Origin of the sequence: Luteimicrobium sp. DT211 (assembly GCF_049844995.1) — a bacterium.
Taxonomy (GTDB): domain Bacteria; phylum Actinomycetota; class Actinomycetes; order Actinomycetales; family Cellulomonadaceae; genus Luteimicrobium.
Genome location: NZ_JBNCMC010000008.1, coordinates 1 through 56,261 on the forward strand (window position 1 = coordinate 1; position 56,261 = coordinate 56,261).

Consider the following 56,261-nt stretch of genomic DNA (forward strand, 5'->3'; position numbering starts at 1 on the left):
GCACCCTGGTCTGGACCTCACCGACCGGCGCCGAGCACGTCACACGACCCGCGACCACCCTCACCGGACTCACGAGCGCCGCCGCCGGTACGGGCGCCGCCGATCGAGCCGGTCGGACCGTGGACGACGACCCGCCACCGTTCTGACCGGCGCCGGACGACCGCCGCTGCTCGCGATCGTTCCGACGGAACGACCCCTTCGACGGCAGGTCCGCCCCTGCTCACGACCGACGGCCCACGTGAAGCTCGCCGACCGGAACCGCGAGGGACGACCTCCACAAGGCCTACGTACCGCCCCCATCAGCGGCGAGCTCACACCCCTCGCTTCACGCAGCCGTCGTGGCCCAGCACCCTCGTCGAAACACAGGGCTCTGCGACGGAATGCTCGTCAGGAGCGGAGCCGGGGCCCGCTATCGCACCCGCGCGGCCTGCAACGGCAGCCAACGAGCAACCTCGGCCGCCCGCTCGCCCGACGCTCGCACCCGCCCGTCGGCGACGGCGTCGTCCCACGTCAGTCCCCCGGTCACGAGCGCGAACCACGTCGCGGGGTCGGTCTCGACGACGTTCGGCGGCGTGCCGCGGGTGTGCCGTGGGCCCTCGATCGCCTGGACGGCGCCCCACGGCGGGACCCGCACCTCGACGGCGTGCCCCGGGGCGACATCGGCCAGCTCCTCGAGAGTGAAGCGGACCGCGGCGGCGACGTCGGCGCGCGTCGGCTGCGCCCCGGTGGCGAGCGCCGCACGCCACGCGGCGAGGGCGGCACGACCGGCGTCGGGCGGGGTGCGGCGGCGGGGCGTCACGCCCGCCCTCCCTCGGCCGTGGAGGAACCGTGCCCCGGGCGCGCCACGTCCCCCTCGGCGAACGCAGCGTCACCCTCGGCGAACGGGGCGTCACCGTCGGCGAGGTCGAACGCGATGCGGCGCTGCTCGATCGACGCCTCGACGAGGCGGACGCGAACCGGCTCGCCGAGCGGAAGCGCAACGCCGGTGACCGGGGCGCGCAGCGCCGGGTGCGCGACGACGACCTGGCCCCGCCGTCGCGGCCGCCCGCCCGGATCCGCGGGCTCCGCCGGCCTCGCGGGCCGCTCGTCCACGTCGACGACGACGCCGTCGAACGCCTCCCCGACCCGACCTGCGACGAGCGCCGCCTCGACCGTGTCGAGGCACGCGCGCTCGAACGACCCCGCCCTCTGCCCGGTCCGCGCCATGACCTTGGGCAGCGCGGCGAGCCCGTCGAGCGCGCGGGCGGGCACGGGCTCGCCCGAGCACGCCGCGAGGCACGCCTCGGTGCCGTACCGGTCGACGAGCCGCCGCAGGGGCGCGGTGACGTGCGCGTACTCGGCGGCGATCGCGGCATGTCGCGTCACGACGCGGTCGCCAGGGTCGTCGGACACCGCGGGCAGCGCCGCTACAGCCGGCAGGCCCGTCCCGCCGAACGCCAGGTACGACGCACCCCGGAACAGCGACGTCGCCTCCGCGAGGAAGGCGGCGTGGTGGGGCCGCGCGGAGTCGAGCGTGCGCAGCAGCTCGCCGTAGGGCTGGTCCTCGGGCCAGTCGATCGCGAGCGCCCGCGCGGTCCGGTGCAGCCGGGCGACGTCGCGCGGATCGGCGGGCGGCAGCGTGCGCAGGATCCCGACCCCGCCGGAGCGCATGAGCCGCGCCGCCGCGATGCCGGTGAGCAGCGAGATCTGCGCGTTCCAGCCCTCGACGGGCAGCGTCGAGCGCAGCTCGAGGGTGGTGGTCCCGTCGTCGTGCGTGACGGCGACCTGCTCGGGCACGTCGAGCGAGACGCCGCCACGGTCGCGCTCGCGCTCCTGGCGCAGCGTCCCGACCTCGCGCAGCAGCGCGATCGTCTCCCGGACGCCCGCGGGCCACGCGTCGCTCCCCGGCCCGCCCGACGACGGCGCCCGCCCGTCGAGCGCGTCCTGCGCCTCCTCGTAGCTGAGCCGGGCGACGGACCGCACCACACCGCGGCGCACGGTGACGCCCGGCCGGTCGGGTGCGTCGTCGGCGATCTCGCCCCGCGCGTCGAGGACGATCCGCCAGACGACGGCGGGACGGTCGACGTCGGGCAGGAGGCTCGCGGCCCCCTCCGAGAGCGGGGCGGGGTGCAGCGGCGTGCGCTCGTCGGGGCCGTACAGGGTCGTGCCACGGGTGTGGGACTCGGCGTCGACGGGGCCGCCGGGCTCGACGAACGCGGCGACGTCCGCGATCGCGTAGTGCACGACGAACCCGGCGCCGGCGCCACCCTCACCTCCGACGCCGCCGTCACCGCCGACGCGTTCGAGCGCCAGCGCCTGGTCGAGGTCCATCGAGCCCGGCGGGTCGATCGTGAGGAACCGCAGGTCGCGCAGGTCCTCGCGCCCCGGCGCCGGCGCGGCGAGGGCCGGCCCCCGCGCCGCCGCGCGCTCGGCGTCGGCGAGGACGTCGGCCGGGAACTCGGCGGGGATCTGCATCTCCTGCCGCAGGGCGGCGAGCGAACGGCGGACGGCACGCGAGGTCGCGGCGTCCGCGCCGGCGATCCTCAGGTAGTGGGCGGGCACAGCACGAGGCTAGAGCGTGCGCGGGGCGACCACCGCGTACAGCAGGGCCCGCAGGTCGTCGTCCGTCTCGGCACCGGACCGGAAGACGAGCCGCAGGGCGAGCGGCGGCACGTCGAGCTCGAGACGGACCAGCGTGCCCGCGGCGAGGTCGTCGGCCACCGCGAACTCGGGCAGGAGCGCGAGCCCGAGCCCCTCGGCCGCCCAGGAGCGCACGACGGGCACGCCGCCCGCCTCGACCCGGTCGACGACGTCGCCGAACAGTCGCTCGCCCGCGTAGCGGAACGAGCAGCCGGGCACGTTCACGAGGAGCCGCTCGCCGCGGAGGTCCGTCGGCGACAGCGCCCCCCGGCCCGCGTGCCGGTGGCCGGGGGCGGCCACGAGAACGAGCGGCACGGGCTCGACGTCGACGTGCTCGAGCGCCCCGGTCGGCACGGGGTAGCCGAGGGCGCCGAGCGCCGCGCCCGTGTCGAGCAGGAGCGCGGCGTCGAGGGTCCCCCCGACGATCCCGTCGAGCAGGGCGGTGCGCGACACCGACGACGAGAGCACGACGTCCAGACCGGGTCGTTCGGCAGCGAGCCGGGCGACGACTCCCGGCACGTACCGCGCGGCGATCGTCTCGAGCGCGCCCAGCCGGACCGCCGCCGGCACTGCGAGGACGTCCCGTCGGGCGGCGTCCGCGTCCCCGAGGAGCCGGCGCGCCCAGCCCCGGAGACGCTCGCCCGCCTCGGTCGGGACCATGCCGCCGGGCCGCCTCACGAACAGCGCGACGCCCAGCGAGCGTTCGAGCGCGCGCACCTGTTCCGAGACCGACGACGGCGCGAGCCCGAGGGCGTCCGCCGCGTCGGTCACGGTCCCGTGCCTCAGGACCGCCTCGAACGTCCGCAGCTGTCGCAGCTCCACCCGCGCCCTCCTCGATCCGGTCGGTCGTTCGGCGCCGCCGAACGGGGCGTTCGGACCTGCCGGTGGAGCGGATGGCCTCCGCTCGTCGAGCCTAAGGCGCACCGACCCCACCACGCACGGAGCCGCCTCATGCTCGTCGACGACGCCCCCACCACGCCCCCTGCCGCCGCACCGCGCGGCACCACGACCCGCCTCCTCGGCGTGGCCCTCGGGTACTTCATGGTCCTGCTCGACATGACGGTCCTGGCCGTCGCCGAGCCCGACCTCGCCCGCTCGTTGCACCCATCGACCTCGGGCCTGCAGTGGGCGATCACGGCCTACACGGTCACCTTCGCGGCCGCCCTCCTGTCGGCGGGGGCGGCGGCGGACCGGTTCGGCGCCCGCCGGGTCTTCACGGTCGGCGTCCTGGCGTTCGGGCTGGGCTCCCTCGCGTGCGCCGGTGCACCGAACCTGGGCGCGCTGGTGGCGCTTCGCGCCGCGCTGGGAGTCGCCGCCGCGCTGTGCGCGCCCGCGTCGATGGCGATGATCGCGGACCTCTACCCGGACCCGGCCCGGCGCGCCAGGGCGGTGTCGGTGTGGGCCGCAGTCAGCGGCGCGGCGGTCGCGGCCGGGCCCGTGCTGGGCGGGGTGCTCGTCGCCCTCGGCGGCTGGCGCCTCGTCTTCCTCGCGAACGTCCCGCTCGCGGTGCTCACGTGCCTCCTCGTCCACGGTCCGGGGGTGGCCCGGCGTCGGCCCCCTCGGACCGGACCGGCACCGGTGTCCGGCGCCCCGTCCGGCTCGGTCGCCCGACGCCGGTCCGCGTGGGCCGTGCAGCTCGCGGCCGTCGCGGCACTCGCCCTCGGCACCGACGCGGTGATCGCGTTCGGGGCCGGCCAGGTCGTCCACGGCACGTGCTCGCTGGCCGGGGCCGCAGTCGCGGCCGTCGCGCTGGTGCTGCTCGACGGACGCTCCGGCGCCCCGCTCCTCGTCCGCGGACCCGGGCTCGCGCCCGCGCTCGTCACGGGCGGTGCCGTGAACGCGGCTCTCGCCGGGGTGCTGTTCGTCGTCCCGCTCGTCCTCGCCCGCGACACCGCGCTCTCCCCCCTCGGGATCGGGCTCGCGTTCCTCCCGATGACGGTCCCGTTCGCCGTCAACCCGCTGCTCACCGGCCGACTCGTCGCGAGGCACGGGCCGCGGCCACCGCTCGTGCTCGGCCTCGCGCTGCTCGTAGCCGGTGCTCTCGCCCTCGCCCTCACGGTGCGCGGCGGCGCCCTCGACCGGACCCCGGCGTTCGCCGTCCTGCTGGGGTCGCTCGTCGCGCTGGGCCTCGGCACGTCGTTCGCGCTGCCGTCCCTGGTCGCGCTGGTGATCGGGGTGGCGCCGCCCGGCACCGCGGGGCGCGCGAGCGGGCTGCTCAGCGCGGTCCGCCAGCTCGGGGCGAGCGTCGGCGTCGCCCTGGCCGGAGCGTTCGTGGTCGACGCACCCGCGACGGGGCTCGCCGCGCTGGCCGCACTCTGCGCCGCGGCCCTCGTCCTGCTCGCCGCGACCAGGCCGCGGTCCGCCACCTGACGCCGTGACGGGACGAGCCGGGCCGCACCGGCTCAGGCGCGCTCCCGCGCGAGCTCGGCGCGGACCTCCTCCCGCAGCTTCCCGTGGTTCTCCGGGTTGGGCGCCGCCGCCAGCAGCGTCTTGGTGTACACGTGCTGGGGATCGAGGATCACCCGGTCCGACGGACCCCGCTCGACGACCTGCCCGCGGTACATGACGAGGATCTCGTCGGAGAAGTGTCGGGCGGTCGCGAGGTCGTGCGTGATGTAGAGGACCCCGAGGTTCTCCTCGCGCTGGAGCCGCGCGAACATGGTGAGCAGCTCGAGGCGGATCGACACGTCGAGCATGGACACGGGCTCGTCGGCGATGAGGAACCTCGCCGCCGGCGCGAGGGCCCGCGCGCTCGCGACGCGCTGGCGCTGCCCGCCCGACAGCTCGTGCGGCCGGCGACCCGCCATCTCGCGCGGCGGGTCGAGGCTGACCCGCTCGAGCAGCCGCTCGATCTCGGCCTCGATCGCCTCCCGCCCCTGGGCGCGGTGGTGGATCCTGATGGGCCGCTCGAGGTGGTGCCCGACCGTGTGGAACGGGTTGAGCGACGCGAACGGGTCCTGGAAGACCATCTGCACGTCGTTCCTGTAGCGCATGAGGGCGACGCCGCGGTGGGCGCTGCGCTCGCCGTCGAGCAGGATCTGGCCCGACGTCGGCTTCTCGAGCTTCGCGATCATGCGCGCGACGGTCGACTTGCCCGAGCCGGACTCGCCGACGAGCGCCACGGTCTTCCCGGGCTCCAGCGTGAACGACACGTGGTCGACGGCGCGGAACCTCGCGCTCCGCATCCCGGAGCGGACGCGGAAGTCCTTGACGAGGTCCTTCACCTCGAGCGCGCCCGTGCGCCGCGGGCCCCGGTCGGTGGGGGTCATGTCAGGCCGTCCCTTCGGTCTCGCCCGTGCGGATGAACGAGCCGCGGTCGCCCGTCAGGCTCGGGAACGACGACAGCAGGCGCCGCGTGTACTCGTGCTGCGGCCGCTCGTAGACGTCGGCCGCGGTGCCCAGCTCGACGATCTCGCCCCGGAGCATGACGGCGATCCGGTCGGAGATCTCGAGGAGCAGCGGCAGGTCGTGCGTGATGAAGACGACCGCGAAGCCGAGCTGCTCGCGCAGCCGCATGATCTCGCGGATGATGCCGCGCTGGACGACGACGTCGAGCGCCGTCGTCGGCTCGTCCATGATCATCACCTGCGGGCGCAGGGCGAGCGCCATCGCGATCATGACGCGCTGGCGCATGCCGCCCGAGAGCTCGTGGGCGAAGCTGTCGAGCCGGCTCGGGTCGACGCCGACCATGCGGAGCAGCTCGCGCGCCTCGGCGAGCCTCTGCCTCCGCGGCATGTCGGGGCGGTGCGTCGTGAAGACGTCGAAGAGCTGCCGCTTGACGCTGATCACCGGGTTGAGCGAGTTCATCGCGCCCTGGAAGACCATCGACACCTTGTCCCAGCGGAACACGCGCAGGCTCTCCCCGGCGAGGCCGAGGACGTCGACGGCGGCGCCGGACTCGTCGTGGAACGTCACCGCACCGCTCGTCAGGTCGGCCGGTGGCTTGAGCAGCCGGTTCAGCCCGTAGGCGAGGGTCGACTTGCCGCAGCCCGACTCCCCCGCGAGGCCGAGGATCTCGCCGCGGTGCAGGGTCAGGGAGACGTTCCTGACGGCGTGGACGGGCGGGTCCACGAGGTAGTCGATCGACACGTCCGTCGCCGTGAGGACCGGCGTCAGCCCCCGCAGGTACGCGTCGTGGGAGGACAGGCTCACGGGACCGGCCGTCCGGGTCGCGGAGACGCTCATACGTGCACCTTCTCGGTCGCTGCCGCGGGCTGGTCCGCGGGCGGGCGGGCCTCGTCCTTGCGGGCCTCGCGGACCCGCCTGGTCGCCTTCGGCACGTTCCGCAGCTTGGGGTTGATGATCTCGTCGATGGCGAAGTTCACGAGCGACAGCCCGCAGCCGAGCAGCGCGATGAGGAGGCCGGGCGGGACGAACCACCACCACGCGCCGAGCGTGAGCGCCGAGCCCTGCTGGGCCTGGTAGAGCATGGTGCCCCAGGTCACGGCATCCGTCGGGCCGAGGCCCAGGTAGGACAGCCCGGCCTCGCCGAGGATCGCGAAGATGACCCCGAAGAGGAACTGCGCCGCCACGAGCGGGAGCAGGTTCGGCAGGATCTCGACGGCGATGATCCGGCGCGACCCCTCACCCGCGACCCGGGCCGCGAGCACGTAGTCGCGCATCCGCAGCGATCTCGCCTGGGTCCGCAGCACGATCGCCGACCCGGTCCACGCCGTCAGCCCCAGGACCCCGGCCACGAGCCACATCGACCGGCTCGACGAGTAGGCGGCCAGGACGATCGTCAGGGGCAGCGCCGGGATGACGAGCATGATGTTCGTGATGAGCGACAGGGTCTCGTCCGTCCAGCCGCCCAGGTAGCCGGCGAAGATGCCGAAGACCACCGAGAGCAGCAGGGCGATCACGCCGACCGTGACGCCGATGATCAGCGACCCGCGCGCGCCGTGCGCGAGCTGCGCCCAGATGTCGTTGCCGATCGCGCTCGTGCCGAGCAGGTGGCCCTGCTCGCCCGGCCTGAGCAGGCCGTCGTAGTCGGTGCTGTTCGGGTCGAGCGTGAAGAACGGCACGACGATCGCGAACAGCACGATGAGGCCCGTGATCACCAGCCCGACGACGAGCTTGGGCGACCACGACGGCATGAGGTCGCGCCGGCGCGAGCGGGGCCGCTCGGCGGCCGCGTCGCCCAGGTCCGGGGGCAGCCCGTCGACGACGACGTCCGCCGCCTCGACCGTGGTGGCCGCCCCCGTGACCAGGTGGGCCTCGCGGACGTCCTCGCCCGTGGTCTCGTGCTCAGCCATGGTGACGCGTCCTCGGGTCGATGTAGCCGTAGATGAGGTCCATGAGGAAGTTCACGACGAGCACGGCGACCGTCGTGAGCAGGAACACCCCCTGCATGAGCGCGTAGTCCGCGTTGCTCACGGCGGTGATCATGAGCTTGCCGATGCCCGGGTAGCTGAAGACCTGCTCCATGACGAGCGATCCCGACACGACGAACGCCAGCGCGACGGCGAACCCGGCGAACGACGGCAGGGCGGCGTTGCGCACCGCGTACACCCACAGCACCCGGCGGGGGCGCAGGCCCTTGGCCTCCGCCGTGACGATGTAGTCCTCCGCCAGGGTGGAGACCATCATGTTGCGCATCCCGACGAGCCACCCGCCGACCGCGCTGAGCACGATCGTCAGCGCCGGCAGCACCGCGTGCTGGAAGACGTCGACCATCGACGCCCAGGTCCACTCGGGATGGTCGTACTTCTGCACGTCCCAGCCCCACGAGATCGGCGCGAGGCCGAGCTTCATGCCGAGGAAGTAGACGAGCAGCAGCGCGAGCCAGAAGTACGGCACCGACTGCAGGAGCGCCGTGAACGGGATCACGTGGTCCCACGCGCTGCCGCGCCTCCAGCCGATCCACGCCCCGCCCACGATGCCGATCGCGAACGCGATGATGGTCGACGCCCCGACGAGGCACAGCGTCCAGGGCAGGGCGTCCTTGATGAGGTCCCACACCGGCTCCGGGTACTTCGACACCGAGATGCCGAGGTCGCCGTGGACGATGTTGTCCAGGTACGCCCAGTACTGGTTCCAGAGCGACTCGTCGGAGCCACCGAGGATGAGCTTGACGTTCCTCTCCACCGCCGGGGTCACGTCGCCGTTGCGGGCGAGCTTCCCGATGAGGATCTGCGCGGGGTCGCCGGGCAGCATCCTCGGGATGAGGAAGTTCAGGGAGACGGCGGCCCACAGGGTGATCGCGTAGAACGCCACCCGCCGCCCGTAGTACTTCATGGTCCGGTTCTTCCCGTCACTGCGTGTCGTGCATCGTCGTGCTCGTCCTCGGTGGTCCCGGCCGGCTCAGCTGAGCGGGACGAGGTTGGCGAGGATCACGCCGGAGGACACCGAGCCCCACGACGGCGGGAACATGTAGAGGTCGTCCTGGGTGGGCCAGCCCGAGAAGTCCTTCTGGTCGAAGAACGTCTGGGTCGCGTTGATGATCACGGGGATGTACGGCAGGTCGTCCACGATGTTCTTCTGGACGGTCGCGTACTGCTCCTTGCGCTTCGCGTCGTCGTTCGTGGCGGCCGCTGCCTTGACGGCGGCGTCGACGTCGGCGTTGGCGTAGCGCGAGAAGTTCCACGTGCTCGCCTTGAGCGGCGTGCCGACCTTGGTGGTCGAGAAGCCGGCGAACCAGTCCTTGTAGATCTGGAACGGGTCGGCGACCGAGGTCCCGACGACGCCGCCCATCAGCAGCTCGAAGCTGCCGGAGCCGCGGGCGTCGAAGTACTCCTGCTCGGAGATCGTGCTCGCGGTGATCTTGATGCCCGCAGCCTTGGCCTGGGACGCGATGAGCTCGGCCGCCTGGTTGTAGTCGGTCCAGCCGCTCGGCGACTTGAGCGTCAGGCTGACGGTCTTGCCGTCCTTGGCGTAGAAGCCGTCCGAGCCCTTGGCGTAGCCGGCGGCCTCGAGGATCTTCGCGGCGGCCGCGGCGTCGGCCGACTGCGGCGACTCCTTCCAGTCGTCGTCGGTGATCCACGCGTCGTCGCGGCCGAGGAGCGCGAAGGTCGGCGAGACGGTGGCGCCGAGCCCCTTGAACGCCTTGTCGTTGATCTGCTTGCGGTCGATCGCGACGTTGAGCGCCTGGCGCACGGCCTTGTCGGTCTGGGCGCCCTTGCAGCCCTCGTCGGCGTTCGCGCAGGTGTAGATCGTCGTGGGGTCCTGCGGCGTGTTGACGTACCCGATGCCGAGCGAGGTGACGGCGTCGACGTCGGGCACGAACATGCCGGTCCAGTCGATCTTGCCCTGCTTGACGAGGTCCTCGGCGTTCTGGTTCCCGTCGAGCCCGACGTAGCGCACCGTCTTGACCGCGGGCTTGCCCTGGCCCGCGTCGCGGTACTTCGGGTTGGCGACGACCGTGTAGGCCTGCGACGACACCGAGCCCTTCTTGAGGACGTACGGCCCGGTGCCGATCGGGTCGTCGTTCGTGAACTTCGCGGGGTCCTTGACGTCCTTCCAGATGTGCTCCGGGATGATGAACGTGGTGCCCAGGAGCGAGAACTCGTTGGTGAACTGCGGGCTGTCGAACGTCAGGACGACGGTGGTGTCGTCGGTCGCCTTCGCCGACGTGAGGTACGAGGGCTTCGAGAACGCGTAGCCGTACGTGTAGGCGACGTCCTTCGCGGTGAACGGCTGACCGTCGCTCCACGTCACGCCCGACCTGACCTTGATGGTGAGCTGCTTGCCGTCCGCGCTGAACTCGTACGACTCGCCGAGCAGCGGCGTCGGGTCGCCCGAGCCCGCCTTGTTGAACGCGAACAGCGGCTCGTAGATCGGGCCCATCGCCGCGTGCAGGACGTTGGGCGAGAACGGGTTGAAGTTCGACACGATGGGGGTCATCGAGCCCGCCCACACGTTGAGTACCCGGGTCGAGCTCGCGACCCCGGTCGGCTTCTCGGTGCCCGCTTTGGTCGACGTGTCGGTGGCCTTGCTGCCGCCACCGCACCCCGCGAGCAGCAGGCTGACGCCCGACGCCAGCGCGACGGCGGCGACGACGCTCCTGCGCCTCGTGCTTCGGATCATCGTTGGTCCCTTCCTGGAGGACGGCGACGCCCGCGCGCCCCTGCGCCCGCGCCTCGACCGTGAGGTGTGCAGGGACACTAACAAAGGATCTCCTGGGCCGGACCCGATAGATCAGGAAAGTTACCTAACTGATACAGGGCGGCAATCCTCCCGCGGCTCAGGCGCTGGCCCGTGGGGGTTCCGCGGTGGGCCCTGAGTCGCCGGTCGGCGGCTCGCGACGCGCCGTCGGTCGGGGGTGAGTGCCGGTCAGTCGCTCGCCAGCGCGGCGTCCAGCGCGTCGCGCGCCGCGAGCACCAGCCCCGCGTCCGTGACCTCGTACTCGCCCGCGCCGCCCGGCCCGGCAGCGTCGTGCACGAGCGTCTTGGCCGACAGGTGGACGGCGTCCACGCCCGCGCCGACGAGGGCGGCGATGTCGGCGACCCGCACTCCCCCGCCGGCCTGCACCTGCAGCGGCAGGGCGCCGTCGTGGACGTGGTGCGCGCACCGGCGCAGCTGCTCCAGCCCGTCGATGCTGCGCGCCTCGCCGCCCGACGTCAGCACCCGCGCGACGCCGAGCGCCGCGAGCGTGTCGAGCTCCCGGAGCACGTCCGGCACCGCGTCGAGCGCGCGGTGGAAGGTCACCTCACGGCCCTCGGCGGCCGCGACCAGCGCGCGGACCGCCTCGACGTCCACGCGCCCGTCCGGCGTCAGCGCGCCCACGACGACGCCGTGCGCGCCCGCGTCCACGAACGCGCGCACGTCCGCGAGCGCCACGTCGAGCTCGGTGCGGTCGTACACGAAGCCGCCGGCGCGGGGCCGGATCAGCGGGTGCACCTCGATCGGCTCGTGGTCGGTGAAGTCCTCCGCCACGGCGAGCGCCACGTCGACGAGGCCCACGCTGGGGGTCAGCCCGCCCGTGGCGCCGAGCGCCACGCACAGCTCGACACGCTGGGCGCCGGCGGCGCGGGCCGCCCGGACCCCCGCGACGTCCTGGACGGCGATCTCGAGGGAGACGCGGGAGCGGGGGCGGGTTCCGTCGGTCACGCGACGAGGCTAGTCCCCCGCGGCCGTGTCACGTGGCGCAACGTTCGACCGGCGGGCGGGAACATCCGGGCAACGCGTGACCCGCGGGCCGTCGGGGACCTACAACGAGCCATGACCACGACCGCCGAGGCCACCGTCGCCTCCTCCAGCCCAGCCGCCGCCAGCGGACCCAGCGCCCTCGACGCCGCGCGCCCGCTGCGCGTCGTCGTCCTGTCCGGGAACCCCAGGCCCGGCTCGCGGACCGCCGCGACCGGCCGGGCCGCCGCCGACGCCGTCGCCCGGGTGCTCGCGAGCGCACCCGGGGCCGAGGCCCGGATCGAGCCCTCGATCGAGCTCCTCGAGCTCGCCGACCTCGCGCCCGAGCTGCTCGCCCCGGAGCACCCCGCCGCCGACGCGGCGCTCGCCGACCTCGCCCGGGCCGACGTCGTCGTCGTCGCGACCCCCGTCTACAAGGCGTCGTACACGGGACTGCTCAAGGCGTTCCTCGACCTGTACCGGGCCGGCGACCTGCGCGACGTCGTCGCGATCCCGCTGGTCGTGTCCGGCAACCCGGCCCACGCGCTCGCCGGCGAGGTGCACCTGCGCCCGCTGCTCGTCGAGCTCGGCGCCGTCGTCCCGACGCGCGCCCTGACCGTCACGGAGGCGGACCTCGGCGACCCGGCCGGCCGCGACGCCGTCCTCGAGCGCTGGCTCGCGGACGCCGCGCCCGCCCTGCGCGCCACCGTCCGGACGGGGGTCGCCCGATGAGCGCCGAGCCCCTGTCCGAGGACCTCACCAGGCTCGACGCGCTGCTCGCCGAGCAGGACGAGCCGCACCTGAGCATCGACGCCTACAAGGTCGTGTTCCGCCGCCACCCCGCGGGGGTCGCCGTCGTGACCCTCCGCGACGAGGACCCCGAGCCGGGCGTGGAGCCCCGCCACGTCGGCTTCACCGCGACGTCGGTGATCTCGGTCTCCGCGGAGCCGCCGCTGCTGGCGTTCTCGATCGCCTCCACGTCGTCGTCGTGGCCCGCGCTCGCGCGCGCCCGCACCGTCGCCGTGAGCTTCCTCGCCGACGACCAGGACGACGTGTCCGCGCGCTTCGCGACGAGCGGCATCGACCGCTTCGCCGCGGGCGGCTGGTCCGCGCTGCCCACGGGCGAGCCCGTCATCGAGGACGCCCTGACGTGGGTGCGTGCCCGCGTCGTCCAGCGCACGCCCGTCGGGTCCAGCTACCTCGTCTCGCTGCGCGCGCTCGAGCACGGGGTGCGCCCCGGCGCACCCGACGCCGCCGGCCCGCTCGTCTACCACGACCGCACCTACCACCGCATCGGCGACCACACCGCCATCTGAGCCCTTCCCCCACGGAGGTAACCCCCATGCTCCGGTACGTCGCAGGACGGCTGGCCCAGGCCGTCGGCGTGCTCTGGGCCGCCTACACGGTGTCGTTCTTCGTCCTGTGGGCGCTGCCCAGCGACCCGGTGTCCCTGCTGCTCGGGACCGACTCGAGCGACGTCACGCCCGAGCAGCTCGCGGCCGTCCGCCACGAGTACGGCTACGACCGGCCGCTGCTGGTCCAGTACGTCCACCAGCTCGGGGACGTGCTGCACGGGGACCTCGGCCGGTCCGTGAGCACGCGCGAGCCGGTGAGCTCGCTGATCGGGGCCGCGATCGGCCCGACGGTGCAGATCGCGCTCGCGGGGCTGGTCCTCGCGGTCGTCCTGGGCGGCGGCCTGGCCGTCGTCGCGACGCTGACCCGCCGCCGCGGCCTCCAGGCGCTGCTGCTCGGGCTCCCGCCGCTCGGCGTCGCGATCCCGGGCTTCTGGTTCGGGCTCATGCTCCTGCAGTGGTTCTCGTTCCGGCTGCCGATCTTCCCGGCGATCGGCGACCAGGGCGTCGCGTCGGTCGTCCTGCCGGCCGTCACGCTCGCCCTCCCCACGGGCGCCGTGATCGCGCAGCTCCTGTCGAAGAGCCTCGTCGTCACGCTCCGCGAGCCGTATGTCGCGACCGCGCGCGCCAAGGGCGCCTCGCCCGCCCGGGTGCACCTGCGGCACGCGCTGCGCAACGCCGCCCTGCCCGCGCTCACCGCCACCGGGCTGCTCGTCGGCGGGCTCCTCGGCGGCACCGTCGTGACCGAGACCGTGTTCTCGCGGCCCGGCCTCGGCCGGCTCACCGCCACCGCCGTCCAGGCCCAGGACGTGCCCGTCGTCCAGGGCGTCGTGCTCGTGGGCGCGCTGGTCTTCGTGCTCGCGAACCTCCTCGTCGACCTCGTCTACCCCCTCCTCGACCCGCGGCTCGAGCGGCGCCGACGTCCGGCGTCCGCGAGCGCCGCGCCACTCCAGGGAGCCCCCGCATGACCGACCTCACCACCACGCTGGCGCCCGCCTACCCCGCGGGCCTGCCGGAGGGCGCGCCCACGGACGTCGACGCCGTCGGGCCCGCCGCCCCGCTCCCCGCCGACGACGCCGCCCGCCCCTCCCGGCTGCGGTACGCCGCGGGCTTCGTCGCCCGGCGACCGGGGCTGGTCGTCGCGGTCGGCTGGCTCGTCGTCGTCCTGCTGGCCGCGCTCGTGCCGTCGCTGCTCGCGTCGGGCGACCCGCTCGACGGCGTCCCGGCGGACAAGCTCACCGGCCCCTCCGCGCAGCACTGGTTCGGCACCGACCAGCTCGGGCGCGACCTGTACACGCGCGTCGTGCACGGCACCGGGACGACGCTCCACGCGGCGCTCCTCGCGATCGCGATCGGGCTCGTCGTCGGGTCGGTCCTGGGCCTTCTCGCGGGGTTCGTGGGCGGCGCGCTCGACGCCGTCCTCATGCGGTTCGCCGACGTGCTCCTCGCGATCCCCGGGATCCTCCTCTCGCTCGCCGTCGTCACCGCCCTCGGCTTCGGGACCGTCAACGTCGCGATCGCCGTCGGCACGACGAGCGTCGCGTCCGTCTCCCGGATCCTGCGGTCGGAGGTCCTGCGGGTCCGCACCTCGGCGTACGTCGAGGCGGCCCGGGCCGGCGGCTCCCGGTGGTGGCGCGTGCTCCTGGTCCACGTCCTGCCGAACTCGGTGGGGCCCGTCCTCGTGCTCGCCGCGCTCGAGCTCGGCACCGCGATCCTCGCCGTGTCCTCCCTGTCGTTCCTCGGGTACGGCGCCCAGCCGCCCCAGCCCGAGTGGGGCTCGCTCGTCGCGGGCGGCCGCGACTACCTCGCCGGGCAGTGGTGGCTCACCACCCTGCCCGGGATCGTCATCGCCCTCACCGTCCTCGCGGGCAACCGGCTCGCCCGCGCCCTCGACAGCGAAGGGAACCCGTCATGACCGAGCCCCTGCTCCGCATCGACGACCTCCACGTCACGTACGCGAGCGCGCGCGGGGAAGTCCGCGCCGTCCGCGGCGTCAGCCTCGACGTCGCCCCGGGCGAGACCGTCGCGCTCGTCGGGGAGTCCGGCTCCGGCAAGTCCACGACGGCGCACGCCGTCGTCCGGCTGCTCGCGTCGTCCGCCCGCATCACCGGCGGGCACGTGCACTTCGACGGCACCGACCTGGCGACCGCGCCCGCCCGCCGGCTGCGCGCCGTCCGCGGGTACGGGATCGGCCTCGTCCCGCAGGACCCGACCGTCTCCCTCAACCCCGTGACCCCGGTCGGCGAGCAGGTCGCCGAGGTGCTGCGCATCCACGGGCTCGCCGACCGTAAGAGCGCCGCGGCCCGCGCCAAGGAGGCCCTCGCCGAGGCCGGGTTGCCCGACGGAGTCGCGCACCTCTACCCGCACGAGCTGTCGGGCGGCATGCGCCAGCGCGTCCTCATCGCCGTCGCGCTCGTCGCCCGGCCCGCGCTCCTCATCGCCGACGAGCCGACGTCCGCGCTCGACGTCACCGTCCAGCGCCAGATCCTCGACCACCTCGAGGGGCTCACCCGGTCCGCCGGCACCGGGGTGCTGCTCGTCACGCACGACCTCGGCGTGGCCGCCGACCGCGCCGACCGGGTCGCCGTCATGTCGCAGGGACGGATCGTCGAGGTCGGCACGCCCGCCCAGGTCCTCGGCGCGCCCGCCGACCCGTACACACGCGCCCTGATCGCCGCAGCCCCGAGCCTCAACACGAGCAGGTCCCTGGTCTCCGCGCGCCCGGCGGCCCGGGCCACCGGTCCCGACGCGGCGTCCCCGGTCCTGGAGGTCCGCCACCTCGTCAAGGAGTTCCCCCGTCCCCGGGCGGCGGGCGGCGGGGTGCTGCGCGCCGTCGACGACGTGAGCTTCGCGCTCCAGCAGGGCAGCACGCTCGGGATCGTCGGCGAGTCCGGCTCGGGCAAGACGACGACCGTGCGCGTCGCGGTGCGGCTCGCCGACCCCACGAGCGGCGCCGTCCTGCTCGATGGCCAGGACGTGACCCGCGCGAGCGGCGCCCGCCTGCGAGCCCTGCGCCGTCGGGTGCAGCTCGTCCACCAGAACCCGTACGCCTCGCTCGACCCCCGGCTGTCCGTCGAGCGGATCGTCACGCAGCCCCTGCGGGCGTTCGGGGTCGGGGACCGCGCGTCCCGCCGCGCCCGCGCCGCCGAGCTGCTCGACCAGGTGGCCCTGCCCGCGAGTGCCCTCGCGCGGCGCCCCGCGGAGCTGTCGGGCGGGCAGCGGCAGCGCGTCGCGATCGCCCGCGCCCTCGCGCCCCGGCCGGAGGTCGTCGTGCTCGACGAGCCCGTGTCCGCGCTCGACGTCCGCGTCCAGGCGCAGGTGCTCGAGCTGCTGGCCCGCCTCCAGGCCGAGCTCGGCGTCAGCTACCTGTTCATCTCGCACGACCTGGCCGTCGTCCGGCAGATCGCCCACGACGTCGTCGTGATGCAGGACGGCCGCATCGTCGAGGAGGGCCCCACCGACCGTGTGCTCGCCGACCCCGAGCACCCCTACACCCGCGAGCTGCTCGGGGCGATCCCCGGCGGCCGCGCCGAGGCCGACGTCCCCGTCGCCTCGTGACACCGGAGAAGAGAGACCGATGAACCACCGACACACGCGACCGTCGCCCCGCCGGGGCCGACCCGCCGCGCTCGCCGCAGCGGCCGCAGCCCTCACGCTCGCCCTCGCCGCCTGCGGTGGTGGCTCGTCCGGGGCGGGCAGCACGGCGTCCGACGGCGGCTCCCCCGTGGACGGCGGGGCGCTGTCCTTCGCCCTCCAGAACGACCCGATCTCGCTCAACCCGTCCGGCACGGGCTCCGGCAACGACACGCTGTACGTGACGCGGCAGCTCGTCGACTCCCTGCTCTACCAGGACCCGAAGGACGGCTCGCTGCAGCCCTGGCTCGCGTCGTCGTGGAAGGCGAGCGCCGACGCGAGGACGTTCACGTTCACGATCCGCGACGGCGTCACGTTCTCCGACGGCACCCCGCTCACGGCGCAGTCGGTCAAGGACACGTTCGACGACGTCGTGAAGAACGGCGCGAAGGCGCTGAACGCGGTCACGGCGTTCGTCGGGCTCGACACGATCACCGTGAAGGGCGACACCGTCACGGTGCGGTTCAAGGCGCCGAACGCGGCGTTCCCGCAGGCCACCTCGCAGGTGGGGCTGGGGATCCTCGGCGCCTCGACGCTCGCGACCCCGTTCGACGAGCGGGCCGACGGCTCGAAGCTCGTCGGCTCGGGCCCGTACGTGCTCGAGCACTACACGAAGAACGTCGAGACCGTCCTGAAGAAGCGCGACGGCTACACCTGGGCGCCCGCCGCGTTCGACAACACCGCGGGCGCGCACCTGGACTCCGTGACGTTCAAGGTCGTCCCCGAGGCGGGCGTGCGCACGGGGACGCTCACCTCCGGCCAGTCCGACGTGATCGGCGGCGTCCAGCCCAACGACGTCGCCCAGCTCGACGGTGCGGGCCTGCCCGTCGTGTACCGGGCCAACCCGGGCGTCACGTTCGGGCTCACGTTCAACGAGGGCAGCCCGTTCGGCAAGGACCCCGAGCTGCGCAAGGCTGTCGCGCTCGCGATCGACCCGAAGGAGGTCCGGGACACCGCGCTGAACGACAAGTTCGCCGTCGCGACGAGCCCGCTCGGGGTCACCACGCCCGGCTACACGGACGTGAGCACGGAGGGCACAGCCCTCGTCACCGACGCCGACCAGGCCAAGCAGGTGCTCGACGCGGACGGCTGGAAGGCCGGGTCCGACGGCCTGCGCAGCAAGGACGGCAAGGCGCTGAGCCTGAAGATCGAGTGGATCTCGAACTTCGCCCCCAACCAGACGGCGCTCGAGCTGATTCAGCAGGAGCTCAAGGCGGTCGGCATCGGGGTGACGCTCGAGACCGGGTCCGTCCCCGAGTACCTGCAGAAGCTGCAGACCGGGGACTACGACGCCGCCTGGGGCAACAGCTCGCGCGCCGACGGCGACATCCTGCGCACCTCCTACTCGACGGCAGCCACGAACTACTACCAGCTCGACGACCCGACCCTCGAGAAGCTCCTGCAGGAGCAGCTCGCCGCGGGCGACGCGACCCAGCGGGACGAGGTCCTCGCGCAGGCGCAGGAGCGGCTCGTCACGCAGCACCACACCGTGCCGGTCTTCGAGCTGACCTCGATCATCGGCACCCAGAAGGACGTCCACGGCGTCAGCCTCGGCGCCGACTCCCGCCTCGACCTGCTGGTCGACGCCTGGAAGGCGAAGTAGCCGGAGCAGGCTGCGCTCGTCGTCGCGCTGCGCCGCCGTCAGTCGGCGGCGCAGCAGGCCTCGGCGGGGACGGTCGGCAGGGCGGCCTTCTGGGTCGACGGCGCGACGCGGCGTACCCGGATCCCGTCGCGCCGCATCGCGACGAGCGTGGTCGCGACGCCGCCGAGCACGAGCGCGACGCCGACGAGCAGCGGCGCCCGGTAGCCCAGGCCCAGCGCGATCACCGCGCCGCCGAGCGCGGGCCCGACCGCGTTGCCCACGTTGAACGCGGCCGTGTTCATGCTGGCCGCGAGCGTGGGGGCGTCGGCGGCGATCTGGAAGACGCGGGCGTTGAGCGCCCCCGCGATCGAGAACGCCGACATCCCCACCAGCAGCACGGCGCCGAAGGCGGCCCACGGCACCGACGCGACCGCGGCCAGGAGGAGCAGGCTGGCCGCGGTCGCGGCGAGCGAGCCCAGGAGGTTCGCGAACAGGTTCCGGTCGGCCAGGCGTCCGCCGACCGTCACCCCGACGAACGCGCCGACGCCGAAGCCGACGAGCGCGAGGGGTACGAGGGAGTCGTCGAGCCCGGCGACCCGGGTGAGCAGCGGCGAGAAGTACGAGAACGCGGCGAACACCGACCCCTGGAACAGGGCCGTCGTCGCGAGCGCGAGCCAGATCCGCCCGGTGCGGAACACCCGCAGCTCGCGGGCGAGGAGGTCCCGGGTGCCCGGCAGCACGACCCGGGCGGCGCCGTCGGCGGGACGGGGATCGCGGATGGTGGCCGCGACGAGCACGGCACCGAGAGCGGTGACGACGGCGATCACCCAGAACGCGGAGCGCCACCCGTACTGCTCGCCGAGCCACGCCCCGCCGGGGACCCCCACGAGGTTGGCGATCGTGAGCCCGCCGATGAGCGCCGCGAGCGAACGGCCCACGGCCTCGGGCGGGCTCGCGCGGTGCGCGTGCACGGCCGCGACCGCCCAGAACCCCCCGCACGCGACCGCGGCGATCACGCGCGAGGCGAGGAGGACCGCGTAGCCGGGGGCGAGCGCGCCGAGCACGTGCGCGGCCGCGAAGACGACGGTCATGAGGACGAGCGTCGAACGCGTCGGCAGGCGCAGCGTGAGCACCGCCATCGCCGGCGCGCCCACGACCATCCCGACCGCGAACGCGGTGATGAGCAGCCCGGCCTGCGGGATGCTCACGTCGAGGTCGGCGGCGATCTGCTCGAGCAGGCCGGCGATCATGAACTCGCTCGTGCCGAGGCAGAAGATCACGGCGGCCAGCAGCAGGACGACGCCGGGGACCCGGGTGCGGGCGGGGCCGCCGGTCGCGGTCGCCGCGCTCACGCGAGCGCTCCCTCGGCGCTCGACGCGAGGGCTTGGCGGCCGGCGTCGGTGCTGAGCGCGTCGAGGAACGCGTCGAGCTGGGCGCGGACCTCCTGCGGGGTCGCGACCCGGGCGGCGACGCGCAGCCCGGCGAGCGTGGTGTGGAAGAGCGGCGCGAAGGCGTCGGCGTCGACGTCGGCGCGCACGTGACCCTCGGCCCGCCCGCGCGCGAGGATCCGCGCGTAGGCGTCGATCCAGGCGGCGCGGTCGGCGTCGAGCAGGGCGGCGATGCCGTCCATGCTGCGGCCGAGCTCGACCGCGGTGTTCACGGACAGGCAGCCGGCGCGGTCCTCGCGGGCGCACTGGTCGCCGAGGGCGTCCGTGAAGCGACGGCGCAGGACGACGGGCGCCGGGTCCGGGCTCGCGAGGAGTGCCTCTCGCTGCCCCACCCCCTGGCCGGTGTACCGCTCGAGGGCACGCTCGAACAGCGCGTCCTTGCTGGTGAACGTGCTGTAGAAGCTGGACCGGGCGATCCCGGCGCGCTCGCACAGCCCGACCGCGTCGGTGCCGGCGTAGCCGCGCTCGGTGAACTCCGCGATGGCGGCGTCGACGACGGCGTCCTCGTCGAACTGGCGTCTTCTGGGCATGGGGTCACGCTACGTGTTCTGGACACCACTGTCCAGAACAGGCGTAGCGGCACCAGCCACCACAGCAGCCGCGCCGCTCCGCCGGCGACGCGCCCAGATCAAGCCCCAGGCCTTGTCGCCCGGCCCCGGCGTGCGCCGGGTGGCCCGGGCTGTGGTGGCTGGCGCCGCTACGACCTCGTCGTCGGCCGGATCGCACGGACGTAGCGCGACCCCCCTCCACAGCCCCGCCGAGGAGGGGCGACCCTGCGGGCCGAATCAAGCCCCCTGCCTTGATTCCGGGACTCGGCGGGTCCGGCGACCCTGGGCCGTGGAGGTGGGCCGCGCTACGCGCGGCGGCGCGGGCTCAGGCTGCCTCGGCGTCCGCCGCCGCGCGCTCGGCATCGCGCTTGGCGACCTCCTCGCGCACGATCGGGATGACGTAGCGCCCGAAGTCGGTGGCGTCGTCGAGCAGGTCGTAGCCGCGCGCGGAGATCACGCTCACGCCGAGGTCGTAGTACGCGAGGAGCGCCTGCGCGACGGTCTCGGGCGTGCCGACGAGCGCGTTCGAGTTGCCGGCGCCGCCCGTCGCCTTGGCGGTCGCGGTCCACAGCGCGGTGTCGAAGCGCTCGCCCTGCGCTGCGATCTCGAGCAGCCGCTGCGATCCGGCGTTCTCGGGAGCGCCTGTGCGGTAGCGGCGGAGCTGGTCGCCGGCTCCCGCCTTGCGGGCCTCGATCCGGCCGAGGACGTCGTGCGCCTTCTCCCAGGCGAGCTCCTCGGTCGGCGCGATGATCGGCCGGAACGCGGCGTGGATGCGGGGCAGCGTGGTGCGGCCGGCCGCGCGAGCCTCGGCGTGGATCCGGGCGATCTGCTCGGCGGTCCGGTCGAGCGGCTCGCCCCAGACGGCGAAGATGTCCGCCTCGGCGGCCCCGACCTTGTACGCGGCCTCCGACGAGCCTCCGAACGAGATCGTCGGCACCCGGCCCTCGAAGGGCTTGGCGTCCAGGACGAAGTCGTCGAAGTCGTAGAACGGGCCGTGGTGATCGAACGGCTCGGCGCTCGTCCACGCCTGCTTGACGATCTGGATGTACTCGTGGGTGCGGGCGTAACGCTCGTCCTTGGTCAGGCGGTCGCCCTCGCGCGCCTGCTCGTGGTCGTTGCCGCCCGTGATGAAGTGGACGGACAGGCGACCCTGGGAGACCTGGTCGAGCGTCGCGAACGTCTTGGCCGCGAAGGTCGGGTAGGACACGTTGGGCCGGTGCGCGAGCAGCAGCTCGATGGAGTCGAGGCGTCCCGCGATCCAGCCCGCGAGCGCCGACGGCTCGAGGCCGCTCGACCCGTACGCGAACAGGACGCGCGTCCAGCCGTTGTCCTCGTGCGCGCGGACGATGCGCTCGAGGTAGCGCAGGTCGATCGGCTTCGTCGTGGGGGCAGTGGTCTCGGAGGCGTCGCTCGTGGTGGCGATGCCGAGGAACTCGACGGGCATGGTCAGGACTCCGTTCGGTGCGTGGGATCGGGGGTGGGGTGCGGGGCGACGTCGAGGCCGAACGCGAGCAGCGTCCCGCCCTCGACGACGTGGGTCTCGCGCTCGGTGAGCCGCTCGAAGCCGAGCGACGCGTAGAGCCGGTGGGCCGGCAGCATGCGCGGCCCCGAGTTCATGACGACGCGGACGAGCCCGCGCTCGCGGGCCAGGTCGACGACGTGCCGCGTGAGCAGGCGGCCGACCCCCTGCCCGCGGGCCGACGGGTCGACGCCGAGGAGCCGGAAGTCGAGCTCGCCGGGCCGGGCGAGGGGCGAGATCGTCCGCCCCGGGCGCGGCGTCGCGACGCTCCCGAGGAGCACGTCGCCCTCGGGATCGCGGCGCGCAGCGACCCACACCTGGTGCTCGGCGGCCCGCTCGGCGACCGCCCGCAGTGATGCCCGGTACTCGTCGCCGATCGCGTAGTCCGCGGTGTACGCGCGCTCGAGCAGGTCGGCGACGGCGGCGTGCTCGGCGGGCTCGGCGAGCCGCACGACGACGGCGGGCGATGTCTCCGGCGGGCCCGACGCGGGCTGCGCCGCCTCGAGGATCTCGGCGCTCATGCGCGCGCCGGCTCCGGTGCGGCGAGGGGCTGGGCGTCCGCCGGCTCGGCTGCGACCGTGGGCAGGCCGGCCTCCTTCCAGGCCGGGAACCCGCCGTCGACGTGCGTGACGTCGGTGAAGCCGCGGCGGCGCAGCTCGCGCGCCACCGGTCCCGAGCCGTTGACGGACCCGCAGACCACGACGACCGGGGTGTCGAGAGAGACGAGCGGCGTGCCGGCGTCGTCGAACAGGGACTCGAGCCGGTTCCGGTCCGTGACCCGGGCGCCCGGGATCGCGCCGGTGGCGGCGCGGCCGCCCGCGCTGCGCACGTCGATCAGGACGGCGCCCGCCGCGACGCGCTCGGCGGCCTCGCGCGCGGGCTGCACGGGCGCGCGCTCGGCCCAGGCCGCGGCGAGGAGCTCGAACGACCGGACGCGGTCCGCCGGGTCGAACGCCTCGGTCGTCACGAGCAGCTCGTCCGCGCCGGTCGCCCGGACGAGGGCCTCGAGCCCCGCCACGACCTCGTCGGACGAGCCCACGAACCGCGAGTCGACGCGGTCGGCGACGAGCGCGCGCTCCTCGTCGGACCACTCCTCCACCGGCGTCGTGGTGCCGGGCGCGGGGAACGCGATCGCGCCGTCGGCTCCGGTGCGTATGGACCGGACCCAGGCGGCGAACGGTGCGCCGAGCTCGCGGGCGCGCGCACCCGTCTCGGCCACGAGGACGTCCGCCGAGACGACGACGTACGGCTCGGCGAGCACGCCCGGCCGGAACGCCGCCCGGTAGGTGGCGACCGTGTCGAGCACGTTCCCCGGCGCGACGTGGTAGTTCGCCGCGAGCGGCAGGCCCAGCTCGCCGGCGACCCGCGCGCTCTCGCCCCCGCTCGAAGCGAGGACCCACAGGTCGAAGTCCGTGCCCTCGACGGGCGGGCTGGTGAACGCGAGCCCGTCGAACGCGAACGTCCCCGCGCGCAGGGCGAGGATCGCCTCGAGCTCGGCCCGGAAGTCGCCGGCATCGCGCGATCCCACGACGTCGCGGTGCGCGAGGAGCCGCCGCTTGAGCGCCGGGTTCGACAGATCGAAGCCCACGGGCGGCGGGACGACGAGCCCGTCCACGACGCGCGTCTCGACGGTCGTGTCGACCACGGCGGTGCCCGCTGGGCGCGCTGTGCCCGCAGCACCGGCGGGTGCCTGCTCCGCGTCCGACGCCGAGCCGCCTGGCTCGTGCTCGGCCGTCGTGCCGCCTCCGGCGGGCGGGGGGACGTGGGCGCGACCCACGCCGAGGTCGACGCGGCCCGGGTGCGCGGCGGCGACGGTGCCGAACTGCTCGGCGCCGACGAGCGGGGTCGTGCTGCCGAGCAGCACCGCGCCGGACCCGACGCGGATCCGGGTGGTTCGCTCGGCGGCCAGCGCGGCGAGCACGGCGGGCTGCGCCGACGCCACACCCGGCGAGAGGTGGTGCTGGGCGAACCAGATCCGGCGGTACCCAGCGTCGTCGGCGGCGCGGGCGACGTCGAGCGCGGCCCCGATCGCCTCGGCGCCGGGCTGCCCGACGCTCACCGGGGCGAGCTCGAGGACGGACAGGGGGACGTTCTTCGGCTGGGACACAGGGGTCTCCTTCTGCGATGGAGCGGTCAGGCGGCGACGACGGCGGTCGCCCGCGAGGCGACGTCGGCGCTCTGCTCGGGCGAGGGCGGGTCGGGGATGGTGCGGCGCAGCTCGGGCACGACGTCGGACACGAACAGGCGGAGCGAGTCCTCCCACTCCTGCTGCCCGAGCCCACCCTTGTTGCCCGCGACGTTGATGACGCGGTGCCCGAACGCCTCGTGGTAGCGCGCGACCTTGTCGAGCACCTGCTGAGGGCTGCCGATGAGGTTCGAGCCCTGCGCGAGGAAGTCCTCGTACGAGTCGTAGAACGTGACCGTCCCCGGCAGGTGACTGCTCGCGGCGCGCAGACGCGCGGCCTGCGCCTCGTACACCGGTCGGTACGCCTCGACGGCGTCCTGCGAACGCTCCGCCACGAGGACGGCGCCGTGGCCGGCGCCGACGAGCGCGTCCTGCGGGTCCCGCCCGCGCGCCTCCCACGCGTCGCGGTAGTGGCGCACGAGCCGCGCGTAGTACTCGAGCGGGTTGAACCCGTTGGCCGAGAAGATCGGGTCGCCGTACTCGGCGGCGAGCTCGACGCTGCGCTCGGCGGTCGCCGAGCCGTGCCACACGCGGATGCGGCGCTGCAGGGGCGGCGGGAACACCTGGGCGTCGCGCAGGGGTGTCCGGCGGATCGTCGGCAGGCCCTCGGGCGGGTCCCACGTGACCGGCTCCCCCGACCAGAGCTGCCGGAGCAGCCGGTAGTTCGCCTCGAGCGTGTCCCACGCCTCGGTGCGCCCGATGCCGAACAGCTCGGCCTGCTCGGGGCCGTTGCCCTTGCCGACGATGATCTCGAGCCGGCCGCCCGACAGGTGGTCGAGCGTCGCGTAGTCCTCGGCGACCCGGACCGGGTCGAGCACCGACAGCAGCGTCACGCCCGTGAGGAGGCGGATGCGCGACGTGCGCGCGGCGATGTGCGACAGCACGACGGGCGGCGCGCTCGACACGAACGGGGTGTGGTGGCGCTCGCCGACGGCGAACCCGTCGAACCCGAGCTCCTCGAAGAGCACGGCGTTGCGGACGACCTCCTGCAGGCGGGCGGTGACCTGCTCGGGGGTCGCGCCGGCGGGGGCGTCGATGAGGTCGAGGCCCTGGATCGCGGCCATGGGATGTCCTTTCGGTTGCGGTTCAGACGAGCGCCGGCAGCGCGGGCAGCGCGCCGAGCAGGGTGCGGGTGTACTCGTGCTCGGGGCGGTGGAGGACGTCGTCGACGGCCCCCTGCTCGACGACGCGCCCGCCGGTCATGACGAGCACGCGGTCGGCGACGTGGTGGACGACGCCGAGGTCGTGGGAGATGAAGAGGATCGAGGTCCCGGTCTCGGCCTGGAGCTCGCCGAGCAGGTCGAGGATCCCGGCCTGCACGGAGACGTCGAGCGCGGACACGGGCTCGTCCGCGACGAGCAGCCGGGGGTGCGGCGCGAGGGCGCGGGCGATCGAGACCCGCTGCCGCTGCCCGCCGGACAGCGTGCGCGGGTGCCGGTCGGTGAACGACGCCCCGAGCCGGACCTGGTCGAGGACCTCGGCCACACGGCGGCTCCGCTCCTCGCCCCGGACGCCCACCGCGTCGAGGCTCTCGGCCACGATCCGCCCGACGGTGTAGCGGGGGTCGAACGAGCCGAGCGGGTCCTGCGCGATGAGCTGGACGTCGCGGCGCAGGTGCCGGCGCCGCGCCTCGGACACGCCCGTCCAGGGCTCGCCCCCCAGCGTCACGGTCCCGGAGTCCGGCTCGACGAGCCCGAGCACGATCCGCGCGACCGTCGTCTTGCCCGAGCCCGACTCGCCGACGATCCCGAGGGTCTCGCCGCGGGCGATCTCGAGGCTCACGTCGTCGACGGCGACGAGCTCGCTCCCACCGTGAGCGCCGCGCACCCGGTACGTCTTGCGCAGGTGCGCGGCCGACAGCACCGGCCGGGCGGGGTCCGGGTCGGGCCGGACGAGCGGCGTCCGGTCGGTCAGCCGCAGCCCCTTCGACGACGCCGACGGGACCGCCCGCAGCAGCTCGCGCGTGTAGGGGTGCTGCGGGCGGCGGAGCACGTCGTCGGTCGCGCCCTGCTCCACGACCTCCCCGGCACGCATCACGAGGACGCGGTCGGCGATGCGCGCGACGACGGCCAGGTCGTGGCTGATCAGCAGGATCGTGGCGCCGCGCTGCTTCTCGAGCGCGAGAAGGTCGAGGATCTGGGCCTGGACGGTGACGTCGAGCGCGGTCGTGGGCTCGTCCGCGACGAGCAGGTCGGGGTCGCCGGCGAGCCCGGCGGCGATCAGCCCGCGCTGGCGCAGGCCGCCCGAGAGCTGGTGCGGGTGCTGGCGGGCGCGGACCTCCGGCTCGGGCACCCCGACCGAGCCGAGGAGCGCGTGCACGCGGTCGGCGACCGCGCGTCGGCCGCGGGCGAGACGGTGCGTCCGCAGGGTCTCGCCGACCTCCGCGCCGAGCGTGCGCAGCGGGTCGAGCGAGACCAGCGCGTCCTGCAGGACGAACCCGACCGTCCGGCCGCGCAGGCGCCGCCATGCCCGCTCGTCGGCGGACCGGACGTCCTGGCCCGCGAGCTCGAAGGTGTCGGCCGACCAGGTCGCGGCGGCCGGCAGGAGCCCCGCGAGCGCCCGGGCGGTCACGGTCTTGCCGGACCCGGACTCGCCGACGATCGCCACGCACGTGCCGCGCTCGACGTCGAGGTCGAGCCCGTGCACGGCCGTGACGGGCCCGCCGGGCCCGGGGAACGCGATCCGCAGGCCGCGCACGGAGACGACGGTCGTGACGGGCTCGGTGGTGGTGGCGCTCATGCGTGCTCCCGGTGCTCGAAGCGTCGCTGCAGGCGGTGTCCGACGACCGACACCGAGATCACGACGAGGACGATGGCGACGCCGGGGAAGACGGAGATCCACCAGGCGCTGGGCAGGTAGTTGCGGCCGTCGGCGAGCATCGCGCCCCACTCGGGCGACGGGGGTCTGGGGCCCAGACCGATGAAGCTCAGCGAGGAGGCGGCCAGGATGCTCGTGCCGAGCCCGATGGTCGCGAGGATCGGCACCGACACGACCGCGTGGGGCAGCACGTGCCGGGCGACGAGAGTCGAGCGCCGCAGCCCGAACGTGACGGACTGCTCGACGTAGCCCGAGCGCCGGACCACGTGCGTCTCGGCCCGCACGATGCGCGCGTACCGGGGCACGGACGCGATCGCGAGGGCCACGATGACGGTCGGGATGCCGGGGCCGACGATCGTGACGAGCACGATCGCGAGGAGGATCGCGGGGAACGCGGCGACGACGTCGAGCCCGCGGGCCGTGACCTCGTCCGTGACACGCCCGCCGAGCCCCGCGAGGAGCCCGAGCAGCACGCCCGCGACCACGCCGAGCGCCGTCGCCGACACGGCGATGAGCACGGAGTACCGCGCGCCGTAGACGATCCGGGACCACACGTCGCGGCCGAGCTGGTCCGTGCCGAGGAGCGCGTCGTGCCCGGGCGGCTGGAACGCGCGCAGGGGGTCGGCGTCGAGCGGGCCGCGCGCGGCGAACAGGCCCGGGAACGCGACCACGAGGACGAGCAGCACGAGCACCGTCGACGCGAGCAGGACGCCCCACGGCGCCGTCCGCAGCCGGGCCGCGAGGCCCTCGCGCACGGCCGACGACGGCGCGGCCTCCGCGGGCGTGAGCGTGGCGGTCATGCCCGTCCCCCCGTCCGCAGCCGGGGGTCGATGACCAGCGAGACGAGGTCGACGACCGTGTTCACGACGACGTACACGAGCGCGCTGAGCAGCGCGACGCCGAGGACGACGGGCAGGTCGCGCGCCTGCGCAGCCTGGAGCGCGACCACGCCGATGCCGGGCCGGCCGAACACCTGCTCGACGACGATCACGCCGCCGAGCAGACCGCCGACGAGCCACCCGAGCAGCGTGACGACGGGCAATGACGCGTGCCGCAGGCTGTGCCGGAGCCGCAGCCCCGACTCGGACACGCCGCGCGCCCGCACGCTCAGCGCGTACGGCTGCTCGAGCGAGCGCTCGACGCCCTCGCGGAGCACCTGGGACACGAGGCCGACGAGCCCGAGCCCGAGCGCCGTCGCCGGCAGCACGAGCGAGGAGAGTCCGTTCGCCCCCGCGACGGGGAACCAGCCGAGCGAGAAGCTGAACACGTACAGCAGCACGATGCCGAGCCAGAACTCGGGGATCGACACGACCGTCAGCTCGACTCCGCCCGCGATCCGGCTCGCCCACGGCCGCCCGGCGGTCGTGACGGCGAGCGCCACGGCCAGGACGAGCGCGACCGCGAGCCCGGACGCCGCGAGCGCGAGGGTCGGGCCGAGCTGCGACCCGATGACCTGCGTCACGGGCAGGTGGAGCTGGTAGGACGTGCCGAGGTCGCCGTGCAGCAGGCGGCCCAGGTAGTCGACGTACTGCTGGACGACGGGCCGGTCGAGCCCCCACTCGGCGGTCACGGCGGCGACGGCCTCGGGCGTGCGCTGCGTGGGCGGCACGAGCGCGTCGATCTGCGAGCCGGGCGCGAGCTGGAGCGCGACGAACGCGACGGTCACGCTCGCCCACAGCACCACGACCGCGCCCGCGAGCCGGCGGCCCACGGCGGCGAGCGTGGGTGCCCACGCCCTCCCCCGCGCGTCGGCGGCGGGGGCTCGGACCTCGGTGGCAGCGTCGTCGACGGCGGCCGGCCGGGCCGCCCCCAGGGTCGCGCTGCTCACTTGCTCAGCCAGACGTCGTAGGCGCTCTCCGGCAGCTGGTAGTAGGTCCGGAAGCCGACGCCGTGCACCGTGGACGACGCCGCGATCTCGTCCTCCGGCTCGTACAGCGGGAAGCTGTAGGCCTTGTCCGTGATCACGTACTGCTGCAGCGCGTCGTACGCCTCGGCACGCTTCGCGGTGTCGGTGGTCTGCTGGGCCGCGGTCAGCCAGGTGGTGAGCTGCGGGTCGGTCGCGTTGGAGAGGTTGATGAAGCCGCCCTTGGCCGCGGGCAGCCAGTGGTACTCGATGTCGACGCCGTCGGGGTTGGTGTTCGAGTTGTCGTAGGTGCCGTAGTCGTTCTTGGCACGGTGCTGGTCGGAGACGCCGGAGTCGACCACCTGGACGTCGAAGTCGATGCCGGCGTTCTGCTTGACCTGGGCCTGGACGGCCTGCAGCAGGGTGTCGCGCTGGTCGCGGACGTACGGCTTGGACTGGTAGTCGGTGATGGTGAGGCGCTTGCCGTCCTTGGTGCGGTAGCCCTCGGAGTCGCGGCCCGTCCAGCCGGCCTCGTCGAGGAGCGTGTTGGCGGCGTCCTTGTCGTTGCCGTAGGTGCCCTCGAGGCTCTTGTCGTAGAACGTCGGGTCGGCGGGCGAGACCGCGGACCAGGCCCGGGTGCGCTGGCCCGCGTACACGGACTTCAGCACGGCGTCGAGGTCGACGGCGTCGCGGAACGCCTGCCGGACCCTCACGTCCGACGTCGGGCTCTCCAGCGTGTTGAAGTACAGCGAGTACGGCGTGCCCGTGTTGAGCGCGGTCTGGTAGGTGAAGCGGGAGTCCTTCTGGAACTGCGCAGCCTGGGTGCCGGGGACGCCCTCGACGACGTCCACCTGGCCCGACTGCAGCGCGCCCAGGCGCACCGACGACTCGGGCAGGAACCGGTACGTGAGCGCGTCGAGGTACGCGGCGCCCTGGTGCTTCGCGGTCGCGGGCGCCCAGTCGTAGTGCGCGTTCTTGGTGAAGTCGAGCTCCTGGCCCTTGACGTACTTGCTGAGGACGAACGGCCCGGTGCCCGCGACGTCCGGCCCGCCGGCCTGGACGTCGGCCTTCGCGTACGACTTCGGGGAGATGAGCGCGAGGCTCCCGACGTAGTCGAGGAACGGCGCGTACTTCTCCTTGAGCACGAGGGTGACCGTGCGGGCGTCGGTCGCTGTCGCGGACTTGAGGTGCGACAGCGGGCCGGACGAGCCGTACGGGTTGTACTTCGGGTTCAGGACCTGCTTGATGTTCGTGACGACGGCGGCCGCGTCGAGCGTCGAACCGTCCCAGAAGGTCACGCCGTCGCGGATCGTGAAGGTGTAGGTCAGCTCGTCGTCGGAGACCTTGTACCCGCTGGCGAGCCACGGGACGTAGGTGCCGTCGTCCTGGCGGGCCAGGAGCTGCTCGTAGGAGTTGCGCAGCAGCAGCTTGGTCTTGTCCTGGCCGTTGAGCTGCGGGTTGAGCGTGGTCGGCTCGGTCTCGACGCCCCAGGTGAGCGTGCCGCCCGCCGTCGGGGTTCCCGTGCCCGACGACGCGGTCCCGGCGTCCGAGCCACCGGCGCACCCGGCCAGCACGAACGCCGTGGAGATGGCGGAAACCGTCAGGGCGGCGGCGAGGGCGGCCGGGCGACGGCCGAGGTGGCCGTGCGATCTCGCGGACGTGGTGGACATGGTGACTCCAGGGGTTGGGGTGGCTCAGAGCCACTTCTCGAACGGGCGGGGAGACAGGGCGTCGGGCGCCGCCGAGGCGACGGCGTCGGGGTCGAACAGCGGGGTGTAGCTGGCCGCGAGGTAGAGGCCGACGGCCTCGGGCTGCCGCGGTCCGGTGGTCAGGTAGACGCGGGCGTACCCACGCTCGGCGGCGCGGCGCTCGAGCTCCGCGAGCACCGCCCGGCCGAGGCCCTGCCGACGGCGGTCGTGGTGCGTCCAGATCCGCTTGAGCTCGGCGGTGGGCACGCGCGGGGCTTCGTCCGCGCCGTGCTCGGGCTCGGTGCGGCGCCGGAACGCGCCGCCCGCCACCGGCACGCCGCCCGCGAGCAGGAGGACGAGGTCGCCGTCGGGCGGGAGGAACTCGTCGAGGCCCTCGGCGCGGAACTCGGCGACGTACCGCGCGAGCTGCTCCGCGTCGAGCTCCTCGACCCCGAGCAGGTCGGCGTACCGGTCGCGGTACTCGACGAACAGCTCGTCGAGCAGGACGCCCGCGAGCGGGTCGTCGAGGCGGACGCTGCGGACCTCGAGGGAGGTGACAGGGCTCATCGGGGGTCCTTCTCCCCCGCCTCGACCGCGAACGGCAGGTCGTTGCCGGCGAGCGGCCGGGGGCAGGTGCCGTGGTCGTTGAAGTGCGACGGGTACGCCGACGCGCGGTTGAGGTCGACGCGCAGCGTGCCGGTCCGGCGCGACGCCTCGACCTCGGCGTCCGCGACGTGCACAGCCCGCCACTCCGGCGCACCCTCCGCGCGATCCGTGAAGGAGAGCGTGGCGCCGCCGTGGTGCCCGGCGACGAGCCGGAGGGTCGTGCCGTCCAGGTCGACCTCCCCGACCACCTGCACGTGGTGCACCAGGCCGGGCTTCGCGCCGTCGACGACGGCGGCTCGCGGCCCCGCGTACCAGCGGACCGGGAGGTCGCGCACCTGGGCGGGGTCGAAGCCGAACGCCGGGACGACGACGCCCTCGCCCGCCGCGACGAACGCCGCGAGCGCCGGGGCGTGCGGGTCGCGCGTGCGCAGCAGGTACCGGCCCGTGCGGAGCGCGAGCTCGACGCCGATGTCGCCGACCACGAAGGGCACGGCCGAGCCCGCCTCCGCCACGACGACGGTCCGCGTCCCGGTCACCGGCGCCAGGGCCTCGGCGTCGAGCAGGACGGCGACGTCACCGTCCGTGACCGCCCCGTCGCCGTCGACGCGGACGTGCGCGCCGTCGTCGTCGGCCCACCAGAGGCCCGGGACGCCGACGACGGGTGCGGGCTCGGCGCCGAGCCAGTGGTGCGACGTGAGGGACAGGACGCCGCGGGGCGCCCTCAGCCCGGCGGCGCGGTCCGCGCGCCAGGCGAGCCAGCTCGCCTCGGCGGTGTCGAGGGTCTCGAGGGTGTCAGCGCTCATCGTGGTCTCCGTTCGGGTGCGGGTCGGTCGGGCTCAGGCGGTGGCGGCGGCGGGGATGCCCGGCCGGACGAGGCCCAGGTGGTCGCGGAGCGTCGGGCCCGCGTACTCGGAGCGGAACGAGCCCCGCTCCTGCAGCAGCGGGACGACGCGGTCCAGCACGTCGTCGAGCCCGTGAGGCGTGAGGTGGGGCACGAGGATGAAGCCGTCGCTCGCGTCCTCCTGGACGAACCGGTCGATCTCGTCGGCGACGCGGGTCGGGGTGCCGACGAACCCGCCGCGCGAGGTGAGCTGCAGGACGAGCTCGCGGATCGACCAGCCGTTCGCGTCGGCGAGCCCGCGCCACGTCCGGGCGACCTCGCGCGGGTCGGCGTGCCGCACCCGGCCGCGCGTGATGGCCTGGTTCTCGTAGTCGGGCTCGACGTCGGGCAGCGGGCCCTCGGGGTCGTAGGACGTGAGGTCGCGGCCCCAGACCTGCTCGAGGAACGCGATCGCCGTCGGGCCGGGGACCTGGGCGAGCCGGACCTCGCGGGCCAGCTCCTCGGCCTCTGCTGCGGTGTCACCGATCGTGACCGTCGTCGCCGGGATGATCTTCAGGGCGTCGCGCTCGCGGCCGTTCGCCTCGACCCGCGCCTTGACGTCCTGGTAGAACGCCTGGCCGTCCTCGAAGGTCGAGTGCATCGAGAAGATGACGTCGGCCGTCGCGGCCGCGAAGTCGCGTCCCTCGCCCGAGTCGCCCGCCTGGAACAGGACGGGGTGGCCCTGCGGGCCGCGCGGCGTCGTGAACGTCCCCCGGACGGCGAACTGGGGGCCCGTGTGCTCGAACGGCCGCGGGCCGTCCTCGTCCCACGAGTCCCAGAGCGTGCGCGCGACCTCGACGACCTCCGCCGCCCGCCGGTACCGGTCCGCGTGGTCGAGGTAGCCGCCGCGGCGGAAGTTCTCGCCCGTGAAGGCGTCGGAGCTGGTCACGAGGTTCCACGCCGCGCGCCCCTCGGACAGGATGTCGAGGGTCGCGAACTGGCGGGCGAGCTCGAACGGCTCGTTGAACGTCGTGTTGATGGTGCCCGCGAGGCCGATCCGGTCGGTCACCGCGGCGAGCGCCGCGAGGACGGGCAGGGTGTCGGGCCGGCCGACGACGTCGAGGTCGTGGATCCGTCCCTTGTGCTCGCGCAGGCGCAGGCCCTCGGCGAGGAAGAAGAAGTCGAGCTTGGCCTCCTCGGCCTTGCGGGCGAGGTGCTCGAAGGACGAGAAGTCGATCTGGCTGCCCGACCGGGGGTCGGTCCAGACGGTCGTGCTGTTCACGCCCGGGAAGTGGACACCCAGGTGGATCTGCTTGCGGGGGCGGCTGGTGCTCTCGGCGGTCATGGTGGCGGGTCTCCGGTTGCGCGAGGGGGTCACTGGGCGGCGGCGTAGCGGCTCGCGGGCCGGGGCAGCCCGAGCGAGTCGCGCAGCGTGGTCCCGGGGTACGCCTGACGGAAGACGCCGTCGGCCTGGAGGACGGGGACGGTCCCGCCGACGATCGCCCGCAGGTCGGTGTCGAGGGACGCGGGCCGGAGCGTGAAGCCGTCGGCGGCGCCGGCGTCGAACCAGTCCTCGAGGAGGTCGGCGAGGTCGACGGCGGTCCCGACGTGCGTGAGCCCTCCCTCGGGCAGGCCGCCGCGGTCGCCGCCCAGCTCCGCGAGGAGGTCGAGCCGCTCCTGCGCGCTGCGCCGGTCCTGCCCGACGACGGCCCCCAGGTCCACGAGCACGCGCACCGCATCGGGGTCGCGCCCGGCCTCGCGGGCGATCTCGCGGACCTCCTCGCGCACGGCCCTCGCGTCGTCGCGCTGGGTCGCCCGCACGCGCACGACGTCGGCCCGGCGGCCCGCGAGGTCGAGGCTCAGCGGCGAGTCGGCGCGGACGACGACCGGGGGCCGGCCCTGCGGCGAGCGCGGCGTGATCGACGGGCCCTTGACGGCGAAGTGCACGCCCTCGAAGTCGACGTAGTGGAGCTTGTCGCGGTCGACGAACCGGTGGGTCGCCTCGTCCCGGATCTCGGCGTCGTCCTCCCAGGAGTCCCAGAGCCGCTCGACGACCTCGATCGCCTCCTCGGCCTCGCGCAGCGCGTCGACCTCGTCGGGGGCGGGGCGGCGCCCGAACGCCGCGGCGGACGCCGCGTCCGTCGACCAGCCGACCTGCCACGCCGCGCGTCCGGCGGAGACGTGGTCGATGGTCGAGATCGCCTTGGAGACGTGGAACGGCTCGGTGTGCGTGGTGTCGACGGTCGCGACCAGCCCGATCCCGGCGGACCGCGGGGCGAGCCGGGCGCTCACGAGCGCCGCGTCGAGCCGGCCCTGGAGCGAGGCCCCGCGCTGCGGCCGGAGGGTGAACGCGTCGTCGAAGAGCGCGAAGTCCAGCAACCCGTGCTGCGCAGTCGCCACGAGGCCCGCGAGCCGCGCCGCGTCGAAGGGGCGGGGCGCGACGGGACCCTCGGCGCGCCAGACGCCGGCGTGCGCGCCGACGTCGGTGAGGTCGACGCCCAGGTGGAGGTGTCGGGGGGACGAAGAGGACATGAGGACTCCTGGTCGGGGGCGCCCGGGCGCGCGGAGGCGTGCGGCACCCGCGGCGGGCTGGGGTGGGGAGGGTGAGGACCGGGCGCCGTCGGCCCGACGGCGATGGTCGCGTGAGCGGTGGTGCCAGAGCGGTGGAGGGGCGGCTCAGTCGCGCGGGCGACGGTGCGTCGCGCGACAACACGCCGCGCGGTGCGCGGCGCGGATCCGGGGAGCGACGGCAGAGAGGCGGGGCATCGTGGTCATGTCTCCTCCTGGCCCTTCGGGCCTGCGCAGGTTGCCCCCGTCGTTCGCGGGGACCAGGTCATCACCCGGGGCACCCCGCGGCGCGCGGGGTTGCCGTCCAGCCGGCCGGGGCCGATGGCTGGAACTCTTGACCTGGCACGACCGTAGGAATCTTGATCGATTTGGTCAAGAAGGATCGCCCGTCCGTCCCGCCAGGTGGACGAGTGAGTCCGGGTGCAGATTGGAAGCCGTCACACCGTCTCGCAGTGCGAGACCTCACCAGCTCCAGCCGCGCGACGTCAGCTCGAGCTCCTCGTGGAGCCGGGCCTCCTGGGCGCGCGGCGCGTCGGCATCGAGCGGGGCGGGCGGGTCCACGACGTCCTCGTCGTCGACGCCCGCGAGCCGGCACGCCTCACGCAGCAGCGCGTCGTACGCGAGCACCGCGGCCCGCCAGTGGTGCGCCCGCGCGTACAGCGCCGGGTCGGCCTCGATGCGCCGGACCTCGGCCGCCGCGAGCGCGAGCCGGAACTGGACGTCGAGGGTGGCGAGGGGGTCGATCTCGACGGCCTCGACCTCGACGGCGGAGAGGCGACCGGCCCGGTCGGGGCCGTGCCCGTCCTCCGCATGGCGACGCCGGGTGACCCGCCGCCAGAGATCGTGCACCGTGCTCATCGGTGACCGCCTTCGGTCCGCCCCTGTGCTCTCGAGTCTACGAGTCCGATGTGACCCGCGTCACTCGTTCGGCGTCGCGAACACGACGGTGGCGAGGAGCGCGGCATGGTCCGAGCCCCGGACGCGGACCGTCCGGACGTCCCTGACGGCGTCCGCCCGGTCCGCGACGACGTGGTCGATGCCGACGAGGGGCGGGAACGCGCGGTTCGTGGGCCACGTGAAGGTCGCCCGGCCGCCGAGGTCCGCGGCGTCGGCGAACCGGTCCCCCAGCACGGCACGGAACGCCGCGTGGTCGCGGGTCGCGTTGAAGTCGCCGAGCGCGAGCTGCGCCGTCGTGCCGCCCGCCAAGCGGTCCCGGACCGCGCGGAGGTCGGACGTCCAGATCGACGTCGAGCCCACGGACGGCGGCACGGTGTGGACGGCAGTGACGCGGACGGGCGCCCCCGCCGACCCGACGGCGACGGTCGCCGACGGCATGGCGAACCAGGTGTCCTCGCCCGCGTCCGTGTCGGTCAGGGGCAGCGCGGACCACAGCCCGCTCCCCCGGTTCCCGGTGCCGACCGAGCCGGTCACCCGGTGCGGCAGCGCCTCGTCGAGGCCCGCGTCGTGGAGCCGGTCGAGCAGCCCGGCGCTCAGCTCCTCGACGGCGAGGACCTGGACGTGCTGGTCGCGTACGGTCCGCACGACGGCGTCCGCGTCCGCCCGGCCGAGGAACGCGTTGACCGTCATGACCCGCAGCGCCGGGGCGGCGGCGTCGGGCGCGGGGCCGGCGGTCGTCAGCGGCGCCCACCACACGGCCTGCACGACGACGACCAACCCCGCCACGCCCGCCACGACGAGCAGGGCGCGGCGCGGGCGGGCGAGGAGCGCCACGGCCAGGGCGACGAGGCCCACGAGCAGCGCCCACGCCCCGAACCAGGGCGTGACGCTCACGAGCTGTGCGAACGGCGTCCGGCGGTCGTACCCGACCGCGCGTGCGAGCGTGACGACGACGGCGGGCGCGAGCAGCAGCGCGAGCGCCCCGGCGGCCGCCGCCCGGCCCCGTCCGGCGCGGGACTGCAGGTCCTGACCTGCGGCAACGTCGTCCATGGCGAGGAGCGTAGGCCGCCACACACCCGCGATCCGCCTCCGGTGGGCCCGCGCTCAGGCCCCGCCCGGAACCTCTCCCGAACCTCCGCCGTAGTGCGCAACGAGGGGCAGGAACAGCTCGTCGACGATGGCGCGGACCCGCGCCGGCTTCAGCGGCGCGAGGGCCATGAGCAGGTCGTGCCGCACGAGGTCGAACGGCAGGGTGAGGACGGCGGTCGGGATGCGGTCGAGGTCGATCTCGCCGCGCTCGTGCGCCCGCCGGTAGAGCGCGTCGACGCGGCGAGCCGCCCCCTCGCCGAGGATCCGCTCGCGCACCTGGCCCGGGGTCAGCCCGCTCTCGGCGAGAAAGCCCGAGAAGGCCGCCCCCGTCACGACGACCCAGAACGCCGCGTTCGACTCGCTCATGCTCCGCAGCGCCGCGAGGAGGTCACCCCGGAGGCTGCCGGTGTCGGGGAGGTCGGCCCGGGTGGTGGTGCGGCGGTGCTCGAGCGCCGCGAGCGTGAGCTCGTCCTTGTTGGCCCAGCGCCGGTAGAGGACCGCGACCCCGGTCTCCGCACGCGCCGCGACGGATTCCATGGTGAGCCGCGCGTAGCCGACGTCGGTCAGCTCGTCCCACGCGGCGTCGAGCAGGGCGGCCTCGAGCTCGGCGCCTCGGCGGCGACGTCGGACGGGTTCGGTCGACACGCTCCCAGATTAGAGAGGGTTGCCTTTCTTAGCAACCGCGCCTAGCCTCATAAGAGAAGGATTCAACTCTTACGAGAGAGGCTGGACGATGACCCAGACCGCCGCGGTGCCGACCCCCACGCCGGACGCTGCACCGAGCACCGCGATCCCGCCGGCGGTGCGCCACGCGCTCCTCGCGCTCGTCGTCGGCGGGATCGCCGCGATCCTCGACTCGACGATGGTCACGCTCGCGATCCACACGCTGACCGTCGACCTGGGGTCGACCACGTCCACGATCCAGTGGGTCACCACGGGCTACCTGCTCGCGATGGCCGTCGCGATCCCCGTGACCGGCTGGGCGGAGGCCCGGTGGGGCGGCAGACGCGTCTGGATGGCCGCGCTCCTGCTGTTCGTCGCCGGCTCGGTGCTGTGCGCCGTGGCGTGGGACGACACGAGCCTGATCGCGTTCCGCGTGGTGCAGGGCCTCGGCGGCGGCCTGATCTTCCCGCTCATGCAGACGCTCGCCGTCCGCGCCGCCGGCGGCCGGGTCAGCAGCCGCCTCATGGCTGCCGTGAGCATGCCGATCGCCCTCGGCCCGATCCTCGGCCCCGTGATCGGCGGCGTGATCCTCGACGCGCTGAGCTGGCGGTGGCTGTTCCTCGTGAACGTCCCGCTCGTTGCCGTCGGGCTCGTGCTCGCGTGGAAGTTCCTCCCCGCCGACCGCCCGGCCCCGGGCGGGGGCCGCGCCCGGCTCGACGTCGTCGGGCTGGCCCTGCTCGCGCCGGCGCTCACCGGGATCCTGCTCGGGCTGTCACAGCTCGCCCAGGACGGCGGGCCGTGGCACCCCGGCGTCCTCGTGCCGCTCGTGGCGGGCGTCCTGCTGCTCGGCGCGTTCGTCGCGCGGGCGCTCCACCCCGGCGCGACCCAGCCGGTCGTCGACATCCGGCTGCTCGGCCTGAGGTCGCTCGGCGGCGCGTCCGCGGTCCTGTTCACCGCCGGAGCCGCCATGTACGCCGCGATGTTCCTGCTGCCGCTCTACTACCAGCTCCTGCGAGGCGAGAGCGTGCTCGCAGCCGGGCTGCTGATGATCCCGCAGGGCGTCGGGGCTCTCGCCGCCCGGTTCGTCGCCGGAAGCCTGGTCGAGCGCTTCGGCGCGCGCGCCGTCACGATCGGCAGCTTCGTGCTCGCCGCGGTCGCGACGATCCCGTTCGCGTTCGCCGGACCGGCGACGAGCCTCTGGTGGCTCGGGGTCGTGCTGCTGGTCCGCGGCGTCGGGATCGGCGCCGTGATCATCCCGCCCATGGCGGTCGCCTACCAGGACGTCCCGCGCGAGGACATCCCGCACGCCACCATGAACACCCGCATCGCCCAGCAGGTCGGCGCGTCGTTCGGGACCGCGATCGTCGCGGTCGTCCTGCAGTCCCTGCTCGACGACGGCACGACCCGTGCCTTCCGGGGTGCGTTCTGGGCCGCGGTCGCCCTGACGTTGGTGGCGCTCGTCCCGGCCCTCGTGCTGCCGGGCAAGGTGGTGGCGCGCCGGTGACGGACCGCGCGGCCGTCTCAGCCTCCGGCGAGTCGGGCCAAGGTCTCCAGGTTCTGTGGCGTCGCGACGAGCGGGAGCTCGAGCAGGCGGCGCGCGCAGGCGCGGACGAGCACGTCGGCGCGCGCCTCCGCCCCCGACACGGCCTCGTCGCCGGCGTCGACCGTGACCGGCACGGTCAGCACCTCCACCGACTGCTCCGCCTCGGTGCGGGGCTCGGCGCCGTCGCCCGGCCGCTGCAGCTCGAGCGACACGAGCCCCACCGACGACGCCCGCGCCTCCACGCCGAGGCCGTCCGGTCCGAGGGCGACGAAGAGCCGTTCCGCGGCCGCGGCTCCCGCCGTGAACCAGCTTCCGGGCGCGTCGAGGATCTTCCGGCCCTCGGCGAAGGCCTCGGGGTCGGCCCACACGCCGGGGGTGTCGTCGAGGTTCGACGCGTCGACGTCGAGCCACGGCTCCTCGGGGTCCGCTATCCCCGCCCAGGCGCGCTCGGGCTTCCGGCCCGCGAGGCTCGGCCACGCCTTCATAGCGTCCTTGTCGAGGTCGGTGGGCGAGAGGACCGCGCGCCGGGCGGCCCGGGGCGCGCGCAGCTCGGCGCCCCGCTCGAAGCTCGACCGCTCGCGCGCCCGGCCGAGCTCGACCGCGAGCGTCACGGGCCCCGCGCCGCGGTAGGCGAGGACCGGGTCGAGGAGCGGCACCGCGGTGGCGTACGAGCGGATCGCGCCCGGGTCGGCGGCGACGCGCGCGACCGCCTCCGGGCCCGCCGCGACGACCGCGTCGACGACCCGCGCGAAGCGTCCCGCGGCGAAGGGCTCCCCCGTGCCGGCGAACGCGCCGTGCTCGATCTCCCGCGCGTGCGCCTCCGTCCCGAGGAGCCGGTACGCGTAGCCGAGCTGCTCCGAGGCGGCCTCGAGGAACGCGGGCGGCGAGGTCGCGACGACGTCCTCCCACCGCGCGACCGCCTCGGGCGTCAGCCGACCGCCGAGCGGCGCGAGCGCCTCCCACAGCTCGTCCCACGACGACGGGTCCGCGGCACGCCGCCTCCCGAACAACCCCATGCCGGCCTCCTCGCCGCGCGCGATCCGGTCAGGTGCCGGACGTCAGCCGAAGATCGCGGGCAGCGTGCCCTCGAACGCCTCGCGCGCCTCGCCGAGCGGCACGGTGAACAGCCCGTCGACGACGAGCGACTCCTCCGCGTCCCCCGCCCCGGACTCAGGCTCGGCCGAGCCGACGACGCCCAGCTTGAGGACGGGGACGCCGCGCGCGGTGCACGCGTCGACGAGCCGCTGCTCCTCGCCGCGGGGCACGGCCACGAGCGCCCGCCCGGTCGACTCGGAGAACAGCGCCTCGAACGCCGTGACGCCGTCCCGCTCACGCAGCGCGTCGATCGACACGCGCGCCCCGACCCCGAACCGCAGGCTCGCCTCGAGCAGCCCCTGGACGAGCCCGCCCTCCGACAGGTCGTGCGCGGCCTCGACGAACTCGTCGCGCGCGCCCTGCACGAGCACGTCCGCGAGCGCCCGCTCGGCGCCCAGGTCGACCCGCGGCGGCACGCCGCCGAGGTGCGCGTACGCGACGTCGGCCCACGCGGACCCGTCGAGCTCGGCGCGCGTGGTGCCGAGCAGGTAGATCGTCTCGCCGGGCGTGCGCCAGCCCGACGGCGTGACGCGGGCGACGTCGTCGAGCACGCCGAGCACGCCGACGACCGGGGTGGGGTGGATGGACGAGTCGATCTGGCCGGGCTCGCCGGTGCCGTTGTAGAGCGACACGTTGCCGCCCGTGACGGGGACGCCGAGCTCGCGGCACGCGTCGGCGAGGCCCTCGATCGCCTCGACGAGCTGCCACATGGAGTCGGGGTCCTCGGGCGAGCCGAAGTTCAGGCAGTCGGTCACGGCGAGCGGGCGGGCGCCCGACGCCGCGACGTTCCGGTAGGCCTCGGCCAGTGCGAGCCTCGCGCCCGCGCGCGGGTCGAGCTTGGCGTAGCGGCCGTTCGCGTCCGTCGCGATCGCGACCCCGAGCCCGGTCTCCTCGTCCACGCGGACCACGCCGGCGTCGTCGGGCTGGGCGAGGGCCGTGTTGCCCTGGACGAACCGGTCGTACTGGTTGGTCACCCAGGCCTTGGACGCGAGGTTGGGGCTCGCGAGCAGCTTGAGGGCGGTGCGGCGCAGGTCGTCGCCCGACGTCGGGCGCGGGTAGTGCTGCTGCGCTGCCGCCGAGCCGAGGGTGTCGGCCGCGAGGCCGTCCTGCCAGGCCGGGCGCGCGTACGGGCGCTCGTAGACCGGGCCCTCGTGCGCGACCGTGCGCGGGTCGACGTCGACGATCCGCTCGCCGTGGTGGTCGATCGTGAGGCGGCCCGAGTCGTTGACCTCGCCGACGACCGACGACTCGACGTCCCACTTGCCGGTGATGGCGAGGAACGCGTCGAGCTTGTCCGGCGTGACGACCGCCATCATGCGCTCCTGCGACTCGGACATGAGGATCTCACCGGCGGTCAGCGTGGGGTCGCGCAGCAGGACGTCGTCGAGCCAGACGTGCATGCCGCCGTCGCCGTTCGACGCGAGCTCGGACGTGGCGCACGAGATGCCCGCGGCGCCGAGGTCCTGGATGCCCTCGACGACGTGCGCCTGGAAGAGCTCGAGGCAGCACTCGATGAGGACCTTCTCCATGAAGGGGTCGCCGACCTGCACGCTGGGGCGCTTGGCGGGGACGCCGTCCTCGAAGGTCTCGGACGCGAGGATCGACGCGCCGCCGATCCCGTCGCCGCCCGTCCGCGCCCCGAAGAGCACGACCTTGTTCCCGACGCCGGTCGCGTTCGCGAGGTGGATGTCCTCGTGGCGCAGCACGCCCACGCACAGCGCGTTGACGAGCGGGTTGCCTTGGTAGGACGGGTCGAAGACGAGCTCGCCGCCGATGTTCGGCAGGCCGAGCGAGTTCCCGTACCCGCCGACGCCGGACACGACGCCGTGCACGACGCGCGGGGTGTCCGGGTGGGCGACGTCGCCGAACCGGAGCTGGTCCATGACCGCCACGGGGCGCGCGCCCATCGAGATGATGTCGCGCACGATGCCGCCCACGCCCGTCGCCGCGCCCTGGTACGGCTCCACGAAGCTCGGGTGGTTGTGCGACTCGACCTTGAAGGTCACCGCCCAGCCGTCGCCGATGTCCACGACGCCCGCGTTCTCCCCGATGCCGACGAGGAGGTGCTCCTTCATCTCGTCGGTCGTCGCCTTGCCGAACTTCGACAGGTGCACCTTCGACGACTTGTACGAGCAGTGCTCCGACCACATCACCGAGTACATCGCGAGCTCGGCGGCCGTGGGGCGGCGGCCCAGGATGTCGCGGATGCGCTGGTACTCGTCCGGCTTGAGGCCGAGCTCGGCGTACGGCTGGACCTCGTCGGGCGTCGCGGCGGCGCGGTCGACCGTGTCCGTCGTCGGACGCGCGTCGGAGGAAGGGGAAACGGGGGCGGCGGTCATCGGGTCCCTCGGGGCGGAGTGATGGGGTGCGCGACGGCGCGCCCCGAGTCTACCGGGGCCGGGTGAGGTGCTCCCCCTGCCCGACGGCGTAGGCCTCGCGCAGCCAGCCGGCGAACGTCTCGTCGAGCTCGGCAGGCTCTGCCACGCGGTAGTGATGAACGAAGAGCCGCGACTCGTAGGGCGCCGCGCCGCTGATGCGCGGGTCCGCGACGCGGCGCTGGAGGTCGAGGTAGCCCTTCAGCCCGCGGGCGTCCGGGCGCGCGCCCGCGAAGCCCCGGCGGGTGCCCTTGAACGTGATCGAGCTCTTGCTGACCGACACCGTGTACGGCCCGCACGCGGCCACGAGCTCGACGAACGCGTCGAACAGCGCGATCGACGCCTCGGGCTTGCCGCGGAGGTGGTCGTCGATGGTCCAGGCCGGGTGGCTCACGGTGTCGTCGCTCACCGTCGCGACGCTACCGGGCACCGCCGACGACGTCCCGCCCCGGTCTGGGCGGGACGTCGTCGTGAGGGATCAGCCCCGGACCGGCGCGCCCGCAGTGGACAGGGACAGCTCCTGACCCGCGATCCCGGCGGACGTCGCGACGGCCTTGCTCGTCACGGTCGTCAGGCCGGAGAGCGCGATCGACGCGCGCCCCGCGTGCACCGCCTGGAACGTCAGGGTGACGAGCGCTGTCGAGCCCTGGGCCGACGGCGACGAGCCGCGCTTGGTGTGGGTGAGCGTGACCGACCCGGCCGCGTCGGCGACGTGGTCGGTGCCGGCGGTGCCGGACTCGACCTTCACGAGCCGCAGGTCCTTGTCGTCGTAGTCGACCGATGCCCGGTAGGCGTAGAGGTCGGCCGCGTCCTGGGAGACGGTGACCGTGAAGGTGTCCCCCGTCCGGACCTTGGACGACGCGCTCGTGGTGAGCGCGACGCTCCCGTCGCCGGGTGCGTCGTCGTCCGCCCCCGGGCCGGTCACGACGTCGCCGGCGAGCGCCCCGTACGACGCGGGCGTCGTCCGGTGGTGGGTCGCCTGCTCGTACGAGTACGCCAGCCCGAGCAGCGAGCCCTCGTCGAACTTCCGGCCGAGGAGCTCGAGGTTGACGCCGGCCCCCGCCACGGCGGCCGTTCCGTCGACGACCGCGTCGGACTGACCCATCGGCAGCGTGACGGCCGGCATGCCCGTGTTGGGGCTGAGCCGCAGGTTGGTGCCCTGGGTCGTGTACTGGCCCGTCGTCGGGTAGATCAGGGCGTCCACGTGCGCGGCGTCGAGGTCCGCGCTGAGGGCCTGGTTGCTCTTCTGGATGTCCGCGGTGTGCTGCGCCATCCACGCCTGGTACTGGGCGTCGGTGACGTTGTTGCGGCTCTTGTACTGCGCGGAGTACGACGGGTCGACGAGGTTGTCGGCGGCGAGGTCGGCGAGCGTCCTGTAGGGCACCCCGGTGCCGGCGTGCTGCGTGAGGTAGACGTTGAGGTTCGCCTTGAACTCGTTGGTGCTGCCGCTCGAGATCGCGCCGATGGTCGCGATGTCCGTCGCCGCCGTGGGCGCCGCCGGGTCGGTCGACAGGTCCACGACCGTCGCACCCTGCGCCTCGAGGTCGGCGACGGCCCGGTCGAACAGGCGCTTCACCGTCGCGTTGGTCCCGACGGTCGACGGCAGGTAGCCGAGCCGTGCGCCCTTCAGGGCGTCCGGGTCCAGGTACGACGTGTACGACGCGGACACCTGGCCGGCCTGCGCGGCCGTCGCACCGTCGTGCGCGTCCACCCCGACGACCGCGTCCAGCGCGAGTGCCGCGTCGGAGACCGAACGGGCGAGCGGGCCGCCCGTGTCCTGCGTGAGCGCGAGCGGGACGATGCCGTCGCGGCTCGTGAGGCCGACCGTCGGGCGGACGCCGACGAGCTGGTTGTAGCTGGAGGGGTCCCGGATGGAGCCGCCGGTGTCGGTGCCGAAGCCGATCGCGGCAAGGTTCGCCGCGATCGACGCGCCCGTGCCGCCGCTCGACCCGCCCGCCGTCTTCGTGAGGTTGTACGGGCTGTAGACCTTGATCGCGGCGCCCATCGTGCCGTCCGCCTTGCGCGTGCCGAGCGAGTACTCCGAGCTGAAGCCCGTCGCGAACTCGTCGAGACTGGCCTTCCCGAGGACGACGGCCCCGGCGTCGCGCAGGCCCGTGACCATGAACGCGTCGTCGGACGTCTGGTTGGCCCTGAGGCACTCGCACCCTGCGGTCGTCTGCATGTCGGCCGTGTCGTAGTTGTCCTTGAGGACGACGGGGATGCCGTCGAGCATGCCGCGCGACGTCCCGGCGGCGCGGCGCACATCGCTCGCGGCGGCCTCCGCCAGGGCGCCGGGCGCCGTCGTGAGGATCGAGTTCAGGCCATGGTCCGTGCCGCCTGCGGGCGCGTGGTCGTACGCCGCGATCCGGTCCAGGTAGTCCTTCGTGATCTGGACCGACGTCACGACGCCGGCGTTCAGGGCCGCCTGGATGTCGACGGCGCTCGCCTCGACGAGGTCGAACGTGCCGTCGTCGTAGAGCTCGCGCTGGGCCAGGGCCGCGACGTCGGCGACGGTGATGACGCCGTCGTGGTCGAGGTCGGCAGCGGCGACGCGGGACCAGCCCGCCGCGCCCTTCCGGGTGCCGAGCGCCTTCTCGAGCACGGAGACGTCGGCGTCGGTGACGCGGTCGTCGCCCGTCAGGTCGGCCTCGGTGTAGTACGGCGCGAGGTACGCGCCCGCGCTCGACGTGCCGTGCCCGTCGGGTGCCGCCGACGCCGCGGCCGGGGCCATCGTCCCGGCCAGGCCGAGCGCGACCGCCGGCGCCGCCCACGCGGCGTGCCTTCTCTGGAGACGCATGTCCGTTCCTCCTCACACCGGCCCGCGGAGGTCTACCCGGAGGAGGTCCCGGAGACGGGCGTGCCGGTCGTGCGAAGGCTAGGTAATGCGTGTCTCGACGGCGTTACGCCGCGGTTTCCGTCGCCGACGACGCCCGGCCGCGCGCCTGCACGCCCACCCCGACGACGATCGCGACAGCCAGCACGGCCGTCACGACGCCCTGCCCGACGCCGAGCCCGCCGTCGGCGGTCGGCTTGCCGAACAGGTCGGCGACGGACGCGCCGAGGGGCCGCGTCAGCACGTAGGCGGTCCAGAACGCCGCGACCGCGTTCCAGCTCCAGACCCGGTAGCCGAACGCCGGGATCGTGAGCAGCACCGCGAACAGCACGACGGCGCCCGCGTAGCCGAGCGCCGTCGTCGTGGCGACGAGGTCGCCCACCGCGGTCCCCGCGGCGAAGGTCGCGACCACGGTCGCCCAGTAGAAGAGCTCGCGCCGCGTCGTCGTGATCTCGTGGACGTCGAGCGTGCCCTCGACCCGTCGCCAGACGACGAGCACGACGGCGAGCAGCGCCAGGTACGCCGCCGACGACACCGGGTACGGCACCCCGAACCCGACGTGCACGACGTCGGCGCACATGGTCCCGAACACGCCGACCGCGACGACGGCGAACCAGTACCGCGTGGGGACGTAGCGGCGGGCGCGGAGCTGCACGACGAGCGCCACGACGAACAGGACCATGCCCGCGAGGACAGCCGGCACGGGGCCGAGGGTCTGCACGGACCAGTCGGACGTCGACTCACCGAGCGCCGTCGAGAGCGCCTTGAGGACCCAGAACGCCGCGGTGACCTGCGGCACGCGGACGAGCGCGGTGATGGCGGGAGAGGTCGTGACGGGCGCGGGCGTTCGGCGAGCGGGGATGGTCACGGGTGCACGCTCGCACGCGCCACCTGCCACGAACCTGACTCGTCCGCCTGGGCGGGCCGCGGCCACAGCGGCCGCGCCGGTAGCGCCCGCGGGGCGAACCGCGCGGCCAGCACGACGGTGACCAGCGCGGCGGCCGCGCCCAGCGACGCAGCCGCGACCGTGTCGCTGAGCCAGTGCACCCCGAGGACGGTCCGGCTGAGCGCCATGACCGCGGGCCAGACGACGGCCACCGGCCACAGCCACCGGACCCCCAGCAGCAGGACGAGCAGCAGTGCCAACGTCGCGGCGTTGGCGACGTGGCCGGACGGGAACGAGTCGAACGACCCGGCCATCCCCGCCGTCGGCGGCCGCGGGCGGTCCACGAGGTGCTTGACGACCTGCGTCGCGGCGAGCGACAGCACGCCCCCCGCGACGAAGACCAGCGCCGCCGCGCGCGACCGCAGCCACCACACGAGCGCCGCGAGCGCCGCGGGGATCTCCAGCCCGCCGACGACGCCGCCGCCCAGGTCGCTCACGAGCCGCGCGCCGGTGGTGAGCCCGGGCGCGTGCCACCCCCCGACGACGCCGGCCCACCAGGTGTCCACGCCCAGCGGGTCCCCGTGCACCGCGAGCACCGCCACGAGGAGCACGACGAACGGGACGAGGACGAGCGCGGGGAGCGCGAACGCGCGCGGGGAGAGGGAACCGTGCATCGGGCGACCGTAGGGGCTGCATCCTGACGCCCACCTGACCGGTTCGCCCGTCGCGCGCCGTGGACCCGGCGGGCCACGGGCCCGCGACCCTACGATGGCGCCGTGGCCGTGATCGGCGTGTGCGAGGACGACCCGAGGATCCGGGGCGTCGTCCGCGACGCGCTCGAGCACGCGGGGCACGAGGTCCGGCTCGCCTACCGGGGCACGGAGGCGGTGCGCTCGTTCGGCCCGGAGTCCGGCGTCGAGGTCCTCGTGCTCGACATCGGCCTGCCCGACGGCGACGGCCGCGACGTCTGCCAGGCGCTGCGCGGCGCCGGGCAGCAGGCGCCCGTCCTCTTCCTCACGGCCCGCGACGCGCTCACCGACCTCGTGTCCGGGTTCGGCGCGGGCGGCGACGACTACCTGACCAAGCCGTTCGCCGTCGCGGAGCTGCAGGTTCGCGTGGCCGCGCTCGTCCACCGCGGACGCCCGTCCGTCCCGCCGAGCGGGCTGAGCCTCGACCCGGCCGCGTTCGCCGTCCGCTGGGGCGACGCGGCCGCGCAGCTCACCCCGACCGAGTACCGGGTGCTGGCGGCGCTCGCCGGGCGGCGCGGCGACGTCGTCCGGCGGCACGAGCTCGTCGCGGCCGGGTGGCCCCTGGGCGCGCAGGTCGCGGAGAACACACTCGACTCCTTCGTCCGGCGGGTGCGCGCCAAGCTCGAGTCGGTCGGCGCGACCGTCGAGATCGAGACCGTCCGCGGCGTCGGCTACGTGCTCCGATGAATCCCACCGGCGCCCGCAGCCTGCGCGCGCGGATCACCGCGACGACGGCGGCGGTCACGCTGCTCGGGGCCGTGGCGCTCACCGGCGTGGTGTGGTTCGTCCTGGACCGCGTCGTCGCGGCCGACGCGCGCTCCGCCCTCGCCGACCGCACCGCCACGGTGTCGGCGGGGCTCACGGTCGACGGGTCCGACGTCACCCTCGACACGAGCGCGGCGCGCGACGCCACCGTCTGGCTGTTCGCACCCGACGGCGCGCGCGTCGAGGGGCCGTCGGGCGGCGACCTGGACGCCGAGGCCGCCGCCGTCGCGCGCGACCCCGGCGCCGACCCGACCGAGTGGCACGACTGGCTGCTCCAGGCCGAGGACGTGACCGGGTCCGACGACGTGCTGGTCGTCGCGCTGCCCATCGGCGGGTACGAGTCGACCAAGCACCTCGCGGCCCTGCTCACGGCGCTCGTGGGCGTCGTCGTCGTGGCCGCGGTGACGGGGCTGACCGCCTGGTCGACGCGGCGGGCGCTCGCCCCGGTGACGGGCATGGCCCGCGAGGCGGCGGCGTGGAGCGCGGCCGACCTCGACCGCCGGTTCGGACTCGGTCCCCCGCGCGACGAGATCACCGAGCTGGGCAGCGTCCTCGACGGCCTGCTGGACCGCGCCGCCCAGGCGATCCGGTCCGAGCAGCGGCTCACGGCCGAGCTGGCGCACGAGATCCGAACGCCGCTCACGGTGATCCGGGCGGAGGCGGAGCTCGCGGCCATGGACGCGACGGCGCGGGGCGCCTCGACGGAACGGCTCGACCAGATCGTCGCCTCGGTCGACACCCTCACCGGCGTCGTCACCACCCTCCTCGCGGTGAGCCGGGGCGAGCGGGTCGTCGACGCCCAGGTGCCCGTGGACGACGTCGTCCGGGCGGCGGTGGCGCTCGCCGCGCCCCCCGAGCACGCGGAGGTCGCCGTGGACGCCGCGCCCGGAGTGGTGGTCGCCGTCCCGCTCGAGGTCGCGTCGCAGGCGCTCTCGCCCGTCGTCGCCAACGCCTTCCGGTACGCGCGCTCGCGGGTGCGGGTGGCCGCCCGGGTCACGGGCGACCACGTGGAGGTCACGGTCGAGGACGACGGCCCGGGCGTCGACCCGGACGCCGCCGACGAGATCTTCGAGCCGGGGCGCCGCGGGCCCGGCAGCCCGGGTGCCGGGCTCGGGCTTCCCCTGGCGCGGAGGGTCGCCCGGCTGGCGGGCGGCGACGTCCGACTCGACCGCCCCCGGCCGGCCCGGTTCGTCGTCGCGCTGCCCTCCGGACGCACTATTCCCCCGGGGTATACCTCCGGTGTATAGTCGCGGGCATGAGCGTCCCGCTGACCCTTCTCGGCCTCCTCGAGCGTGAGCCCTCTCACGGCTACGACCTCAAGCGCGCCTACGACGCGTGGTTCGGCCACGACAAGCCCCTGCCGTTCGGGCAGGTCTACTCCACGCTGGCGCGGCTCACCCGGGACGGGAAGGTCGTCGTCAGCGAGACCGAGGCCGGCTCCGGCCCCGAGCGCAAGCGCTACGTGATCACGGAGGAGGGTGCGTCCGACGTCGAGACGTGGCTCCAGGAGCCCGTCGCCCCCGAGCCCCACCTCCAGTCCGTGCTGTTCAGCAAGGTGGTGCTCGCGATCCTCCTGGGCCGCGACGCCCACGACTACCTCGACACCCAGAAGGTCGCCCACCTCGACCGCATGCGCGAGCTCACCGAGCTCCGCCGCACGGGCGAGCTCCTCGACACGCTCCTCGCCGACAACGCCCTCTTCCACCTCGAGGCCGACCTGCGCTGGATCGACGTCACCGTCGCCCGCCTCGACCAGCTCACCCGGGAGATCCGCTCATGACCGCCCAGCCCACGTCCGCCATCCTCGAGGCTCGCGGACTCGCCCTCTCGTTCGGCCCGACACCCGCGCTGCGTGGCGCCGACCTCGTCGTCGACCGCGGCGAGCTCGTCGCCATCATGGGCCCCAGCGGCTCCGGCAAGACGACCCTCCTGCACTGCCTGGCCGGGATCCTCGTGCCCGACGACGGGCAGGTCTGGTTCGACGGCACCCGCGTCGACACGCTGGGCGAGACCGGCCGTTCCGCGTTGCGCCGCGACCGGTTCGGCTTCGTGTTCCAGTTCGGCCAGCTCGTCCCCGAGCTTACCGCGGTGGAGAACGTCGCCCTCCCCCTGCTGCTCTCCGGGGTCAAGCGGGGTCCGGCGCTCGAGGCCGCGAGGTCGTGGTTCGAGCGGCTCGAGCTGGACGGGCTCGAGCACCGCCGGTCCGGCGAGCTGTCCGGCGGTCAGGCCCAGCGGGTCGCCCTCGCCCGCGGCCTCGTCGCCCAGCCCCCGGTCCTCTTCGCCGACGAGCCCACCGGCTCTCTCGACTCCCTCACCGGCGAGAAGGTCATGGACCTCCTGTCGGTCGCCGCCCGCGAGCAGGGCACCACCGTCGTCCTCGTGACGCACGAGGCGCGCGTCGCCGCCTACGCGGACCGGCTCGTCCTCGTGCGCGACGGCAAGGTCACGTCGCCCGCACCGGTCGCCGCTCCGTCCTCCCTGCCCGCCGCGTCGAACGGTGGCCGGTCGTGATCCGCCTCGGCCTCCGGCTCGCCGTGGTCGGCGGGCGGGAGGCGCTCGTCCGGCTCGCCGTGACCGGCGCCGCGATCGCGCTCGGCGTCGGGCTCCTGCTGACGATGGTCGCCGGGCTCAACGCCGTCGGCGGTCAGAACCAGCGGTACGCGTGGCTCGAGACGGGCTTCGGCCCGACGACGGTCGCGGGCGCCACGCAGTCGTCCGACGCCGGCACCGGCACGGTCGACCCCCTGTGGTGGCAGCTGTCCTCCGACAAGTTCGAGGGGAAGACCATCGGCCGCGTGGACGTCGCCGCCACCGGCCCCGACTCTCCCCTGCCGCCCGGCGTCGACGCGCTCCCCGGCCCCGGGCAGTACGTGGCCTCGCCGGCGATGCAGAAGCTGCTCGCCTCCACGCCCGACGCCGAGCTCGCAGCACGCTACGGCTCGCCCGCGAACGTCGGGACCATCGGCGACGCCGCCCTGCCCTCGCCCGACTCGCTCGCGATCATCGTGGGCCGCACCCCCGCCGAGCTGTCTCCGTCGGGACACGCGATCCAGGTCACGAGCATCGCGACGGTCTCGCCGAGCCAGTGCAGCGGCGAGGCGTGCGCCGTCGGGCTCGGGATGAACGAGAACGCCGTGGCGCTCGTGTTCGGCGTGGTGGGCGTGGGGCTCGTGATCCCGATCCTCGTGTTCATCGGCGCCGCGACACGCCTGTCCGCGGCCCGGCGCGAGCAGCGGCTCGCCGCGATGCGGCTCGTCGGGGCGACACCGCGCCAGGTGCGGACGGTCGCCGCGATGGAGTCCGTCGTGGCCGCGGCGGCCGGGAGCGTGCTGGGCTTCGCCGTCTTCTTCGCGCTGCGGCCGCTCGTGCTCCGGATCCCGCTCACGGGCTCGCGGTTCCAGCCGGCCGACTACGGCCTCACGGTCGTGGACGTCGTCGTGGTGCTGCTGGCCGTCCCGCTCGCCGCGGCCGTGGCGTCCCGGTTCGCGATGCGCCGCGTCGTCGTCTCGCCCCTCGGCGTCACCCGCCGGACGACGCCGTCCGACCCGAGCGCGTGGCGCGTCGTCCCCTTCGTGGCCGGCCTCGCCTGGTTCGGCTACCTCGCGATCGACGGACCGCCGGAGGGCAACGGCGGGCAGCTCGGCGCGTACCTGGGCGGGGCCGCGCTCGTCATGGTCGGGCTGGTCGTCGCGGGGCCGTGGCTCACCCGCGCGGGGGCGCGGCTCCTCGCCGTCCGCACCGGCCGGCCGGCCGTGCTCCTCGCCGGGCGACGTCTCGGGGACGACCCGCGGGCCGCGTTCCGCAGCGTCAGCGGGCTCATCCTCGCGCTCTTCATCGGCACTGCGGCGACCGCGACGATCACCACGTTCGTCGCCGAGCGCGGGCCTGCGGCCGTCTCGACGGCCGCGGGGAACGTGCTCGTCCAACAGCTCGAGAGCCGGCGCGAGGCCGGGACGACCGTCACCGTCCCCGACTCCGTGGTCGCGGACCTGCACGACGTGCCGGGCGTCTCGGGCGTCGCCGTCGTGCACGCCGGCCCGGACGCCCAGCCCGAGGATCTCGGCATCCCCGACGGGCTCTGGGGGCACCCCGGGTACGTGGCGTGCGACCAGCTGGCCGGGATGCCCTCGTGGGGCGAGTGCGCCCCCGGCGCGAGCGTCGCGCTGATGGCCTACGACGTGACGTCCGACCGGACGGGCGTCGTCTGGCCGGCCGCCGACGTGGACGCGAGCTCGCTCGACCAGCTCGACACCCTGGGCGTCGGCGTCCAGACGGACGGCTCGACGGGCGCCGTCGAGGGGGCTCGCACGGTGCTCGAGGGCGCCTTCCCCGACGCGATGACGCCGTTCACGGTGCACGAGGACCAGTCGGACACGACGAACGGTCTGAACCAGTACGAGCGCCTCGCGGAGGTGATCGTGGCGATCAGCCTCGTGATCGGCGGGTGCAGCCTCGCCGTCAGCGCGGCGGGTTCCGTGACCGAGCGCAAGCGCCCGTTCAGCCTGCTGCGCCTCACCGGCGTCCCGCTCGGGATGCTGCGGCGCGTCGTGACGCTCGAGACCGCGGTGCCGTTGCTCGTCGGGGCGGTCGTCGCGGTGGCCGCGGGCTTCGGGATGGCTCAGCTGTTCCTCACCGCCCAGCTCGACTACGACCTCACGGCGCCCGGGGGCGCGTACTGGGGGTCGGTCGGGATCGGGCTGGTCATCGGGCTCGGCGTCATCGCGTCGACGTTCCCGCTGCTGCGGCGCGTCACCGGCCCGGAGACCGCCCGCAACGACTAGGACCGGGCGGCCGCGTCGAGGGCCGCCCAGGCGGCGTCGTCGAGCGGCTCCGCGACCCAGCGGGCGCCGCTCGCGGCGTGCTCGGGCCGCCCGAACCCGGCGACGACGCACGCCACCTCGGGCGCGCGCAGCGGGAACCGCATCGCGGCGTGCGGCAGCGCAACGCCCGCCTCGTCGCACGTCCGGGCCAGCCCTCGGGCGAGAGCCAGCAGCGGTGCGGGAGCGAGGCCGTAGTCGAACCGGGCGTCGTCGGGCGGCCAGCGGCGCGCCAGCAGGCCCGAGTTGAACGGCGCCGCCGCGACCACGCTCACGCCCCTCGCGGCACAGTCCGCGAGCAGGGGCGCGGCCGACCGGTCCGCGAGCGTCCAGCGGCCCGCGACCATGACGGCGTCGACGTCGGACTCGGCCACGATCCGCCGGAGCGGCTCGACCAGGTTCATCCCGGCGCCCACGGCCCCGACGACGCCCTCGTCCCTCAGCCGGCACAGTGCCGGGACCGCCTCGCTGATCGCGTCGTCCATGTGGTCCTCGGGATCGTGGACGTAGACGACGTCGACGCGGTCCAGCCCCAGCCGGGCGAGGCTCGACTCGAGGCTCCGCAGCACGCCGTCCCGCGAGTAGTCGCGTCGCCGGGTCAGGTCGTCGGGGACGGCGAACCCGCCGGTCGCGAGGTCGGACCCGGTCGGCGCCCCGTTCGGGACGAGCAGGCGGCCGACCTTCGTGGACACGACGTACTCGTCGCGCGGACGGCCCCGCAGCGCCGCGCCCAGGCGCCGCTCCGACAGTCCGAGCCCGTAGTGGGGCGCCGTGTCGAAGTACCGCACGCCCCCGTCCCACGCCGCGTCGACGGTCGCGCGGGCGTCCTCGTCCGAGACGGGCCGGTACAGGTTCCCGACCGGGGCGGCGCCGAACCCCAGCTCCGTCACCCGCACCGTCGTCGCGCCCAGGGTCCGCGCCGGCAGGGCGGCGCCGCCCCGCGAAGTCGGGGTGTGCGTCATCGTGGTCCCGTCCCCTCGTCGTCCAGCCCGTACCAACGCCTCGCCGTGCCGCCGAACACGGCGGCCCGCTCCGGCCCTGACAGCTCCGCCGCGAGCGCCTCGGCCGCGGCCACCACCCGGTCGTAGCCGCCCGCGAGCAGGCACACAGGCCAGTCGGACCCGAACATCACCCGCCCGGGCCCGAACGCATCCAGCACCACGTCGGCGTAGGGCCGCAGGTCGGCGACCTCCCACGTGTCGTGGTCGGCCTCGGTGACGAGACCGGAGAGCTTGGCCGCGACGTTCGCGCTCGCCGCGAGCTTCCGCACGTCCGACTCCCACGGCGCGATCACGCCCGACGCGATGGGCGGCTTCCCGGCATGATCGAGGACGAACTTCAGCCCCGGCACCGCGCGCACGGTGTCGACGACCGCCGGAAGCTGGTCCGGCGTCACGACGAGGTCGTACGCGAGGCCGGCGTCGGCGACCGCCGCGAGCCCGCGCCGCACGTCGGGCCGGCACAGCCACCGCGGGTCCGGTTCCTCCTGCACCTGGTGCCGGACGCCGACGAGCGCCCGCCCGGCCGGCAGCCCGCGGAGGGCGTCGAGCCGGTCGCCCACGTCGGGGGCGGTGAGGTCGACCCAGCCGACGACCCCGGCGACCAGCGGGTCGCGCGCCGCGAGGGCGAGCAGCTCGGGTGTCTCCTCCGGCACGCAGACCGTCTGTACGACGACGGTCGCGTCGATGCCGTGCCGGGCCGCCGACGGGCGCAGGTCGTCGACCGTGAACGTCCTGCGCAGCGCGGGCAGCGCGGCCGTCCACGGCTGGTCGCGGACCGCCAGGTCCCACACGTGGTGGTGAGCGTCGATGCGCACGCACAGCTCCTCTCCGTCCGGTACTGCCCTGTGTGTCGTCTCAGTCCAGGTGGAAGACCTCGACGGCGTCGGCCCACCACGCGCCGGGCCCCGCGCCGTCGACGGGCTCCTGGCACGGGTCGGTGCGACGCCACCACTCCTGCGTCGCCGGGTCGGCCGCCACGCGCGCGAGGTCCGCGGCGAGGTCGTCGCCCGTGTGCTCGAAGTAGGCCAGCAGGAGGCCGTCGCGCTCGAAGATCGAGTAGTTGCGGATGCCCGCCGCCCGGAGCGCGGCGAGCACCGGCTCGGGCACCGCACGGTGCAGCGCCCGGTACTCGGCCTCCTTGCCGGGGCGGAGGCGGATGAGCTGCGCCACGCGGCGCACGGACTCGGCCACGGTGCCGGTCCTCAGCCCCGCGGCCGGAGCCGCAGTCCGTCCATGCCGCCGTCGACCGCGAGCGACGTGCCCGTCGTCGAGCCGGACGCCGGCGACGCGAGGAACACGATGGCCTCCGCCACCTCGACCGCCGACACCAGCCTGCCGTGCGGCTGCCGGGCCTCGAGCGCAGCCCGCTCGGCGGCCGGGTCCGGCGCGGAGGCGAGCAGGCGCCCGATCCAGGGCGTGTCCGCGGTGCCGGGGCTGACGCAGTTGACCCGGACCCCGTCGCGGACGAGGTCGGCCGCCATCGCCCGGGTCAGGGACAGCACGGCGCCCTTGCTCGCGGAGTACAGCGCGCGGTCGGGCAGGCCGGCGGTCGCGGCGATCGAGCACGTGTTCACGATCGCGCCGCGCCCCGAGGCACGCAGTGCCGGCAGCGCGGCCCGGGACACCCGCACCATGCCGACGACGTTCACGTCCAGCACGCGCAGCCACTCGTCGTCGGGGTTGTCCTCGACGCCGCCCTGCGCCCCGATCCCCGCGTTGTTGACGACCACGTCGAGTCCGCCCAGCGCCTCGACGAGCGCCGCGACGGCCGCGCGGACCGCCGTGTCGTCGGTGACGTCCGCCGCCTCGTACGCCGCGACGTCCCGCCTCAGCTCGGGCGGCGGCTCCGACGCGCGGTCGAGGACCCCCACGCGGGCGCCGCGCCCGGCGAACAGGCCCGCGGTCGCGAGGCCGATGCCCGACGCGCCCCCCGTGACCAGGACCCGGAGGCCACTCAGCGCGCTCATCACGCCGCTCCCATCGTCTGTCGTTGCCGTCCGAGCCCGTCGATCTCCAGCTCGACGACGTTGCCCGGCCGCAGGTACGGGTGGTCCGGCAGCCCGAGCGCGACCCCGGAGGGCGTCCCCGTGTTGATCACGTCGCCCGGCTCCAGCACCATCACCTGGCTGAGGTACCAGACGAGGTGGTCGACCCCGAAGATCATCGCGGCCGTCGACGAGTCCTGGCGGCCGACCCCGTCGACCCGTAGCCGTAGGCCGAGCGCCTGCGGGTCGGGCACCTCGTCGGCCGTGCGGATCCACGGGCCGAGCGGGTTGAACGTCTCGCAGTTCTTGCCCTTGTCCCAGGTGCCGCCCCGCTCGAGCTGCAGCTCGCGCTCGGACACGTCGTTGCTGATCGTGTAGCCCGCGACGCAGGCACGCGCCTCCGCAGGCGAGGCGAGGTAGCGCGCCTCGCGACCGATCACCACCGCGAGCTCGACCTCCCAGTCCGTCTTCGTGGAGCCTCGCGGGATCAGCACCTCGTCGTCCGGCCCGACGACGGTCTGCGCGGTCTTGAGGAAGACGACCGGCTCGCTCGGCTCGTCGTGGCTCGTCTCCGCCGCGTGGGCGCGGTAGTTCACCCCGATGCAGACGACCTTGCCGGGCCGCGCGACCGGCGGCCCCACCCGGTCCGCGGCGGCCGCCTCCGGGAGCGCGACGACGTCGCCGGGACCGAGGGCGAGGACGCGGGCGAGGGTGGCCGGCGTGACGTCGTCGACGACGGACGACAGGTCCCGCCAGACACCGTCCGCCCCCGAGACGACGGGACGTTCGGCGCCGGGGGCGCCGTGGCGTGCGATGCGCATGCTGTGCTGCTCTCTCTTTCAGTCAGGCCTTGGAGCTTCTGTCAGTCCTTGGAGCGGCCGGTGACCACGCGCGTGATGATGAGCACCGCGAGGATGACCGCTCCGTTGAGGAAGTCGAACCACTCGCCGCTGACCCCGGCGAAGGTGAGGACGTTCTGCACCAGGTACAGCAGGAGGATGCCGGTGAAGGCTCCCACCAGGCTCCCGCGGCCGCCGTTGAGGCTCACGCCGCCGATCACCGCGGCCGCGAACACCGTGAAGATCGCGCCGTCGCCCTGGTTGGACGCCACCGACGCCAGGTGGCCGGAGAGCATGATGCCGCCGAGCGCCGCCAGGACGCTCGCCAGCACGAAGACGCCCCAGAGGGTCCGGTCGGTGCGGATGCCCGCGGCCCGGGCGGCGTCGACGTTGCCGCCGATCGCGTAGAGCGACCTGCCGACGCGGAGGTACC

General features: G+C 74.6%; 51 protein-coding genes and 1 riboswitch (1 of these 52 running past the window's edge). Of the genes, 13 read left to right on the top strand and 38 right to left on the bottom strand.

The window, feature by feature from the left end; translation table 11 throughout:
• Positions 1–409 precede the first annotated feature (409 nt).
• The 3 genes from ACLQ14_RS15975 to ACLQ14_RS15985 are packed head-to-tail and all read right to left on the bottom strand — an operon-like array spanning position 410 to position 3,441.
• Positions 410–799 (bottom strand): sterol carrier family protein, encoded by a 390-nt coding sequence (locus tag ACLQ14_RS15975; protein ID WP_425814793.1) that lies wholly within the window; start codon positions 797–799, stop codon positions 410–412.
• Positions 796–2,541 carry an RNB domain-containing ribonuclease gene (locus ACLQ14_RS15980; RefSeq protein ID WP_425814795.1) on the bottom strand — a complete coding sequence of 582 codons (1,746 nt, stop codon included), beginning with the start codon at positions 2,539–2,541 and terminating at the stop codon, positions 796–798. The genes ACLQ14_RS15975 and ACLQ14_RS15980 overlap by 4 nt, the downstream gene beginning before the upstream one ends.
• Before the next feature lie 9 nt (positions 2,542–2,550).
• Positions 2,551–3,441, bottom strand: a complete 891-nt coding sequence (locus ACLQ14_RS15985; RefSeq protein ID WP_425814797.1) for a LysR family transcriptional regulator — start codon at positions 3,439–3,441, stop codon at positions 2,551–2,553.
• Between the two features lie 129 nt (positions 3,442–3,570).
• Here ACLQ14_RS15985 and ACLQ14_RS15990 point away from each other — a divergent pair, with 129 nt between their 5' ends.
• On the top strand, positions 3,571–4,989 hold the full coding sequence (locus ACLQ14_RS15990) for an MFS transporter (RefSeq protein WP_425814799.1): 1,419 nt from the start codon (positions 3,571–3,573) through the stop codon (positions 4,987–4,989).
• Between the two features lie 32 nt (positions 4,990–5,021).
• Here the strand turns inward: ACLQ14_RS15990 and ACLQ14_RS15995 are convergent, their stop codons facing one another.
• From ACLQ14_RS15995 to ACLQ14_RS16020, 6 genes are all read right to left on the bottom strand, one after another.
• Positions 5,022–5,888 (bottom strand): ABC transporter ATP-binding protein, encoded by an 867-nt coding sequence (locus ACLQ14_RS15995; RefSeq protein ID WP_425814801.1) that lies wholly within the window; start codon positions 5,886–5,888, stop codon positions 5,022–5,024.
• A gap of 1 nt (position 5,889) precedes the next feature.
• Positions 5,890–6,804: an ABC transporter ATP-binding protein gene (locus ACLQ14_RS16000; protein ID WP_425814803.1), complete on the bottom strand. Its 915-nt coding sequence runs from the start codon at positions 6,802–6,804 to the stop codon at positions 5,890–5,892.
• Entirely contained in the window at positions 6,801–7,874 is a 1,074-nt protein-coding gene (locus tag ACLQ14_RS16005) for an ABC transporter permease (protein WP_425814805.1), read from the bottom strand. Before ACLQ14_RS16005 ends, ACLQ14_RS16000 begins: the two co-directional genes overlap by 4 nt.
• Positions 7,867–8,856, bottom strand: coding sequence for an ABC transporter permease (locus ACLQ14_RS16010; RefSeq protein WP_425814807.1), 990 nt, complete (start codon positions 8,854–8,856; stop codon positions 7,867–7,869). The genes ACLQ14_RS16005 and ACLQ14_RS16010 overlap by 8 nt, the downstream gene beginning before the upstream one ends.
• Before the next feature lie 66 nt (positions 8,857–8,922).
• Positions 8,923–10,644, bottom strand: coding sequence for an ABC transporter substrate-binding protein (locus tag ACLQ14_RS16015; RefSeq protein WP_425814809.1), 1,722 nt, complete (start codon positions 10,642–10,644; stop codon positions 8,923–8,925).
• Positions 10,645–10,890: 246 nt separating this feature from the next.
• Complete coding sequence (locus ACLQ14_RS16020; RefSeq protein ID WP_425814811.1) at positions 10,891–11,667, bottom strand: copper homeostasis protein CutC; 777 nt, start codon at positions 11,665–11,667, stop codon at positions 10,891–10,893.
• 111 nt (positions 11,668–11,778) lie between these two features.
• Between ACLQ14_RS16020 and ACLQ14_RS16025 the strand changes: the two genes are divergently transcribed.
• Genes ACLQ14_RS16025 through ACLQ14_RS16050 form a run of 6 tightly spaced genes read left to right on the top strand, consistent with a single transcriptional unit; the run spans position 11,779 to position 18,270 of the window.
• On the top strand, positions 11,779–12,414 hold the full coding sequence (locus ACLQ14_RS16025) for an NADPH-dependent FMN reductase (protein ID WP_425814813.1): 636 nt from the start codon (positions 11,779–11,781) through the stop codon (positions 12,412–12,414).
• The gene (locus tag ACLQ14_RS16030) at positions 12,411–12,998 is read left to right on the top strand and encodes a flavin reductase family protein (protein WP_425814815.1); all 588 of its coding nucleotides are present in this window, start codon (positions 12,411–12,413) and stop codon (positions 12,996–12,998) included. The genes ACLQ14_RS16025 and ACLQ14_RS16030 overlap by 4 nt, the downstream gene beginning before the upstream one ends.
• 26 nt (positions 12,999–13,024) lie before the next feature.
• Positions 13,025–14,002 carry an ABC transporter permease gene (locus tag ACLQ14_RS16035; RefSeq protein ID WP_425814817.1) on the top strand — a complete coding sequence of 326 codons (978 nt, stop codon included), beginning with the start codon at positions 13,025–13,027 and terminating at the stop codon, positions 14,000–14,002.
• Entirely contained in the window at positions 13,999–14,949 is a 951-nt protein-coding gene (locus tag ACLQ14_RS16040; RefSeq protein WP_425814819.1) for an ABC transporter permease, read from the top strand. Before ACLQ14_RS16035 ends, ACLQ14_RS16040 begins: the two co-directional genes overlap by 4 nt.
• Positions 14,946–16,592, top strand: coding sequence for a dipeptide ABC transporter ATP-binding protein (locus tag ACLQ14_RS16045; protein ID WP_425814821.1), 1,647 nt, complete (start codon positions 14,946–14,948; stop codon positions 16,590–16,592). The genes ACLQ14_RS16040 and ACLQ14_RS16045 overlap by 4 nt, the downstream gene beginning before the upstream one ends.
• 19 nt (positions 16,593–16,611) lie before the next feature.
• Positions 16,612–18,270, top strand: a complete 1,659-nt coding sequence (locus ACLQ14_RS16050) for an ABC transporter substrate-binding protein (RefSeq protein ID WP_425814823.1) — start codon at positions 16,612–16,614, stop codon at positions 18,268–18,270.
• Between the two features lie 38 nt (positions 18,271–18,308).
• On the opposite strand, the gene ACLQ14_RS16055 is transcribed toward ACLQ14_RS16050, so the two are convergent.
• From ACLQ14_RS16055 to ACLQ14_RS16135, 17 genes are all read right to left on the bottom strand, one after another.
• Positions 18,309–19,601, bottom strand: coding sequence for a Cmx/CmrA family chloramphenicol efflux MFS transporter (locus ACLQ14_RS16055; protein WP_425814825.1), 1,293 nt, complete (start codon positions 19,599–19,601; stop codon positions 18,309–18,311).
• Positions 19,598–20,227, bottom strand: coding sequence for a TetR/AcrR family transcriptional regulator (locus ACLQ14_RS16060; RefSeq protein ID WP_425814827.1), 630 nt, complete (start codon positions 20,225–20,227; stop codon positions 19,598–19,600). The genes ACLQ14_RS16055 and ACLQ14_RS16060 overlap by 4 nt, the downstream gene beginning before the upstream one ends.
• A gap of 343 nt (positions 20,228–20,570) precedes the next feature.
• On the bottom strand, positions 20,571–21,689 hold the full coding sequence (locus ACLQ14_RS16065; protein ID WP_425814829.1) for an LLM class flavin-dependent oxidoreductase: 1,119 nt from the start codon (positions 21,687–21,689) through the stop codon (positions 20,571–20,573).
• A gap of 2 nt (positions 21,690–21,691) precedes the next feature.
• Positions 21,692–22,285, bottom strand: a complete 594-nt coding sequence (locus tag ACLQ14_RS16070) for a GNAT family N-acetyltransferase (RefSeq protein ID WP_425814831.1) — start codon at positions 22,283–22,285, stop codon at positions 21,692–21,694.
• Positions 22,282–23,871, bottom strand: coding sequence for an LLM class flavin-dependent oxidoreductase (locus ACLQ14_RS16075; protein WP_425814833.1), 1,590 nt, complete (start codon positions 23,869–23,871; stop codon positions 22,282–22,284). Before ACLQ14_RS16075 ends, ACLQ14_RS16070 begins: the two co-directional genes overlap by 4 nt.
• Before the next feature lie 26 nt (positions 23,872–23,897).
• Positions 23,898–25,013, bottom strand: coding sequence for an LLM class flavin-dependent oxidoreductase (locus ACLQ14_RS16080; protein ID WP_425814835.1), 1,116 nt, complete (start codon positions 25,011–25,013; stop codon positions 23,898–23,900).
• Between the two features lie 22 nt (positions 25,014–25,035).
• Positions 25,036–26,688, bottom strand: coding sequence for a dipeptide ABC transporter ATP-binding protein (locus ACLQ14_RS16085; RefSeq protein WP_425814837.1), 1,653 nt, complete (start codon positions 26,686–26,688; stop codon positions 25,036–25,038).
• Complete coding sequence (locus tag ACLQ14_RS16090; RefSeq protein ID WP_425814839.1) at positions 26,685–27,566, bottom strand: ABC transporter permease; 882 nt, start codon at positions 27,564–27,566, stop codon at positions 26,685–26,687. Before ACLQ14_RS16090 ends, ACLQ14_RS16085 begins: the two co-directional genes overlap by 4 nt.
• Positions 27,563–28,594, bottom strand: coding sequence for an ABC transporter permease (locus tag ACLQ14_RS16095; RefSeq protein ID WP_425814841.1), 1,032 nt, complete (start codon positions 28,592–28,594; stop codon positions 27,563–27,565). Before ACLQ14_RS16095 ends, ACLQ14_RS16090 begins: the two co-directional genes overlap by 4 nt.
• The gene (locus ACLQ14_RS16100; RefSeq protein ID WP_425814843.1) at positions 28,591–30,279 is read right to left on the bottom strand and encodes an ABC transporter substrate-binding protein; all 1,689 of its coding nucleotides are present in this window, start codon (positions 30,277–30,279) and stop codon (positions 28,591–28,593) included. Before ACLQ14_RS16100 ends, ACLQ14_RS16095 begins: the two co-directional genes overlap by 4 nt.
• Before the next feature lie 24 nt (positions 30,280–30,303).
• Positions 30,304–30,864 (bottom strand): GNAT family N-acetyltransferase, encoded by a 561-nt coding sequence (locus ACLQ14_RS16105; protein WP_425814845.1) that lies wholly within the window; start codon positions 30,862–30,864, stop codon positions 30,304–30,306.
• Positions 30,861–31,706 (bottom strand): DUF1684 domain-containing protein, encoded by an 846-nt coding sequence (locus ACLQ14_RS16110; RefSeq protein ID WP_425814847.1) that lies wholly within the window; start codon positions 31,704–31,706, stop codon positions 30,861–30,863. Before ACLQ14_RS16110 ends, ACLQ14_RS16105 begins: the two co-directional genes overlap by 4 nt.
• A gap of 33 nt (positions 31,707–31,739) precedes the next feature.
• The gene (locus ACLQ14_RS16115) at positions 31,740–33,068 is read right to left on the bottom strand and encodes an NtaA/DmoA family FMN-dependent monooxygenase (protein ID WP_425814849.1); all 1,329 of its coding nucleotides are present in this window, start codon (positions 33,066–33,068) and stop codon (positions 31,740–31,742) included.
• A gap of 29 nt (positions 33,069–33,097) precedes the next feature.
• Positions 33,098–34,255 (bottom strand): LLM class flavin-dependent oxidoreductase, encoded by a 1,158-nt coding sequence (locus ACLQ14_RS16120; protein WP_425814851.1) that lies wholly within the window; start codon positions 34,253–34,255, stop codon positions 33,098–33,100.
• Between the two features lie 265 nt (positions 34,256–34,520).
• Positions 34,521–34,631, bottom strand: a riboswitch (SAM riboswitch).
• A gap of 122 nt (positions 34,632–34,753) precedes the next feature.
• On the bottom strand, positions 34,754–35,149 hold the full coding sequence (locus tag ACLQ14_RS16125) for a hypothetical protein (RefSeq protein WP_425814853.1): 396 nt from the start codon (positions 35,147–35,149) through the stop codon (positions 34,754–34,756).
• A 60-nt stretch (positions 35,150–35,209) separates the two neighbouring features.
• Positions 35,210–36,238: an endonuclease/exonuclease/phosphatase family protein gene (locus ACLQ14_RS16130; protein ID WP_425814855.1), complete on the bottom strand. Its 1,029-nt coding sequence runs from the start codon at positions 36,236–36,238 to the stop codon at positions 35,210–35,212.
• Between the two features lie 54 nt (positions 36,239–36,292).
• Entirely contained in the window at positions 36,293–36,922 is a 630-nt protein-coding gene (locus ACLQ14_RS16135; RefSeq protein ID WP_425814857.1) for a TetR/AcrR family transcriptional regulator, read from the bottom strand.
• Positions 36,923–37,010: 88 nt separating this feature from the next.
• Between ACLQ14_RS16135 and ACLQ14_RS16140 the strand changes: the two genes are divergently transcribed.
• On the top strand, positions 37,011–38,444 hold the full coding sequence (locus ACLQ14_RS16140) for an MDR family MFS transporter (protein WP_425814858.1): 1,434 nt from the start codon (positions 37,011–37,013) through the stop codon (positions 38,442–38,444).
• A 17-nt stretch (positions 38,445–38,461) separates the two neighbouring features.
• Here ACLQ14_RS16140 and ACLQ14_RS16145 read toward each other — a convergent pair whose 3' ends face one another.
• From ACLQ14_RS16145 to ACLQ14_RS16170, 6 genes are all read right to left on the bottom strand, one after another.
• A complete protein-coding gene (locus tag ACLQ14_RS16145; RefSeq protein WP_425814860.1) occupies positions 38,462–39,499 on the bottom strand; it encodes a hypothetical protein in 1,038 nt (345 codons plus the stop codon).
• Positions 39,500–39,541: 42 nt separating this feature from the next.
• Positions 39,542–41,917, bottom strand: a complete 2,376-nt coding sequence (gene purL / locus ACLQ14_RS16150) for a phosphoribosylformylglycinamidine synthase subunit PurL (RefSeq protein WP_425814862.1) — start codon at positions 41,915–41,917, stop codon at positions 39,542–39,544.
• A 49-nt stretch (positions 41,918–41,966) separates the two neighbouring features.
• A complete protein-coding gene (locus ACLQ14_RS16155) occupies positions 41,967–42,362 on the bottom strand; it encodes a DUF5655 domain-containing protein (RefSeq protein WP_425814864.1) in 396 nt (131 codons plus the stop codon).
• A gap of 69 nt (positions 42,363–42,431) precedes the next feature.
• Positions 42,432–44,750: an amidase family protein gene (locus ACLQ14_RS16160; RefSeq protein ID WP_425814866.1), complete on the bottom strand. Its 2,319-nt coding sequence runs from the start codon at positions 44,748–44,750 to the stop codon at positions 42,432–42,434.
• Positions 44,751–44,853: 103 nt separating this feature from the next.
• Positions 44,854–45,654 (bottom strand): hypothetical protein, encoded by an 801-nt coding sequence (locus ACLQ14_RS16165; protein WP_425814868.1) that lies wholly within the window; start codon positions 45,652–45,654, stop codon positions 44,854–44,856.
• Positions 45,651–46,346 (bottom strand): phosphatase PAP2 family protein, encoded by a 696-nt coding sequence (locus ACLQ14_RS16170; RefSeq protein ID WP_425814870.1) that lies wholly within the window; start codon positions 46,344–46,346, stop codon positions 45,651–45,653. The genes ACLQ14_RS16165 and ACLQ14_RS16170 overlap by 4 nt, the downstream gene beginning before the upstream one ends.
• Before the next feature lie 102 nt (positions 46,347–46,448).
• Here ACLQ14_RS16170 and ACLQ14_RS16175 point away from each other — a divergent pair, with 102 nt between their 5' ends.
• From ACLQ14_RS16175 to ACLQ14_RS16195, 5 genes are read left to right on the top strand one after another with little or no spacing between them, the layout of a single operon-like run.
• Positions 46,449–47,108 carry a response regulator transcription factor gene (locus ACLQ14_RS16175; RefSeq protein WP_425814872.1) on the top strand — a complete coding sequence of 220 codons (660 nt, stop codon included), beginning with the start codon at positions 46,449–46,451 and terminating at the stop codon, positions 47,106–47,108.
• Entirely contained in the window at positions 47,105–48,433 is a 1,329-nt protein-coding gene (locus ACLQ14_RS16180; protein ID WP_425814874.1) for a sensor histidine kinase, read from the top strand. Before ACLQ14_RS16175 ends, ACLQ14_RS16180 begins: the two co-directional genes overlap by 4 nt.
• An 8-nt stretch (positions 48,434–48,441) precedes the next feature.
• Positions 48,442–48,966 (top strand): PadR family transcriptional regulator, encoded by a 525-nt coding sequence (locus tag ACLQ14_RS16185; protein ID WP_425814876.1) that lies wholly within the window; start codon positions 48,442–48,444, stop codon positions 48,964–48,966.
• Positions 48,963–49,697 carry an ABC transporter ATP-binding protein gene (locus ACLQ14_RS16190; protein WP_425814878.1) on the top strand — a complete coding sequence of 245 codons (735 nt, stop codon included), beginning with the start codon at positions 48,963–48,965 and terminating at the stop codon, positions 49,695–49,697. The genes ACLQ14_RS16185 and ACLQ14_RS16190 overlap by 4 nt, the downstream gene beginning before the upstream one ends.
• Positions 49,694–51,967, top strand: a complete 2,274-nt coding sequence (locus tag ACLQ14_RS16195; protein ID WP_425814880.1) for an FtsX-like permease family protein — start codon at positions 49,694–49,696, stop codon at positions 51,965–51,967. The genes ACLQ14_RS16190 and ACLQ14_RS16195 overlap by 4 nt, the downstream gene beginning before the upstream one ends.
• On the opposite strand, the gene ACLQ14_RS16200 is transcribed toward ACLQ14_RS16195, so the two are convergent.
• The 6 genes in view from ACLQ14_RS16200 to ACLQ14_RS16225 are tightly spaced (at most 41 nt apart) and all read right to left on the bottom strand, a layout consistent with a single transcriptional unit that may run on beyond the window.
• Positions 51,964–52,965, bottom strand: a complete 1,002-nt coding sequence (locus ACLQ14_RS16200; RefSeq protein WP_425814882.1) for an aldo/keto reductase — start codon at positions 52,963–52,965, stop codon at positions 51,964–51,966. The two genes, ACLQ14_RS16195 and ACLQ14_RS16200, sit on opposite strands and share 4 nt — an antisense overlap.
• Positions 52,962–53,819, bottom strand: a complete 858-nt coding sequence (locus tag ACLQ14_RS16205) for an amidohydrolase family protein (protein WP_425814884.1) — start codon at positions 53,817–53,819, stop codon at positions 52,962–52,964. The genes ACLQ14_RS16200 and ACLQ14_RS16205 overlap by 4 nt, the downstream gene beginning before the upstream one ends.
• A gap of 40 nt (positions 53,820–53,859) precedes the next feature.
• Positions 53,860–54,195 (bottom strand): L-rhamnose mutarotase, encoded by a 336-nt coding sequence (locus ACLQ14_RS16210; protein ID WP_425814886.1) that lies wholly within the window; start codon positions 54,193–54,195, stop codon positions 53,860–53,862.
• An 11-nt stretch (positions 54,196–54,206) separates the two neighbouring features.
• A complete protein-coding gene (locus tag ACLQ14_RS16215) occupies positions 54,207–54,971 on the bottom strand; it encodes an SDR family NAD(P)-dependent oxidoreductase (protein ID WP_425814888.1) in 765 nt (254 codons plus the stop codon).
• Positions 54,971–55,810 carry a fumarylacetoacetate hydrolase family protein gene (locus tag ACLQ14_RS16220; RefSeq protein WP_425814890.1) on the bottom strand — a complete coding sequence of 280 codons (840 nt, stop codon included), beginning with the start codon at positions 55,808–55,810 and terminating at the stop codon, positions 54,971–54,973. The genes ACLQ14_RS16215 and ACLQ14_RS16220 overlap by 1 nt, the downstream gene beginning before the upstream one ends.
• 41 nt (positions 55,811–55,851) lie before the next feature.
• Positions 55,852–56,261, bottom strand: partial view of an ABC transporter permease gene (locus ACLQ14_RS16225; RefSeq protein ID WP_425814892.1) — the 3' end only. Its footprint extends 658 nt past the window's final position; the window shows 410 of its 1,068 coding nt (coding positions 659–1,068); its start codon lies beyond the right edge, outside the window — the gene reads right to left on this strand; its stop codon occupies positions 55,852–55,854.

Excerpts from the sequence above, each read along its gene's own strand:
- ACLQ14_RS16090 (WP_425814839.1), bottom strand. The coding sequence starts at position 27,566 with ATGACCGCCACGCTCACGCCCGCGGAGGCCGCGCCGTCGTCGGCCGTG.
- ACLQ14_RS16120 (WP_425814851.1), bottom strand. The coding sequence starts at position 34,255 with ATGTCCTCTTCGTCCCCCCGACACCTCCACCTGGGCGTCGACCTCACC.
- ACLQ14_RS16145 (WP_425814860.1), bottom strand. The coding sequence starts at position 39,499 with ATGGGGTTGTTCGGGAGGCGGCGTGCCGCGGACCCGTCGTCGTGGGAC.
- ACLQ14_RS16160 (WP_425814866.1), bottom strand. The coding sequence starts at position 44,750 with ATGCGTCTCCAGAGAAGGCACGCCGCGTGGGCGGCGCCGGCGGTCGCG.
- ACLQ14_RS16105 (WP_425814845.1), bottom strand. The coding sequence starts at position 30,864 with ATGAGCCCTGTCACCTCCCTCGAGGTCCGCAGCGTCCGCCTCGACGAC.
- ACLQ14_RS16030 (WP_425814815.1), top strand. The coding sequence starts at position 12,411 with ATGAGCGCCGAGCCCCTGTCCGAGGACCTCACCAGGCTCGACGCGCTG.
- ACLQ14_RS16180 (WP_425814874.1), top strand. The coding sequence starts at position 47,105 with ATGAATCCCACCGGCGCCCGCAGCCTGCGCGCGCGGATCACCGCGACG.
- ACLQ14_RS16185 (WP_425814876.1), top strand. The coding sequence starts at position 48,442 with ATGAGCGTCCCGCTGACCCTTCTCGGCCTCCTCGAGCGTGAGCCCTCT.
- ACLQ14_RS16000 (WP_425814803.1), bottom strand. The coding sequence starts at position 6,804 with ATGAGCGTCTCCGCGACCCGGACGGCCGGTCCCGTGAGCCTGTCCTCC.
- ACLQ14_RS16015 (WP_425814809.1), bottom strand. The coding sequence starts at position 10,644 with ATGATCCGAAGCACGAGGCGCAGGAGCGTCGTCGCCGCCGTCGCGCTG.
- ACLQ14_RS16080 (WP_425814835.1), bottom strand. The coding sequence starts at position 25,013 with ATGGCCGCGATCCAGGGCCTCGACCTCATCGACGCCCCCGCCGGCGCG.
- ACLQ14_RS16190 (WP_425814878.1), top strand. The coding sequence starts at position 48,963 with ATGACCGCCCAGCCCACGTCCGCCATCCTCGAGGCTCGCGGACTCGCC.
- ACLQ14_RS16045 (WP_425814821.1), top strand. The coding sequence starts at position 14,946 with ATGACCGAGCCCCTGCTCCGCATCGACGACCTCCACGTCACGTACGCG.
- ACLQ14_RS16215 (WP_425814888.1), bottom strand. The coding sequence starts at position 54,971 with ATGAGCGCGCTGAGTGGCCTCCGGGTCCTGGTCACGGGGGGCGCGTCG.
- ACLQ14_RS16035 (WP_425814817.1), top strand. The coding sequence starts at position 13,025 with ATGCTCCGGTACGTCGCAGGACGGCTGGCCCAGGCCGTCGGCGTGCTC.
- ACLQ14_RS16125 (WP_425814853.1), bottom strand. The coding sequence starts at position 35,149 with ATGAGCACGGTGCACGATCTCTGGCGGCGGGTCACCCGGCGTCGCCAT.
- ACLQ14_RS16140 (WP_425814858.1), top strand. The coding sequence starts at position 37,011 with ATGACCCAGACCGCCGCGGTGCCGACCCCCACGCCGGACGCTGCACCG.
- ACLQ14_RS16005 (WP_425814805.1), bottom strand. The coding sequence starts at position 7,874 with ATGGCTGAGCACGAGACCACGGGCGAGGACGTCCGCGAGGCCCACCTG.
- ACLQ14_RS15990 (WP_425814799.1), top strand. The coding sequence starts at position 3,571 with ATGCTCGTCGACGACGCCCCCACCACGCCCCCTGCCGCCGCACCGCGC.
- ACLQ14_RS16065 (WP_425814829.1), bottom strand. The coding sequence starts at position 21,689 with ATGCCCGTCGAGTTCCTCGGCATCGCCACCACGAGCGACGCCTCCGAG.
- ACLQ14_RS16115 (WP_425814849.1), bottom strand. The coding sequence starts at position 33,068 with ATGACCGCCGAGAGCACCAGCCGCCCCCGCAAGCAGATCCACCTGGGT.
- ACLQ14_RS16040 (WP_425814819.1), top strand. The coding sequence starts at position 13,999 with ATGACCGACCTCACCACCACGCTGGCGCCCGCCTACCCCGCGGGCCTG.
- ACLQ14_RS16085 (WP_425814837.1), bottom strand. The coding sequence starts at position 26,688 with ATGAGCGCCACCACCACCGAGCCCGTCACGACCGTCGTCTCCGTGCGC.
- ACLQ14_RS16050 (WP_425814823.1), top strand. The coding sequence starts at position 16,612 with ATGAACCACCGACACACGCGACCGTCGCCCCGCCGGGGCCGACCCGCC.
- ACLQ14_RS16110 (WP_425814847.1), bottom strand. The coding sequence starts at position 31,706 with ATGAGCGCTGACACCCTCGAGACCCTCGACACCGCCGAGGCGAGCTGG.
- ACLQ14_RS16010 (WP_425814807.1), bottom strand. The coding sequence starts at position 8,856 with ATGAAGTACTACGGGCGGCGGGTGGCGTTCTACGCGATCACCCTGTGG.
- purL (WP_425814862.1), bottom strand. The coding sequence starts at position 41,917 with ATGACCGCCGCCCCCGTTTCCCCTTCCTCCGACGCGCGTCCGACGACG.
- ACLQ14_RS16100 (WP_425814843.1), bottom strand. The coding sequence starts at position 30,279 with ATGTCCACCACGTCCGCGAGATCGCACGGCCACCTCGGCCGTCGCCCG.
- ACLQ14_RS16170 (WP_425814870.1), bottom strand. The coding sequence starts at position 46,346 with ATGCACGGTTCCCTCTCCCCGCGCGCGTTCGCGCTCCCCGCGCTCGTC.
- ACLQ14_RS16130 (WP_425814855.1), bottom strand. The coding sequence starts at position 36,238 with ATGGACGACGTTGCCGCAGGTCAGGACCTGCAGTCCCGCGCCGGACGG.
- ACLQ14_RS16070 (WP_425814831.1), bottom strand. The coding sequence starts at position 22,285 with ATGAGCGCCGAGATCCTCGAGGCGGCGCAGCCCGCGTCGGGCCCGCCG.
- ACLQ14_RS16025 (WP_425814813.1), top strand. The coding sequence starts at position 11,779 with ATGACCACGACCGCCGAGGCCACCGTCGCCTCCTCCAGCCCAGCCGCC.
- ACLQ14_RS16220 (WP_425814890.1), bottom strand. The coding sequence starts at position 55,810 with ATGCGCATCGCACGCCACGGCGCCCCCGGCGCCGAACGTCCCGTCGTC.
- ACLQ14_RS16200 (WP_425814882.1), bottom strand. The coding sequence starts at position 52,965 with ATGACGCACACCCCGACTTCGCGGGGCGGCGCCGCCCTGCCGGCGCGG.
- ACLQ14_RS15995 (WP_425814801.1), bottom strand. The coding sequence starts at position 5,888 with ATGACCCCCACCGACCGGGGCCCGCGGCGCACGGGCGCGCTCGAGGTG.
- ACLQ14_RS16060 (WP_425814827.1), bottom strand. The coding sequence starts at position 20,227 with ATGCCCAGAAGACGCCAGTTCGACGAGGACGCCGTCGTCGACGCCGCC.